Source organism: Pseudomonas sp. RIT-562, from assembly GCF_026241895.1.
Classification (GTDB): domain Bacteria; phylum Pseudomonadota; class Gammaproteobacteria; order Pseudomonadales; family Pseudomonadaceae; genus Aquipseudomonas; species Aquipseudomonas mandelii_F.
On record NZ_JAPJIV010000014.1, the window covers coordinates 1 to 57,244 of the forward strand.

A 57,244-nucleotide genomic window follows, 5' to 3' on the forward strand; every position below is an offset into this window, starting at 1 on the left:
CGCGACCCAACGCAGGCTGCGCCAGCTGCTACGGGGGATTGTGGTGTGTGGGTCAAGCGTTCGACTTACAGCCAGCAGGCATCCCACAGTGGATAATCATGAACGCGTTTCACCAGGTTTGCTCGAATTGGATTCGCTACCACGTATCTCGCCAGCGCCTTGATATCCTCCTCTCGCCGAACCGCACGATCATGGTAGCCCTTCTGCCACAAACGCCCCTGCCTTCCCAGCGCTTCATTGACCGCCTGGCTGCTGCGCGATTTGATTCGGCACATCAGCTCGGCAAGTGTCTTGTTGCGAAGTTGCACCAGGCAATGCAGATGGTCCGGCATCACCACCCAACACAGAAAATCAGCGCACTTGTCCTCATGCGCCTCACGCAACTGCGTAACTACCAGACGCCCCACTCGCCAATCAGCAAAAAACGACTGCCGCTTATCAACGACAGTCGTCAGCAGGTAAACGCGCCCCTCTTCTGAAACACGGCCAATGCGCAGAAGCCCTGCATTCATGCAATAAGGCATTCCATTGCCCTCGTCGAAGTGAAAGAGGAGCGAAATCTATCCCACCTCCACCTTGATATTCAGGAGCATACAACCACAAGATATGACTGCTCAACTGCCGGTGCGAATCTTGTTCCATACCCGCGTACGAATTCGGTCAATGTTCAACGGCATGGCTTCCAGTGCAAACAACTTGCCCATCATCTCCGGGCTCGGATAAACCTTGGTGTCGTTCTTGATGGCCGGATCGATCAGGCTGTCCGCCTGCTCGTTGCCATTGGCATAGTGCACATGGTTGGTGACGCTGGCCATGACGTCCGGGCGCAGCAGATAGTTCATGAAGGCATAACCGGCTTTTTCATCGGGGGCGTCGACGGGCATGGCGACCATGTCGAACCAGATCGCCGCGCCTTCCTTGGGAATCGCATAACCGATCTGGATGCCATTATTGGCTTCCTTGGCGCGATTTTCTGCCTGCAGGATGTCGCCGGAGAAACCGACCGCCACGCAAATGTCGCCGTTGGCCAGGTCGCTGGTGTATTTAGATGAATGAAAGTAGCTGACGTAAGGCCGGACCTTGATCAGCAGTGCTTCGGCCTTCTTGTAATCTTCGGGGTTTTTACTGTGGTGTGGCAGGCCCAGATAGTTGAGGGCGGCCGGCAACAATTCAGGGCCGTTGTCGAGGATCGCCACGCCGCATTTCTGCAGTTTTTCCATGTTCTCGGGCTTGAAGATCAGGTCCCACGAATCCACCGGCGCGTTATCGCCCAGCACTTCCTTGACCTTGGCAACGTTGTAGCCAATACCGGTGCTGCCCCACAAGTAAGGGAACCCATGCTCATTGCCTGGATCGTTGGTCTGCAAAGCCTTGAGCAGCACCGGGTTGAGGTTCTTCCAGTTGGGTAGCTGGCTCTTGTCGAGTTTCTTCAGCGCCCCGCCCTGGATCTGCCGGGCCATGAAGTGGTTGGAGGGGAACACCACGTCGTAGCCGGATTTGCCGGTCATCAACTTGCCATCGAGGGTTTCGTTGCTGTCATACACGTCATAGGTGAAGCCGATGCCGGTTTCTTTCTGGAAGTTCTTCGTGGTGTCGGGAGCAATGTAGTCCGACCAGTTATAGATCTTCACGGTCTCGGCCGCCTGGGTGAGGCTCGCGAGCAGTGCAAGGGGGGCCAGGGTCAGGGTCTTTCGCAGCATGAGTCGATTCCTGTTTGGGTTGTTGTTTTTGGCAGGCAATCAAGGGATCAGAAAATAAGGACGTAAGTCTTGCGCACGGTTTCCTGGATATCCCAGATGCCGAGGCTGTTGGCTGGCAACATCAGTGCATCACCAGCTTCTATGTGCAGGGTTTCGCCGTCGTCTGGGGTGAATGTGCAGCGACCCTGGATGAAGTGACAGAATTCCTGGGCCACGATCTGCCGGCGCCAGCGCCCCGGCGTGCATTCCCAGACGCCGGTTTCTACCCCGTCGTCGCGCTCGACGCTGGTGGTTGAAGCTACCGCCACTGGCGTTCCGAGCGGCACGGCCACCGGGTTCGACTCTTCCAGTACCAGGGTTGCGGTGTTCTTGAATTGGGTAATGCTCATGGGAGTACCTATTGTTTAAACGCTGTTTAGTGCATGAAACTTTCCATCAGGCCCGCCACGCCACTTGCCAGTTTGCGCCGCCAGGGCGCAGTGGTCGGGTTGGCCAGGGTCTGGTCCTCGTGGACGAAGCTGCGGATGATTGCGTTATAGCCCAGCCAGCGGCAGGGTTCCGGTTCCCAGGCGCGTAGCGCGGCCAGACCGGCCTGGGGCATGACCCACGGCTGGCGCACCAGCTCGGTGTCGCGCTCCAGGATCAGGTCGGCCAAGGTGCGACCAGCCAGGTTGCTGGCACCCACGCCCTCCCCGCCGTAACCACCGGCCAATGCGATACCGCTGGTGTGATCGCACAGCATGTGCGGCTGGAAGCGTCGGGACATGCCCAGGTTGCCGCCCCAGCCGTGGGTAATCTGTACGTGCTTGAGCTGGGGAAAGAGCTCGCCAAACAGATAGCGGCGCAACTCGATTTCACTGGAGGTCAGGTTGAAGTCGTGGCGCAGCTTGCCGGCGAACTGGTAGCCGCCCCGTGCGCCAAACACCAGGCGATTGTCGGCCGTGCGCTGGCCATAAGTGACCTGACGGCTGCTTTCGCTGAATGCCTGGCCGCGACTCAGGCCGATTTCATCCCAGGTTGCGGCGGACAACGGTTCGGTGGCCACTATCAGGCTTTGCACGGGCAGTTGGTAACGCCCCAGTGGCGGCAAAGTGACGGAGTAGCCTTCTACGGCCGGTACGATCCAGCGGCTGCGCACCTGGGCCTTGTCCGTGCGCAACGAGCCGGACTGCCAATGGGTGACTGGGCTGTTTTCGTAGATCCTGACGCCCATGCGCTCGACAGTCCGAGCCAGGCCGCGCACCAGTTTGGCCGGATGAAGGGTGGCGACATGCGGGGCGTAGATGCCGCCATAGGGCCTGGCCAGTCGAATCTGTTGCGCCAGCTGTTCGGGGCTGAGCCAGCGGTAGTCCTTTTCAGTCAGGCCTTGCTGGTAAAGGTTATCCAGGTAGCGCCGCAGGCTGGTCTCCTGCTCGGGATAACGCGCCGCGCAATACAGGGCGCCACCTTTGCGGTAATCGCAGTCGATACCCTCGCGCTCAAGGATGATTTCCACTTCGTCTGGAATGGCATGCAGCAGATCGAAAGAGGCGCGGCGTTCTGCGGGCGACAGATTGGCCAGCAGACGGTCTTCACCCAGCAGATTACCCATCAACCAGCCACCATTGCGGCCCGATGCGCCAAACCCTGCGGTCTGTGCCTCGACGATGGCGATGTTCAAGCCGGGCGCCAGACGCTTGAGGTAGTACGCGGTCCAGAGCCCGGTATAACCGGCGCCAATAATGGCCACGTCGACATCCAGGTCGTGCTCCAGCGCCGCTCGCGCGGTCAAAGGCTCATCGAGCTGATCCATCCATAAACTGATCTTGCGCCATGCTGGCATGCTGGACTCCGCCACTGAAACTTCAATGACGTGATCCTAGTGCGTGCTCTCAGGGGTTGTCTTGCGCGCGTGCACGCAAAGAAATTTGTTTGGCGTAGGCCTTCGGCGATTGCCCGGTGTGCCGGCGGAAACAGCTGTAGAACGCCGATAGCGAATTGAACCCGGCGGCAAAGGCCAGCTCATCGACGCGCAACGGTGGCGTGGCGGCATCCAGCGCCGCCAGCAAGTGTTGCAGGCGTGCCTGATTGACGTATCGGTAAAAGCTCTGGCCAAGCACCTGATTCAACAGGTACGAAATCTGGTTGCGGCTGTACCCGCATTCGTCAGCCACCCGCTGCAGGTCGAGCTCGGGGTCCAGGTAGGGTTGCTGGCGCTGGAAATACTGCTGCAGGTCGTCGGCCATGAAGCTCAACTGCCGTGGGGACAGGCCAAGACGACTGACGGCTGGACGGTTGCTGCCCCGGGATTTGCTGCCGGCCTGCTCGTGCACCAGCGAGGCGTACTCGTTGACCCGCCAGATCAAGCCGTCGCGCACGGTGATCGCCTCGCTGGCGCGGAACGACACCAGGCCATCCCCGCCGCGCAGGGTGATGCGGTACTGAATGAACGCGGTGTTGCCGTCGAGGCGGATTCGGTCGGTGTGTTCCAGGGCCTCGTCGGGGTCGCGGGGCATGCTGCTGCGTACGTACTCGCGCAATTCGCCGAGCCCCATCACCCGGTTCTGAAAAAAGTCGCTGTACTGCACCTGCGGGTGATACAGCGCCATCACTCCGTCAAGGTCGCGGTGTTTCCAGCGCAGGTGGTAGCGCATGACCGTCTCGCTGGTCGCGAGGGTCTGCTGCGGTCCGTCATCGTCGGTGGGCATAAACGACTCAATGAAAAAAATCGAGCTTGCCCAACTTCCGCCTGCGCTTCAATGGCCAGGGACGACCGCAGCGCCGCAGACTAATTAGCCCAAGCGTGATCTGCATCAAAAAAACAGCAGGCAATCGCCAAACGGTTTGAGAAAACCACGAGATTTTCACATCCGGATGCTACTTTTAATGGCAGTCACCGGTTGAGCCAATGAAGGCTCTTCCCTCCTAACATGAGCTAACGGAAGCGCTCGATGAAGAAGGCGGGCAATACATGAACAAAGGGTTTAGCAAGGTCACATTCCCCAACGCCTGCCAGCTGATGCGCTGGCATTTTCATCCCATGGGCTTCGAGGCGAGCATGGACGCGCCGGGCAGCATGATTGCCCGTCTGTTCGATCGAGTCAGTGGCGAGACCATGATCGCCATTGCCGGTATTCCGTGCGCAACGGTGATGAATGCTGCGGACGTCGAGCGCATCATTGAAGCGGTTGAAGACGAGCTGGAAGCCTTTGTTCCGCCGGTTTCGTTTAGAAGTTATGCCTAAATCCCAATTACGTTGAAAAAGCCCACTGTGTGGGCTTTTTTTGGCGGCTGTTTCAAGCAGATGTTTTGCCCACCCGGTGATCAACGAAGAACGCCTTGCCCTTGTCGACCCGATCAGAAGCCTTGGGCAGGTTCGCCGCCTGGGTGTCCTGGGCATCCACATACCAATAACAGTGGCTCACGGCGCGGGTAATGCCGACGTAAGCCAGGCGCAGGATCTCGTCTTTTTGCGCGTTGTCGTAAGCTTCGTTGTCGCCCGCTTTGCCTAACCCCGCCATGCGATACACCTGATTCTTGTAGGGCGAACTGGTCAGGTGCTGGCAGTCGCCGAGCAGGAATACCGCATCCGCCTGCAATCCCTTGGCACTGTGGTAGGTCAGTTGCTTCAACCGACGCGCCTCGTATGGTAAGCTAGAATCTACATTAACTACTGACTGAATATGCTGTTCTATCAATAGCTTATCGCTACTTTTTCGATACAACATTAAGATTGAATGGCCTTGGCGGTAGTGTTCGATCAACCGGCTGGCCATGCCTTGATCATCGCGATCCAGCACATTCACCGGCAGCAAGGCCTTCGGTTCTCCATTGGCCTTGGCTTTCTTGCCGGCAATGGCCGGCGCGGCACGCACGATGTGTTCGGCAGCATCGATGATGTGTTGATGGCTGCGGTAGTTGTCACTGAGCATGACCTTGGTCGTGCTCGGCGACACAAACTCCTTGTTGAATTCCATGAAATAGCTGGGCGAACTGCCCCGCCAGCCGTAAATCGACTGCCAGTCATCGCCTACACACAACAGCGATGAGCGTTGCGCGCCTCGACCGATATGCATCGCCGGCCCTCGACTGCGGATTTCCGCCAGGCTGGCGCGAATCCACGAGACGATCTGCGGGGACACGTCCTGAAACTCGTCAATCATCAAATGCGCCAGCGGGCGCAGCAGCTCGTTGCTCAGCAGCTTGAGGTTTTCCGGCGAATGTTCGCTGAACAACGCGAACATGCGGTTGTAAGTCATGATGGGCGGTTTCTGGTCCAGCAGATGGTCTTCCAGGGCTCTCCAATACAGGCTCAAGGCCTCGAAGAAAAACCGGTCGGGATCGTCCTTGGCAAAGCTCATCTGCCCCACGGCGCTTGGAACATCAAGGCCGAGGTTCTCGATAAAGCCGGCAGCCGCTACAAAACAGTCCAGTAGCGGTGCAGACGCCAGCTCTCCCTTGACCTTGTAATCGAAGCCCGGCCCGGCGCTGGCATCTCCGGCAAGCGAGGCCAGCACTCGCTTTGAAGCTTGATAACTATCAAGCCAAATCAATGGTTTACGGCAGAAAGCTTGAAACAGTGTGCGCTTGACCGCCCACTCCGCACGCACCGACAACTTGGACCCCGGGCGGCTCACCTGAGGGTTTTCCTGCGGATCAAAACCCAGCACTACCCAGGCGTCCAGCGACGGGATGTAGCCGTGGCAATGGAAGGTCGAGCCATTGATGTCGAATGTCTGGCGCTTGGGTTCGATGCCCTTGATCGGCCATGCACCCGCGCGAAACCACAGGTCTTCAATGGTATCGCACAGCTCTTCATCGCGATTGGCTGCCAACTGGGTCACCGCCACGCGCTTTTGCACGTCCGGGTGATCGCGCTCCAGCTCCTTGAGCTGCAAGGCGTGCCGGGACAACGGCGTTATCAGATCGCGAAAGCGCGCATCGCGCGTGTGCAGGCTGTGATAGCAGGCGTTGAGCTGCTGGCGCTGGGCGTCATTGATCCGCAAATCGAATGGATTGCTGTCGACATCATCGTCTTGGCCGGGGGCACGCAGGCTCAGGTTCTCGAAGGCCTGCAGGCGTTCGAAACCTGGCAGGCTGCGCACCAGGGGCAGGATCCGCGAATGGAAGGTGCGCACCAGGTCTCGCGCCTCCTTGAAGCTCAGCGCCCGCCCCCAAAGCGCGAACATTTCGATCAGCTTGTTGATGAAGTCCTTGCGCGACTCCCGGGTGAATGTCACCACGGTCATCGAGTCAAGTTCAAAGCCGAGATAATGAGTCAGCAGCAGTATGCGCAGGACCAGGGTCGTCGATTTGCCCGCTCCAGCGCCGGCGATCACCGAAGTCGAAGGCGTGTCGCTGAAGATCATCTTCCACTGCGCAGCGCTGGGCTGGGCGTGGGCTGGCAGTAACCGGGCGACATCGGCTTTCATGCGTTTTTTCAGTTCGGCCGTCAACGGCAGGCGCCAGTCGTCAAACAGATAGTCGTCAACGTTAGGTGGGCGATGCTCAGTGCTGCGTGAGTCGCGGATCAACAAAACCTGGCGCCCCTCCTCAAGGCCTTCAAGCTTGCCTTCCTTATATCCGTAATCCACCCCGGCGCTATGCCCGCTGCGAAATCCGTCCGCCTGCCCGTGTAACCACGACGCCCGGTGCTGGGCCCGCAGGCGCGTCAGGCCGTGGCCAAAGAACCGTGCAGCCAGGCGTTTAAGCAATGGCATCTCGGCCAACGGACGAAGTTCAGGCGGAAGGTCGGGAGAATGTTGCGGCACGCGGATGGACTCCAAGCTGTAAAACTGTTGGGCGCTATGGTGTCTTTATTTGGCCGTGAGTTCTAGCGAAATGCTTGTCGGTCATTGACTTAGGCGATGAACTGAAGCTTGAATGACAAGAATTTCAGACTTTTAAGCATCTATTAATTCGATTGTATTGAGGCATTTTTTACGCTTTTTATCGATGTTTGGCTGATAGATGATGCTTGCCATAAATCACTTATTGGCAGGAGACGAACATGCTCGAACTCAGACCCTTCAACTCCCTGGGCGGTGCCCATCACGGCTGGCTGGATGCGCATCACCATTTTTCGTTTGCCGAGTACCACGATCCCAAGCGCATGAACTGGGGCAATCTGCGGGTATGGAACGATGACGTGATCGCCGCCGGCACCGGTTTTCCGAAACATCCGCACCGCGACATGGAGATCATCACCTATGTCCGCGAAGGCGCGATTACTCACGAAGACAACCTCGGCAACAAGGGTCGCACCGAGGCCGGTGATGTTCAGGTCATGAGCGCCGGCACCGGCATTGCCCACAGCGAGTACAACCTGGAGGCAACCGAGACGCGGATTTTCCAGATCTGGATCATCCCCAACGAATCCGGATCGGCGCCTTCCTGGGGGGCCAAGCCATTTCCAAAAGGTCAACGTGAAGGGTTTGTGACCTTGGCCAGCGGCAAGGCCGGAGATGACCAGAGCCTGCGCATTCGTGCCGATGCGCGTCTGGTCGCGGCGAACCTCAAGGCCGGGGAAACCGCAGAATACCCACTGGACAGCGGCCGTCGGGCCTACCTGGTTCCAGCCACAGGTCGTATTGAAGTCAATGGCTTGCAGGCACAAGCTCGAGACGGAGTGGCTATCGCGGATGAGCGGGTGCTGCGCGTTACCGCACTTGAAGACAGCGAGGTGGTGTTGGTGGACCTGGCTTGACCCACAAACCCGTAGCGCAAAAAAAAGGGCGACCGCATAACGGTCGCCCTTTTTTGCTGCGTGGCTGCTGTTGATTATTTCGAGGAGATGGCGCCGTCCACCAGCGTCTGCGCCTCTGCAACCAGAAGCTTCAAGTGCTCGTCGCTGACGAAGCTCTCGGCGTAGATCTTGTAGATGTCTTCAGTGCCGGACGGACGTGCCGCAAACCAGCCGTTTTCGGTCATCACTTTTAATCCGCCGATAGCCTGGTCGTTACCCGGAGCATGGCTGAGGATGCTCTGGATCGCTTCCCCAGCCAGCTGGGTCGATGTCACCTGATCAGGCGACAACTTGCTCAGCAGGGCTTTCTGTTCAGGGTTGGCCTTGGCATCGACCCGCACCGAGAACGGTTCGCCCAGCTCGTCGGTCAGGGCACGATAGGCCTGGCTTGGATCGCGCCCGGTACGAGCGGTCATTTCTGCTGCCAGCAGTGCTGGAATCAGGCCGTCCTTGTCGGTGCTCCAGACTCCGCCGTCCTTACGCAGGAACGAGGCGCCGGCACTCTCTTCGCCGCCAAAGCCCAGGGAGCCGTCGAACAGGCCATCGGCAAACCATTTGAAGCCGACGGGCACTTCGTACAGGCGACGACCCAGGCGCTTGGCGACTCGATCGATCAGACCACTGCTGACTACGGTCTTGCCCACGGCAGCATCGGCGCGCCACAGTGGGCGGTTCTGGAACAGATAATCGATCGACACGGCGAGGTAGCTGTTGGGTGCCAGCAAGCCGCCCGACGGCGTCACGATGCCATGGCGATCATGGTCCGGGTCGCAGGCGAAGGCGACGTCAAAGCGTTCCTTGAGTCCGATCAGGCCTTGCATGGCATGGCTGGACGATGGGTCCATGCGAATCTGGCCATCCCAGTCGACTGTCATGAAGCGGAACGTCGGATCGACCTGTTTGCTCACCACTTCGAGATCGAGCTGGTAGTGCTCGGCAATCGCCGACCAGTAGCGCACCCCTGCTCCGCCCAGCGGATCCACGCCAAGGCGCAGTTTGGCCGCGCGGATGGCATCGAAATCGATCACGTTGATCAAGTCGGCGACATAGGTATTGAGGTAGTCGTGACGATGGGTGGTCTCAGCCTTCAGCGCCTGCTCGTAACTGATACGTTTGACGCCGGCAAGCTTGTTGCCCAGCAGTTCGTTGGCCTTGGCTTCAATCCACTTGGTGATGTGGGTGTCGGCCGGCCCGCCATTGGTGGGGTTGTACTTGTAGCCCCCGCTTTGTGGCGGATTGTGCGACGGCGTGATGACGATGCCGTCCGCCAGGCCCGAGGTCCGGCCACGGTTGTAGCAAAGGATGGCATGGGAAATGGCTGGGGTCGGGGTGTATTCGTCGCCCTCGGCGATCATCACAGTGACGCCATTGGCTGCGAGCACTTCAAGGGCGCTGGCGCCAGCAGGCGTCGACAATGCGTGGGTATCGATGCCGACAAACAGCGGGCCGTCGATGCCCTGGGCCTGGCGATACAGGCAGATGGCCTGGCTGATGGCCAGGACATGCCATTCGTTGAAACTCAAATCAAACGAGCTGCCGCGGTGCCCGGAGGTGCCGAACGCGACGCGCTGGGTGGCGATGGCGGCGTCAGGCTGGCCGGTGTAATAGGCCGTCACCAGTCGCGGGATATCGACCAACAGTTCTGCCGGTGCAGGTTTGCCCGCAAAAGGATTGAGTGTCATGCAAAACCTCTGGAATCTATTGGTTCGGGAATTGGATCGCAGTTTACTGGCAGTTTGACCACAACGCGATCAGATCGATCCGCCCGCCTTCACGACACTGTCAATCCAACGCCTCGAGGCGTAAGGCATCGCCAAGAAAACCAATGGCGGCCACCAGGTCATGATCGCCGCCGAACGTGTGGCTCAGGCGCATCTGCTGGGCATGCAGCCCATGCAAACTGAACAATTCGCCTGGCGCGATCAGTACCTGGCGTTGCAGCAGGCGCTGGAATACCCGCCGCACATCCACCGGGCGTATTGCGCGCAGCCAGATGGTCGCGCCGCCCTGGGGCTCGACAAAGCTCAGGGCGTCGCCCAGGCGTTCGTGCAGCAGCTGACTCATGTGCACCGAACGATCCTTGAGCAGCCGGCGCAACACCTGCAGGTGCTGGTCGATGCGCCCGTTGATGTACAAGCGTGCAATGGCTTTCTGGCGAATCGGCGACAGGCGGAACGAACGCAACAGAAATTGTCGTTGCAGTTCGCTGCGCAGGTGCCGGGACAGCACATAGCCAAAGGGTGCTTCAGGGCCGATGATTTTTTCAAAGGTCGAATACACCAGCAGCCGATCGGGGTCCAGCAGGTCCCGAAAGCGCAGGCCGTCCGGCTCGAAGCCGAGCTCTCCGTGACAGTCGTTTTCCAGGACCCAGCAGGCGTACTGTTGCAGAAGCCGCGCGATGGCCCGGCGGTTGTCTTCGGAGGCCATGCTGGCTCGCGGCATGTTCAGCCGCGAGGACAGCAGCACCAGTTGCACGGGGCTCGACTGCAGGATTCGTTCAAGCGAGTCGTAATCCAGCTCGCCATCCGCCTGTACCGCCAGCTCAACCACCTTTACCTGGGCCGACTCCAACAATCGCAGCACGGGCCAGTCGCAAGGCGATTCCACCACTACGGTAGAGTGTCGCAGGCTCAGGACCTCGATCAGGATCTCCAGCACTCCGCGCAGATCCGCGCCGATATACACGTCATCGGCGTGCCAGCAGCGCAGTGGTGAGGTGGTATAGCGCGCCGCCAACGCAGCCCGCAGTTCCAGTTCGCCACACGGTTGCGCGGCGGATTGCGGCTGGCGCGGATACTGGCGCAGCAACTCTCGTTCCAGCAGCAACAACGGGCTGTCGAGAGGCTGCAACAGCGTCGGCTCGTCGGCGCTGAGGACCAGCATCGATGGGCTGCGGGCGTTGACGTAGACTGTCTCAAGCAAGTCGTGACCAGGGCCAGGGGTGTCCATGGACAACACCGGTACTGCGTAGTAGCCCGACTTCGCCACCGAGTACACCCGCCCCTCCTTTTCCAGCAGCGAGTAGGCGTACTGAATGGTCGAGATCGATACGCTCAAACGGTCGGCCAATTGCCGCAAGGAAGGCAGACGCACACGAGCATCCCGGGCCGACTCGTTGATCAGCTGGGTCAGGTAGCGGTAGACCGCCTGATATGCGAAGCCGGTTTCTCGCACGCCATTCAACGCCCCGTTGACCGTTCACCCTCTTGGGTGGTGTCCGTATCGCAGGTGAGCGCGGCGGGGTCTTGTGCACCTTCCACCACCTGCTCCATGCGATAGAGTTTGCCGATCAAGGCGACCGGCAAGCCACTGACGTCGACCATCCATTGCAGGATCTGATCGGGCACGGCGTGGCCTTGCATCGCCCGGTGCAAGTCCGGCATGCCGATCAGCATGCCGGGGTGACACTGACGCAGGAAACGCTCCAGCCCTGCACCCTTGTTGACGAAAGGAGCGAACAGCAGGCACACCAGTTGGGCTTCGCTCAGGCCGAGGTTTTTCTGGGTGATAGCGGTTAACAAGGCACGCTGCTCGGGATCAGACGAGATTTTGCCAAACACTTCCGCAGCCTGCAGGCACACGCGATCGGCAAGGTTCTTGCGCCGCATCATCACCAATGTTCGCTGGAAGAACTCGGCGACCCCGCAGGCGTAGCTGTCGCCGTGCATGAAGCAGGCTTGCAATCCACGAACATGCGCGTTGAATTCAAGGCCAATCGGTTCGTTATCGCTGACATAAGACATGAGGCCGTCGGGCTGGAACCGCAGGAACTCGGTCAGCAGCGGCCAACGCTCTTCGAGGTTGCTGACCAGCATGTCGTGGATATCGATGCAGGAAGCGCGGCGGCAGGTTTCAAACAGTTCTGCGGGGCGCCAGTGTGGCTGCATCAGTTCAGGCTCGAAGCCCCGATAGTATTCCGCGCCCAGCTCATCGAGCAGCGTGAACAAGTCTTCAAAGCCTGTTTCGTTGTACCGTGACGGCAGGAAGCCGGCCTTGGCCGTCGCTCGTTTGAGGCCGTACAGGAAGTGCTTCTGCTGGCGTGGCGTTTCACTGCAGACCAAGGCGTCGACCCCGCCATCCCAGCGCGCAATCTGTGCGTAGAATTCAGCCATGGCCAGGTAGCCGTTGTCCCAGAGATCGAGGGCATCATCGCTGTCGCGGCGATGGCCAACCATCAGCATATTCACGCGGTTAATCTCGCGACCAGCTTCGGAAATCGGCGTTGGCTGGGTGAATGGCAGCACCTCGCGATTATCGACCATCAGCACTTCGACCCGTGGGTCGTCGTAGAGAAACAAGGCGCTGCAACTGTTGTGGATGTTGTCCATTACGGTGGCGCTGACGCCATTCTGCTGCAGCGAGGCGACACGCAGCTGAAAGGTGGTCGGGGCCCGACCGGCGATACTCAATTGCGCGGCACGCAACAGCGCAAGGGTGTAACAACTGTCTCTGGAGCCCGTCTGAATCACCAGCACTTTGTAATCGGCAAGGCGCTCCATGCCACCTGCGGCAACTACCAGGCGTTGAATTAACAGCTGTAATGCGGTGCGTTCTGCGCGAGAGTAATAACCCAGCAAACGTTGCAGTATTTGTTGGTAGACATGGTTCATGGCTTGATCATGGATGCTGGTCATATTTATATACCTGGTGCTGGAAAATCGATATCACGGACAGCGCAAATAGTTTTTGCACAGCGTTTTGCCTACCCCGCCGCTATGACGGAGATTGATTATCAAATGCTATCACTTTAAGGTTCGAGACTTTATTTGAAATAAATAAAGCGCGCCTACGGCTTACTCATGGATAGTTGGACTAGATCAGCTGAAAGGCCCGTACGCAGTGGGTTGCTCAGACGTCCTAGGAAATGTCCGACAACGTCTGACAGATACTTACTACGAGAAGTTAGGAAGAGAATTACCGATATTGTGTTGGCAGCGGATATGCGCCGAAATGATTGTTCGGCGGATATCAACGGGCAGTACTGAAAAGTATCAACTAGACACTCAGTCATGACTCATTCCTTGAGATGAAAGCAATCATTCAATTATCAAGGCTTACTGGCTGATTAGAAGATACAGATGGTGAAGAAAAACCAGCTCAGTTGCTGAGCAGGGTCATTATCAGGCCGAAAGGATAGAGTTTGATGTTCAAAAACGAAAAAAGTCCGTGGGATCACGGACTTTCAGGGAGGTAGGGTCAGGCGGGTTCGACTTGCAGCGCGACTCGTTCGCGGCATGGACATTCGTCCATGTAGCGGTGTGCTTCGACGAACTCGGCAAACGGGAACACCCGAGTCTTGAGTGGCAACAGCACGCGGTCTGCCGTCAGCTGGTTGATATCGCGCAAGGCGCGCTGCAACGATACCTGGTCCTGGACGATCCCCAATTCCGGCTTGCCGGTGAAGTTACCGATGCAGTGGACGAAGAACTGGATGTTCTTCTGAAACGCGGCACAGGCCGGGAACGGCGTCTGGTTGCCCCCTTGCAGTCCGTACAGCACCAGGCTGCCGCGGGGTGCCAGCACATCGCCGAGCATCGACATCTGCGGCCCGCCCAGGCCATCGAACACCACGTCAACGCCACGGTTATCGGTGATCTTGTTGATCTGCATCAGCAAGTCCTGTTCCTCGGTGACGATGACCTTCTCGGCCCCAAGGGACAGCAGGTTTTCCCGCTCTTCGGCACTCTTCGTCGCCGCAATGACCCGGATGCCCAGGGCTTTGCCGAGTTGGACAAAAGACGGACCGGCACAGTGGCTGGCGTCAGTGACCAAGGCAAACTGACCAGGCTTGACCCGCGCCAGGTCGACATAAGCAAAATAGGCGATCAGCAACGGCGTGTAGTGCACGCTGGCTTCGATCGGGCTGAGCACGTCCGGATAGCGGGTCAAAGCGGTGCGTGGCAGCACGATCTGCTCGCCATACACCGGGTAATCATTCGGGCTCTCGGCCGGAAAGCTGGCAACCTTGTCGCCGACTTCCAGATCGTCGACACCCTCTCCGAGCGCGGTAACGACGCCGGACATTTCATGCCCCAGCCCCGAAGGCAGGCGGGCATGGGAGGAAGCCAGGTTCTGGCGCCAGAGAATATCGTACCAGCTGATGCCAATCGCCTCGACGCGCACCTGCACTTCGCCCGGCGCGGGCAAAGCAGCCGCATGCTCTTCGCATTTGAGCACCTCGGCCGGACCAAACTTGTGAAAACGGATCGTGCGTGACATCGCAAACCTCGTCAAAGAAACCTCTAATGCCCCGAACTCTATATGGGCTTTGTAGCCAAGACTATCAGTGGCTATTAATAGTCGACATGCCTGCGATTGATTTCGCACCATCGACAGGATCAACGGTTGGGCAAAACCCGGGTCGGCTGCACCGGTAAAAATGAATTATTCGGTGCAGAGTACCAGCCTTTCCCCGTAAGATTCATGCCGGTCATTGTTCTCATATGACCGCCCCCGTCAAGCCTTGACTCTGCCAGGACTCCAGATGAATCGTAATGACCTGCGTCGTGTCGACCTGAACCTGTTGATCGTATTCGAAACACTCATGCACGAGCGCAGTGTGACCCGCGCCGCAGAGAAATTGTTCCTTGGCCAGCCGGCGATCAGCGCCGCGCTCTCGCGCCTGCGCGGGTTGTTCGATGATCCGTTGTTTGTCCGCACCGGCCGCAGCATGGAGCCTTCCGCCCGGGCCGTGGAGATCTTCGCCCTGCTCTCCCCGGCGCTGGATTCCATTTCCACGGCCGTCAGCCGCGCCGCAGAATTCGACCCGGCCACCAGTACTGCGGTGTTCCGCATCGGACTGTCGGACGACGTCGAGTTCGCCCTGCTGCCCATGCTACTCAAGCGCCTGCGTGCGGAATCACCAGGGATTGTGCTGGTGGTGCGTCGCGCCAACTACATCCTGATGCCATCCTTGCTGGCCTCCGGCGAGATTTCCATCGGTGTCAGCTACACCGCCGACCTGCCGGCCAACGCCAAGCGCAAAGTGCTACGCCGCAGCCTGCCCAAGCTGTTGCGTGCCGACACCGTGCCGGGGCCCTTGAGCCTGGACGACTTCTGCGCCCGCCCCCATGCGCTGGTGTCGTTCGCGGGTGACCTGAGTGGCTTTATCGACGAAGAGCTGGAAAAGCTCGGGCGCAAGCGCCATGTCGTGCTCGCGGTACCGCAGTTCAACGGCCTGAGCACCCTGCTGTCCGGCACCGACATTGTGGCCACCGTACCCGACTACACGGCCGAAGCCTTGACGGCTGCCGGCGGCGTACGCGCCGAAGATCCACCGTTACCGGTGCGCAGCTTCGAGCTGCACATGGCGTGGCGTGGGTCGCAGGATAATGATCCTGGGGAGCGCTGGTTGCGTTCGCGGATTCAGATGTTTTTTGGCGATCCGGATAGCCTTGAGCAGCCGGGGCATTGAGGTCTAAGCCCTCTTTGAGGGCTAAGCCTTGAGGTAACGCTGGGCTGTTTTCCGCGGCTTTCCGGAGCTAAACCTTCAGCCAAGCAACTGAATATTTTGATCGATGCGATCCTGAATGTTGCGCAAGGTCTCTTGTGTAATCAATCCTGGAAAACTCTGTTCAGCGACTGTGGCAAACTGGCTGGCCACCTGGCAAATACCGTCAATCATATCGCCTGCCCTGCCCTCAGGGACCTCTGCTTCAAGGGCTAGTTGGAGCATGTCCTTGCGACTGACTGCCAGGGCCTCTCCCATCACATCCATCTGGTGATACCCGCCGGGGCCCTCGCAAAACGTCACATCGTAGGCCGGCGCCAATTTCCAGGCCCCGGAGCGCGACATCACATAGGCGAAATTTTTGGGGTGATCGTCCCGATTATTAAATGCGACGTTGAAAACCACCCGCTCAAACGCTAGCGTTTTCTCTCGGACGTCGTTGGTGCACATTTGTGTCGCACGCAGGAAGTTGACGTAATCCAGAACACCTGGCGTCTGGAAGTCCGCCCCGGTAAAGGCCGCAAGGCTCTGCATCGGTACACGCAGGCCGTCCTGGCGATCGAAGCGCTTGGTGGCGAAGGCCGCCAGCCCGTTGGGCAAGCTGAAATAATGGGTGTCCGGGGTCTGGATGCCACACAGGCGCAAGCACTCGGCATAAACCATTTCAATCGCGCACACCTCGGGGTGTTCGTCCTTCGCCGGGAATTTCACCAGCCAAGCTTCAAAGCCTCGCACTTGCGCAGTGGTAAAGACTCCGGTCCGATTATCCCGATAGAGCAGTGCCTTTGGCCGAGCTCCCTGAGGAGAACCGCCCACCTGCAGCAGTTTCTGCAGGAATTCCCCGCCTTCGCCATTGAGAACTTCCTGCACCTCAGCCGCTAAGAGGTCCAGGGATACAGGTTCTTCGTTTGGCATCACTTCGGGTTCGACGGGCTCGAACGACATGGCGCCCATCGCACTGTCGCCAACAAACGTCAGGCGCTCAAGAGGCCCGATTCGCGCCGGGTTGAGTCGACGACGCCTGAACAGACGGTCCATCAACAGCATGCCCCAGCCGTCAGGCAGAGAATCGTAGACCGGCCCCGGCAAGCCCAACTGATGGCTGGGGAACCCTCTGCGCAGCTTGTCTCCCAGCAATGGAAGCAAATAGGACGACAGCTCCAGGCCCCGCTCCTTCGCTTCATTGCTGTACTCGAACACAATCTGCGGCCGACCGGTCAAGGCAGTCGTGGACACTAGCGAACCCCACAGCCAACGTTCGCCCCAGCCGGTGTAGTAAACGTCAACCTGCTCAAGCATTGTCAGGCTTCCTCTTGATTCGTGAACGCGTGGCACTGGCTTCGTAGCGGCGAATGTCATCAAGGCTTTCCAGCTTGGGCAGGAACAGTCCTTCGAGGTCTTTGGTTCGCCCAAGAACCATCGCCACGCGGACCAGGCTTTCGAACCCCACATTGCGTCCAGCTTCCAGGTTGGACACAGTATTGGTGCCGATTCCGGCGCGCCCGGCCACATCAGCCTGAGTCATCTGCTGCGCTAACCGTTCGGTACGCAGGCGTGCGCACAGTCGCCTGACGATCTCCTCCGGTTTGCTGAAGCTTAAATCCAACATAATGTGTCTTCCGGCGCAGGAGCGCCTAAATCTGCAGTGATGAGGTTTAATTAAAAAGCTGACTTAATTCCTTTATTCTGGTCTTTATATCGGAAGAACACAAATTAGACACAGAATAATGGAGTTAATCCATCTCGCGCCCGCCTCCACCCTTACACGCCCCGCAACAAACAATCTCCATCAAGCGTATTGATAGCCACCTAACGAAAGGTGCATGCTAGAGGGCTTCGTCCGGTCTTATATCATTCCGAATGATAGTTACCTTCGCTTCATTCGATTCGTGCGATACAACCCTGCCGATCATCATCCGTCCATTCTCAATACATTGGCGGATGCATCCATGGAACAGTCACTCAAACATTTGCGCTTCCCGTTGGCCGTGCTGGCCGTACTGGTGATGAGCGCCTGCGGCAAGGCGCCGGAGACAGCGGCCGCCATGCCTGCTGCAAAGGTCAGCGTTGCCAAGGTGCTGGAGCAGCCAGTCAACGAATGGGACGAATTCACCGGGCGCCTCGAAGCACCGGAGACCGTTGAAATTCGTCCGCGGGTTTCCGGGCAGATTGATGAAGTTGCCTTCACCGAAGGCGCGTTGGTGAAGAAAGGTGACCTGCTGTTCCAGATCGACCCGCGTCCGTTCCAGGCAGAGGTCCGCCGCCTCGAAGCCCTGGTTGCTCAATCTCGCGCCAACGCCACCCGCAGTGAAAACGAAGCCCAGCGCGGTGAGCGCCTGCGCAGCAGCAATGCGATTTCCGCCGAGCTGGCCGATTCGCGCACCAGTGCTTCGCAAGAAGCCCGCGCAGCGGTCGGTGCCCTGCAAGCGCAGCTCGACCTGGCCAAACTGAACCTCAGTTTCACCCGAGTGACCGCGCCCATCAGCGGTCGCGTCAGCCGTGCGGAAATCACCGCCGGCAACCTGGTGACCGCCGATACCACGGCGCTGACCAGCGTGGTGTCCACCGACAAGGTCTACGCCTATTTCGATGCCGATGAGCGTGTGTTCCTCAAATACACCCAGCTCGCTCGCCAGGGCAAACGCGGCGCAACCACTCCGGTGTACCTCGGCCTGTCCAATGAAGAAGGCAACCCGCATCAGGGCGTGATGAACTTCGTCGACAACCAGGTCAACCCGAAAACCGGCACCATCCGTGGTCGCGCGGTCTTCGACAACACTGACGGCGCCTATACCCCGGGCCTTTATGCGCGGCTGAAACTGGTCGGCAGCGGCACCTACTCTGCGGTGTTGATCAACGACGAAGCGGTCGGTACTGATCTGGGCAAGAAGTTCGTGCTGGTGATGGATGGCGACAACAACACCGCTTACCGTTCCGTTGAGCTGGGGCCGAAGATCGAAGGGTTGCGCATCGTGCGCAGCGGCCTGAGCAAAGATGACACGGTGATCGTCAAGGGCCTGCAACGGGTCCGTCCCGGCTCCCCGGTGACGCCTGAAGTGATCCCGATGGCCAGCGAGCAAACCCTCGCGGCACTCGCCCAACAACGACAAGCGCTGGAAGCCAGCAACCTGCCCCAAGTCGCACCTGCCAAGGTCGCGCCGGGTTCGGTTGTGAAAGTGGCTGCCGCGACTCCACGCGGTTAAGGGACGACAACTCCGATGAATTTTTCCCAATTCTTCATATCCCGGCCGATCTTTGCAGCGGTACTGTCGCTGCTGATCCTGATTGCCGGTGCGATCTCGCTGTTCCAGCTGCCGATCAGCGAATACCCGGAAGTGGTGCCGCCGACTGTCGTGGTCCGTGCCAACTTCCCCGGCGCCAACCCCAAAGTCATCGGCGAAACCGTGGCGGCTCCCCTGGAGCAAGCCATCACCGGCGTCGAGAACATGCTGTACATGTCCTCGCAGTCCACCGCCGACGGCAAGATCACCCTGACCATCACCTTTGCCCTGGGTACCGACCTGGATAACGCGCAGGTGCAGGTGCAGAACCGCGTGACCCGGACCGAGCCCAAGCTTCCCGAGGAAGTGACGCGCATCGGTATCACCGTGGACAAGGCCTCGCCCGACCTGACGATGGTTGTGCACTTGACCTCCCCAGACCAACGCTACGACATGCTGTATCTGTCCAACTATGCCCTGCTCAACATCAAGGATGAGCTGGCGCGCCTGGGCGGTGTCGGTGATGTGCAGCTGTTCGGCATGGGCGATTACTCGCTGCGGGTATGGCTGGATCCGAACAAGACCGCTTCGCGTAACCTCACCGCTACCGATGTGGTCACCGCGATTCGTGAACAGAACCGCCAGGTTGCTGCCGGTGCCCTGGGCGCCCCGCCCGCTCCGAATGCCACCGCGTTCCAGTTGTCGGTCAATACCCAGGGCCGCCTGGTGTCCGAGGAAGAGTTCGAGAACATCATCATTCGCTCCGGCGAAAACGGTGAGATCACTCGCCTCAAGGACATCGCCCGGGTAGAACTGGGTTCCAGCCAGTACGCCTTGCGTTCTCTGCTGAACAATCAGCCGGCGGTGGCGATCCCGATCTTCCAGCGTCCGGGTTCGAACGCGATCGACATCTCCAACCAGGTCCGCGACAAGATGGCGGAGCTGAAGAAAAACTTCCCGGAAGGCATGGACTTCAGCATCGTCTATGACCCGACGATTTTCGTGCGCGGCTCCATCGAGGCGGTGGTTCACACCCTGTTCGAAGCACTGATCCTGGTTGTCCTGGTAGTGATTCTGTTCCTGCAAACCTGGCGCGCCTCGATCATTCCGTTGGTGGCGGTCCCGGTATCGCTGATCGGTACGTTCGCGGTGATGCACCTGTTCGGCTTCTCGCTGAACGCCCTTTCACTGTTCGGCCTGGTATTGGCCATCGGGATCGTGGTGGACGACGCCATCGTGGTGGTGGAGAACGTCGAACGAAATATCGGACTGGGGCTGACGCCGGTCGAGGCCACCAAGCGCGCCATGCGTGAAGTGACCGGGCCAATCATCGCCACCGCGCTGGTGTTGTGTGCGGTGTTCATTCCGGCTGCGTTCATCTCCGGTCTCACCGGGCAGTTCTATAAACAGTTCGCCCTGACCATTGCGATCTCGACCGTGATCTCGGCCTTCAACTCGCTGACCCTGTCACCGGCGTTGGCGGCGGTGTTGCTCAAGAGCCATGACGCACCCAAAGACCGCTTCTCCCGGGTACTCGACAAACTGTTCGGCGGCTGGTTGTTCCGTCCGTTCAACCGCTTCTTCGACAAGGCCAGCCACGGTTATGTCGGCACGGTCGCCCGGGTTATCCGCAGCAGCGGCATCGCCCTGATCCTGTACGCCGGCCTGATGGTGCTGACCTTCTTTGGTTTCGCCAACACGCCTACCGGTTTTGTGCCCGGCCAAGACAAGCAATACCTGGTGGCATTCGCCCAACTGCCGGATGCGGCGAGCCTGGATCGCACCGAAGACGTGATCAAGCGCATGTCCGACCTGGCCCTGAAACAGCCTGGCGTGGAAAGTGCGGTGGCCTTCCCTGGCCTGTCGATCAACGGGTTCACCAACAGCCCGAACGCCGGCATCGTGTTCGTCACGCTCAAGCCGTTCGATGAGCGCAAGGACCCAAGCATGCCGGCCGGTGCGATTGCCGGTGCGTTGAACGGCCAGTTTGCCGGAATCCAGGAAGCCTACATGGCGATCTTCCCGCCGCCGCCGGTACAAGGCCTGGGCACCATTGGCGGTTTCCGCCTGCAGATCGAAGACCGGGGTAACCTGGGCTACGACGAGCTGTACAAAGAAACCATGAACATCATCAACAAGAGCCACAACGTGCCGGAACTCGCCGGCCTGTTTACCAGCTACACGGTGAACGTGCCCCAGGTCGATGCTGCCATCGACCGGGAAAAAGCCAAGACCCACGGCGTGGCGGTCAGCGACATCTTCGACACCCTGCAGATCTACCTGGGTTCGCTGTATGCCAACGACTTCAACCGCTTCGGCCGCACCTATCAGGTCAACGTCCAGGCCGAGCAGCAGTTCCGCCTCGAACCGGACCAGATCGGTCAGCTCAAGGTGCGTAACAACAAAGGCGAGATGATCCCGCTGGCGACGTTCATCAAGGTCAGCGACACCTCGGGGCCGGACCGCGTGATGCACTACAACGGCTTCATCACCGCTGAAATCAACGGCGCGGCAGCCCCTGGCTACAGCTCCGGCCAGGCGGAAAAAGCCATCGAGAAACTGCTCAAGGAAGAACTTCCGAACGGCATGACCTATGAATGGACCGACCTGACTTACCAGCAGATTCTGTCCGGCAACACTGCGCTGTTCGTCTTCCCGCTGTGCGTACTGCTGGCCTTCTTGGTGCTCGCGGCTCAATACGAAAGCTGGAGCCTGCCACTGGCGGTGATCCTGATCGTACCGATGACCTTGCTGTCGGCGATTGTCGGGGTGATTGCTTCGGGGGGCGACAACAACATCTTCACCCAGATCGGCTTGATCGTTCTGGTGGGACTGGCCTGTAAGAACGCGATTCTGATCGTCGAGTTCGCCAAGGATAAACAGGAAGAAGGCATGAACCCGCTGGCCGCAGTACTCGAAGCCTGCCGCCTGCGTCTACGGCCGATCCTGATGACCTCCTTCGCGTTCATCATGGGTGTCGTACCCCTGGTGTTCTCCAGCGGCGCCGGTGCCGAAATGCGCCATGCCATGGGTGTGGCGGTGTTCTCCGGGATGCTCGGGGTGACCTTCTTCGGCCTGTTGCTGACGCCGGTGTTCTACGTGCTGATTCGTAACTTTGTGGAGCGCGGCGAACAACGCAAAGCGGCCAAGGCGCTCAAATTGGAGGCGCAACAATGAGCCTGAAAGCCTTCCTGCCGAGCCTGCTGGTGCTGGCCCTGAGTGCCTGCGCCGTGGGCCCCGACTATCAGACCCCGGCGACTGAACCGGCACGCATCAGCAATGCCACCGATGGTGCTGCCGGCCAGAAAAACTTCGACCGCTCGCGCTTCGAAGGCATCTGGTGGCAGCAGTTCGAGGATCCGACCCTAAACCAGCTGGTGGTCCAATCGCTGCAAGGCAACCGCGACCTGCGAGTGGCATTCGCGCGCTGGAAAGCCGCCCGTGCGATCCGTGACGATGTCAGCAACGACGCCATGCCAACCATCACCAGTCGCGCCAGCAGCGACCTGGGCAAGGGGCAGATTCCGGGCCAGACGACCCAGCGGGTCAACAGCGAACGTTACGACCTGGGCCTGGACATGGCCTGGGAGATTGATCTGTTCGGCCGCATCCAGCGCAACCTGGAATCGGCCGACGCCGAACAGCAAGGGATCGAGGCCGATCTGTACCAGCTGCAGGTCACCATGATTGCCGAGCTGGTCGACTCCTACGGTCAACTGCGCGGCGCGCAACTGCGGGAAAAGATCGCCCTGGCGAACCTTAACAACCAGCAGGAGTCGCGCAAAATCACCATCAGCCTGCGTGATGCCGGCGTCGGCGATCAGCTTGATGTCGAGCGGGCCGATGCGCGCCTGGCCTCAGTAGAAGCCAGTGTGCCGCAGCTGCAGGCCGAGCAGGTGCGGCAGAAAAACCGTATCGCTACTCTGTTGGGCGAGCGCCCGGACACCCTCAGCGTCGACCTGAGCCCCAAAGATTTACCTGCCATCGCCAAGGCGCTACCGATCGGTGATCCGGGTGAATTGCTGCAACGCCGCCCAGACATCCTGAGTGCCGAACGCCGGCTGGCGTCGGCCACCGCGCGGATCGGTGTGGCCAAGGCTGATCTGTTTCCCCGGGTCAGCCTCAGCGGGTTCCTCGGCTTTACTGCCGGGCGCGGTTCGCAGATCGGCTCCTCGGCAGCCAATGCCTGGGCGCTGGGCCCGAGCATCACCTGGGCGGCGTTCGACCTGGGCAGCGTGCGCGCTCGTTTGCGCGGTGCTGACGCCGATGCCGAAGGCGCACTCGCGACCTACGAACAGCAAGTGCTGCTGGCCCTGGAGGAATCGGAAAACGCGTTCAGCGACTACGGCAAACGGCAACAACGGCTGATCTCGCTGATTCGTCAGAGTGAATCGAGCCGTGCGGCCGCCGACCTGGCGCAAATCCGCTACCGCGAAGGTACGGCGGACTTCCTCGTGCTGCTCGACGCTCAGCGTGAGCGTCTGGCCGCAGAGGACACCCAGGCCCAGGCCGAAGTAGATCTGTACCGCGGCATCGTCGCGATCTACAAGGCCCTCGGCGGCGGCTGGGCACCGGAGACGGTCGCCAGCCAGTAACAGTTTCAAGAGCCCCTTTGGTTGGCCGCAACCAACCAATTTTTTAGCCCCGCGCCTCATTCGGTCGCGGGGTTTTTTTTGTGCGCTGTTTTGGGAGTCGAATCGTATTCCTCTAGGAGTGAGCCTGCTCGCGATAGCGGTGGATCACACGATGGGGTACTGACTGTAAGTCCGCCATCGCGAGCAGGCTCACTCCTACAGGTGTTATGGGTGATGTTCAGGATCGGTGTTTTCCTGCACTGTCACGGTAGCCGTCGTCCCCGCCCTCAACCGGTTTTTCGCGGCGTAATCCGCGTCGATCTGAATACGAACAGGCACCCGCTGCGCCAGCTTGACCCAGGTGTAACTCGGGTTGATATTGGCCAGCAACCGTCCACCTGGCAGGTTCTCCCGGTCGGCGATGGCGAAGGCGATGCTTTGCACGGTGCCGCCAAAGGTCTCGCCGCTCATCAATTCAATCCTCACCCGATCACCCTCGCGGATCCGCGGCAACTTGGTTTCCTCGAAGTAGCCCGCCACGTAAAACGAATCACTGTCCACCAGCGCCAGCAATGCGCCGCCCGCCGCCGCATAGTCACCCTCGCGGGTCAGCAGGTTGGTGACATAACCACTGACCGGGGCGAGCACCTGGGTGCGCTGCAGGTCCAGTTCGGCCTGGGTCAGCGCCGCGATCGCCAATTGCACATTGGCCTGGGCCAACCCCAGGTTCGCCTGGTTGCGCAGCAGCTCGGCCTTCGCCACGGCCACCTCGGTACTGGATTTCTCCCACTCCTCCCCTGAAATGGCGAACCCTTCCTTGAGCTTGCGCCGGCGCTTCTCTTCGCTCTCACGCTGCTTGAGTAATGCCTCGCTGGACACGATAGTCGCTTCGGATTGGCCCAGGGTGGCCTTCGATACCTCCACCGCACGGCGGGCATGTTCAACAGCGAGGGTGTATCGGGCCGGGTCGATTTGCAGCAGCAACTGGCCCTTGGCAACGTGTTGATTGTCCTGCACGCCAAGACTGACGATGCGCCCCGCTACATCGGCGGATAAGGTGACCACGTCGGCACGCACCCGCGCATCCCGGGTCCAGGGCGCGCGGGTGTAGTGATCCCAGGCAAACCAGCCGAGTACGAAGGCCAGCAGGACCATTGCGAGGGTGGTTAAACGCGGCAGTATTTTCTTCAAGGGGTCAGGCTCCCATCACCAGAATCAGCGCGGCACACACGCACACATACAGCGCGCCTTCAAACAGCGCCTCGTGCCAGACGAAACGCAGTACGCCGATGCGCCGCAGGGCCCAGTCCAGGGCAATGAAAACCGCCAGGGCCAGTAACAAGGCCTGGGCGATAGGTGGCAGGTACACTCCGCCAATTTCCAGATCAATGGGCAAAATCGGCTACTCCATCCACGTCTACCGTTTGAAAATGCGCCTGGTGGCGCTCCAGGAACGACACCACGATCAGCAGCGCGACCCGCATGCGGAACACGCTCCACAAATGCTGATGCGCGCCTGAATGCAGGGTGTCCAGATAATCACCCAGGTGGTGCAGGCGACCCAGCACTGCGGCCACTTCGATGCCCTGGCGGCCGGCAACCAGCCGCCCGGTCTCACGCACGGTGGCCAGCAAGCGGCGCTGAACCTCGTCGCTCAGCAATGGATTGCCCTGCCCTTGTTGTCGTAGCTGGTTTAGCGCCACACCAAGTGCCATGCAGCCTAGGCTGAATTCGAACAATGCCCTGGAGGATTTGTCACTCGCCGCCGGCAGCAAACCGAGCATCGTGGTGACCCTGTCGACCATACGGCTCTCGAAGGCGAATTGTTGTTCATCGCTTGGCGGGGTTTTCAGCAAGGCGTACACCTGGGCCCGGTTCTCGAAGTACAGGCGGCGAATGCGCAAGGCCGGTCGGAACGGAAAGATCAGCGCATACACACTCAACGCCAGGGCCGTTGCGCAGATGTACGCGCCGGCGAATTCGAACCACTGGATGGCGGTGTTCTGGCCGACCCCGACATTCTGCGGGCCCAGCAGCAGGAAGGTCGATAATCCCAGGCCAATCCCGGTGCCTGTGGTGGGCGGGCTGGCCAGTCCCACCGCGACGGCATACAGCAAGGGCACCAGCAACAGAGCCAGCATTTCAAAATCGCTGATCATCGGCACCAGCATGAATTGATACAGCGCCGAGACCACCAGGGCCAATCCCAGCCCTCGGGCATAACTCTGCGCCGCCAACAGCGGTCGCGGGAATGTCGCCATCAACGAGCACAGGATACCGACCAGCACCATCGCGCCCCGGGCGCCATCCCAACCGCTTTCGATCCAGATCAGCCCCGCCACCGCCAATGCCGTAAACGCGCGCACCGCGTTCATGCTGGCCAGGGTGAAATCCAGATGCAGCGGATTATCCTGCCCACGGAACACGGAGCTGGCCTGGCGCTCCTCCTGGATGGCATCGCTCAGCTCCAGAATCTGCCCCAATTGTTCGAGCAGCCGCGCCTGCTCCCAGCGCAGCGACCAGGCCAGGGAGCGCAAATTTGCGGGCATCGTCTCGGTCAGTTGCTCGGCGCGATAGGCGAGCTCATCAAAACGCTGTTGCAGCAGGCTGAAATGCTGGCGGGATTGATCCGAAAGCGAGCGTCCCTTGAGGGCCAGTTCGTCGAGAAACTGCAGCTCTTGCGCGCGTATCTGCAAGATCTCTTCCGGCAGATCGCCCTCCCAGCGCTCGGTCAACAGTTGTCTCTGATGACGCAGCGCAGTCAGTCGTGAGGTCAGCAGCACCAGCTGGTTACCCAGCAGCTGCACGAGTCCGTTAGCGCTACGCAGGCGTGGTGCATCGAAATACAGGTGACGTCGCACCCCTTCCAGCGCGCTGATTTCGCCTAACAGCTGCATTTGCCGACGCTGGAAATCCGCCTCGCTTTCCTCGGTGCGGATCACTGCACCCGCGTGGGTGGCGAGCAGTTTGATCACCCGGTCGATCCGGCTGAAGTAGTCTCGGGCGACTGTCTCCGGGCGCGCCGTGAGCAGGCTGACCACGCAGACGCAGGCCACCGCCAGCAACGTCTCGGTCACCCGGGTGACGGCTAGCAGGAAGATTCCATCCTGGTCCGGCACCGCCAGCAAGGCCACCACCACCGCCGTGTAGCCGCTCAACACAAATGCCTGGGAACTGGTGTAGCGCAACAACGTGCCCCCGGCAGTGCACAGGGCCAGCCACAAGGCCAGGGTCAGGATGAATGGCAGCGGCGCCTGGGGAAAGATCGCCATGATCAGCACGGCGACCACGGCACCCAGCGTCGTGCCGATGACTTGGCCGAAACTGCGCGCCAGGGTCATGCCTCCAAGGGGTTGGCTGACGATGACCACCGCCATGATCGACCACTTCGGCTGATCCAGATCAAACAGGAATGCCAGGTACAGGGTTAACAGGCCGGCGACGATGGTTCTCAAGGCGAACAACAGCACCCCTCGTCCGGGGTTGAGCATTGCCTTGAAATATTCAAGCAGCGGCTGCATGGATAAGCTCGACTACGCATGTTCCAGCAAGCGTAGTCACTGCCGGCAGTCTGTCGACGCCTATGATTGAGACATGTCAGGGTTTGACTCCGGGCGCTGCCTGACCGAAGCTGACGCCTTTGCACAAGCTTGTCAGCAATGGATTCCTGCATGCCCCAGTCCCGCCGCTACCTGATCATCAGCCTCTGCGTGCTGTTCGCCGTCGTGCTTGCCTGGTTTTTCCTGCGCAGCACCACCCCCCAAGTCCCTCCTGCGATCAAGCGCGGTTACAGCGAAGCGCTGGAGCAGGCCCGCGCCGGCAAACCTGGCGCGGCGCGCGTGCTCTATCAACAACTGGCGCGCCCGGACATCTCTGACAAGCGGCGAATCTGGCTGCATGCCGAGCTGCCTAACTACCCAAGCTCGGTCGCCCTGAAACTGGCGGATGCGGACTTGCAGCATGAATCGCCTGCAGTGCGCGTGGCCGCCATCAAGAGTATTAGCGCCCTGGTGCCCAACGGCCAGCGCAGCCTGTTGATCGGGCCGTTGCTCGATGACGGCGATCAGGCCGTGCGCAATACCGCAGTCAATGCCCTGCTCGGCCTTTCGCCGGATGACCTTGGTTTGTATTTCGGGCCACTGGAACAGGCGATCGACGCCTGGGAGTTGGACTTGCAGGCTCAGCCGCCAAGTGCCGACAACTATTACCAGCTGGCTCGCCTGCACCTGCATAACGGTGACCTGAAGGAAGCACAGCAGGCTCTGGACAACACGTTGCGCCTGGCCCCCGCGAACCTGCCGGCATTGGTGATGCAGATCGATGTGCTGGACCGCCAAGGCCAGAGTGACGCCGCCCGCCTGCTGCTGGCCAAACAGCTCAAAGCCCAGCCGGACTCGGCGTACCTGCAGCATGCCCTGGGTATGTGGCTGTTGCATCACGGGCAAAGTGAGTACGCGGTGTTGGGGTTATCCAAGGCGGTCGAACTGGAGCCCGATAACAAGGACTACCGCTATGACCTGGCCACCACCCTGCATGATGAGCAGGAGCTGGAAGCGGCGCAGAAACAGCTGCAGGAGATCGTCCAACGCCACCCCGCCGACCGTCGGGCCCGGGTGTTGTTGATCAATTACTGGAAGGAAAGCGGCCAGTTGCAGAATGTGCAGATTTTGCTGGCGCAGCTTGAGCAGATGAATCCGGATGATCCGGCATTGCAGCAGGGGCTTTGATGCCGCGTACACCCCGCTTCCCGTAGGAGCCTGGCTTGCCAGCGATGGCGCCCCCAAGATCGCCATCGCCGGCAAGCCGGGCTCCTACGGATTTGAGTCGAGCCCAAATCCCGCATACATCCCGAACTCTGTAGGAGCAAAGCTTGCTCGCGATGGCGGCTATACATTCATCATTGATGCTGAATGACAAACTGCGATCGCGAGCAAGCTTTGCTCCCAAAATAGCCAAAGCCCAAAATTCAGCCAAAGCCCAAAATTTGCCAAAACCTGCAATCAGTGTGGAACCGTAGTGATGGCACAAGGTCAAGTGATCAGGCAGTCCGAGCAGGCACTTCAGGCCTGCGGCCTCGCTTCCCCTAGTCATGAGAGGGCTTTTTTTGTCTACATCTAACGAGTTGTTCAGTGCAAAGGCCGCCACCGGCATCGAGGGTCTGGATGACATCCTGGCCGGTGGATTGTCCCGCGGACATGTGTTTTTGCTGGAGGGTGAACCCGGAACCGGCAAGACCACGGTGGCTTTGCATTTTTTGATGGCCGGCGCTCGAGCCGGCGAGCGCTCGTTGTACATAACGCTCTCGGAAACCGAGCGAGAGTTGCGCCAAGGGGCGCGGTCCCACGGTTGGGAGCTGGATGAAAATATCCATATCTTCGAGCTGACCCCACCGGAAAGCCTGCTGAACGCCGAACACCAGCAGAGCCTGCTGTATTCCTCCGACCTGGAACTTGGCGAAGCTACCCGGCAGATTTTCGAAGTGGTCGAGCGCGTCAAGCCGACCCGCGTGGTGCTCGACAGTCTTTCCGAAATCCGCCTGTTGGCCCAGAGCTCCCTGCGCTACCGCCGGCAGATCCTCGCCATCAAGCACTACTTCGTGCGTTACGACGCTACCGTCGTGCTGCTGGACGACCTGACCACAGAATCCTTGGACAAGACCGTGCACAGCGTGGCTCACGGGGTGATTCGCCTCGAAGAGCTGACGCCCAACTATGGCGCCGAGCGCCGGCGGATTCGGGTGGTGAAATACCGCGGCCAGAAGTACCGCGGCGGTTACCACGACTTCACCATCATGGGCGACGGTGTGCATGTATTCCCCCGCCTGGTGGCGGCTGAACACCGTGGTAAGTACATTCGGACGCAATTGACCAGCAGCATCAAAGAACTTGATGCGCTGCTCGGCGGCGGTATCGAAACTGGTTCCAGTACCCTTATCTTGGGCCCGGCGGGTACCGGCAAGTCGCTGATCTCGATGATCTTTGCCTCAGCGGCAGTGCTGCGCGGGGAAAAGGCCGCGCTGTTTATTTTCGACGAAGAGCTGGGGCTGCTGTTCGAGCGCATGAAGAACATGGGCATCGACCTCAAGGCCCTGCAGGACACCGGCAACCTGCTGATCGAGCAGGTAGACGCGGCCGAGCTGTCCCCTGGCGAGTTTTCCCACCGGGTGCGCCGCTGCGTCGATGAGCGCGGAATCAAGACTGTGGTCATCGACAGCATCAACGGCTATCAGGCCGCCATGCCCGAAGAGAATGCGCTGGTGCTGCATATGCACGAATTGTTGCTGTACCTCAACCGCCAGGGGGCGGCGACATTCATGACGGTGGCCCAGCACGGCCTGGTTGGCGACATGCAGGCACCGGTGGATATCACCTACCTGGCCGACACGGTCATCCTGCTGCGCTATTTCGAAGCGCTGGGCAAGGTTCGACGGGCGATTTCGATCATCAAGAAACGCACCGGCAGCCACGAATCAACCATCCGTGAATACCGCATCAGTGGCAAAGGCATGACCATCGGTGAACCGCTGGATGCGTTCCAGGGGGTCCTGCGCGGCGTGCCCACGTACATGGGGGCCAGCAAACCGCTGCTCGGGGATGACGCTCCGTGACGGCTCCGGTGGTAATGTCCGAGCGCGCGATCATTCTCGCGCCGCTGGGACGTGACAGCCAGATCGCCCTGATGATGCTCAACGAAGCTGGCTTTTGCGCAGTCATTACCCGCGACCTGCCGTCCCTATGCGATGAGCTGGTCCAGGGTGCGGGATTGTTGCTGATCTCTTCAGAGGCGTTGTTGGGCGGCGATCTCGGACCGCTGATGGCGCTGATTGAACAACAGCCTGCCTGGTCGGACCTGCCCATCGTGTTGCTGACCTATCACGGCGGTCCGGAGCAAAACCCGGCCTCGCGTTTTGGCCCGCAACTGGGCAACGTGACCTTCCTCGAGCGCCCTTTCCATCCGGTGACCTTGATCAGCCTGGTGACCACCGCATTACGCGGCCGCCGACGACAGTATGAAGCCAGGGATCGGTTGATCGACCTGAGCCAAAGCGAGCTGCGCCTGCAGACCACCCTCGAAACCCTGGAACAACAGGTCGAGGAACGCACCGCGCAGCTGCGCCACAACGAAGAAGTGCTGCGCCAGTCGCAGAAAATGGAAGCGGTGGGCCAGCTCACGGGCGGGATCGCCCACGACTTCAACAATATGTTGACCGGGATCATCGGCAGCCTGGAGCTGCTGCGCCGCCGACTGGCCCGTGGCCGCACCGAAGATCTCGACAGCCTGATCGACCTGGGCGTCACTTCGGCCAATCGTGCCGCCGGCCTGACCCACCGGCTGTTGGCGTTCTCGCGCCGGCAGTCGCTGGATTCCAAGCCGGTGGAGATGAATGCCCTGGTGGTGTCGATGGGTGAACTGCTGCAGCGCAGCATCGACGAAACCATTCAGCTGGACATGCAACTCGATCAGCGCCTGTGGGTGGCCGAGGCTGATCCGAATCAACTGGAGAGCGCCCTGCTGAACCTGGTGATCAACGCCCGGGACGCCATGCCCAATGGTGGCAAGCTGGTGGTCAAGACCAGCAACGAGCATCTGGATGCGGCTTTTACCGACGCACACCCCAACCTGGAGCCGGGCGACTACGTGATGCTCAGTGTCACGGATAACGGCTGCGGCATGCCACAAAGCACCATCAGCCGGGCGTTCGATCCCTTCTTCACCACCAAACCCATCGGCCAGGGGACCGGCCTGGGCCTGTCGATGATCTATGGGTTCAGCAAACAGTCACGCGGGCATGTCGCCATTAGCAGTGAAGTGGGCGTCGGCACCACCGTGAGCTTGTACCTGCCGCGTTTTGGCGGTGATGTCCCGCAGTACTGCCCGGTGGATGCACCCCATGCACCCTTTGCGCAAAATGGCGAAACAGTGCTGATCGTTGAGGATGACCCGGCGGTGCGAGTGTTGGTGAGCACGGTGTTGAGCGATCTGGGCTATGCCTATGTGGAAGCCGGCGACGCGGACAGTGCCCTACCGATTCTGGACTCGACGCAGCGCATCGACCTGATGATCAGTGATGTTGGGCTACCCGGAATGAATGGGCGGCAGCTGGCGGAAATCGGTCGGCAGTTCCGCCCTGGGCTCAAGGTGCTGTTTATCACCGGCTACGCCGAACACGCGGCAGTGCGCGGGGGGTTTCTGGACCCTGGCATGCAGATGATCACCAAGCCGTTCACCTTCGACCTGCTGACGGCGAAGGTGCGGGAGATGATTCATATCTGACACCGGACGATCTTTTGATTTTGTCTTATGTAGGAGCTGCCGAAGGCTGCGATCTTTTGATTTTTTTAACGTCAAAAGATCGCAGCCTCGTTGCACTCGACAGCTCCTACACAGCTCCTGCGCCGCTCCTATGAAAGCATGTCCTGCATCAACTCCTGCAACACATCCAGATCAAACGGCTTGCCCAAAATCGGGGCTTTACGGGTAATCGGGCTGTCCGTCTCGCGGATCTCTTGCGGGTAGCCGCTGATGAAGATCACCTTGAGTTCCGGTCGCAGCTTCACTGCGGGCTCGGCAATCTGCACGCCGGAAATGCCGCCTGGCAGGCGAAAGTCGGTGATCATCATGTCCAGGTGCGGTTTGCTGGCGAGGATGGCAAACGCTTGCTCACCGTTTTCCGCTTGCAGCACGCGGTAGCCCTCCCCCGATAAATAAGCGGACAACACCATCAATATCGAGGGGTCATCCTCGACGACAAGTACTACATCTTGCGCATCTTCACTCATGGGAAGCCTTTGTTCGGTCAATAGCTGCTGATACGACCCTGGGGTCGACCAGAGGTTGCGTTTATCTGGCTGATTTCCTACAGCGGCAGACAAACGCGAAACAGGGCGCCTTCGCCAATCCGGCTTTCGACGGTAATAGTCCCGCCATGGGCAGTCACAATCTGCTCTGAAATAAACAGGCCCAGGCCGAGTCCGGCGACGGCGTGCTTGGCCGTGACGCGCTCGAACTGCTGGAAGATCCGCTTCTGGTTCTCTTCACCGATGCCGATCCCTTGATCCCGCACTTCGACCCGCGCCTGACCGTTGTCACTGTACACCTTCACGGTGATGGGGCTCTTGGCGCCGTACCGTAAAGCGTTGGTCAACAAGTTTGAGATCACTTGTTCGATGCGAAATTCATCCCAATTGCCCACCACTGGTTCATCGGCGTCCAGGGAAACCGAAGATTCGGCAGCGTCGATTTGCGGGGCGAAGTTTTGCAGCAGTCCACGCACCAGGGCCGAGAGATCAAAACGGCTGGGACGGATCGACAGTTTGCCGGTGCGAATGCGCGAGACATCCAGCATGTCTTCAATCAGGCGAATCAGGCTCTTGATCTGCCGTTCATCGCGATCAACCATGGCGTGCATCTTGTCCAGGGTAAAGGCGGCTGCGTTATCCCTGGCCAGGTGCATCTTGCGCAACTGGGTTTCGAGGATCAGGCCATTGAGCGGAGTGCGCACTTCGTGGGCGACGATGGACATGAAGTCATCGCGCATGCGCACGGCCTGCTCCAGCTCCAGTTGGGTGTTCTGCAATTGCTCAAGCAGCGCTTCCTGCTCGCGACGGCTTTGCTCAAGCGCCTCGACCTGCTGCTTCATCGCCTTGCTCTGGCGATAGAGGTCGACGAACACATTGACCTTGCTCTTCACCGCATGGATATCCAACGGCTTGTGCAGGAAGTCCACGGCCCCGCTTTCGTAGCCCTTGAACGCGTAGTTCAGCTCGCGACCGGCGGCGCTGACGAACACGATCGGGATGTTCCGGGTCTTTTCCGTACCGCGCATCAACTCGGCGAGCTCAAAACCGTTCATGCCGGGCATCTGCACGTCGAGAATGGCCATGGCGAATTCGTGCTGCAGTAGCAGGGACAAGGCCTCGTCAGCGGACAAGGCTTTGTAGACAGTACGGTCTTCGCGCTTGATCAGCGCTTCAAGCGCCAGCAGATTCTCCGGCAGATCGTCGACGATCAGCAGTTTGGCTTGAATATTACTTAGCATGCGATTCGTTCCAGCTCGACAAGCAGACGGCCGATGCCGTGGATGGGGAGAATGTGGTCCGGCTGGTGGGTGGCCAATGCCGCCAACGGCATGGTGGCGACCTGTGCCTCCTCGGGGTCCTGGACGATGGTCAGGCCGCCGCGCTGCTTGACCTGGGCCAAACCGCTGGCGCCGTCGCGGTTGGCACCGGTCAACAACACGGCGGCGAGATTCACGCCATAGGCGTCCGCTGCGGACTCAAACAGGTAGTCGATGGCCGGGCGCGAATGGTGCACGCGAGCTTCCAGGCTCAGGGAAAAAGTCCGGTCCTGTTCCACCGAAAGGTGATAACCGGGCGCGGCGAAGTAAAGGGTGCCCGCAACGATCGGGGTCTTGTCACTGGCCTCCAGCACCGGCATCGATACCCTGCGCGCAAACACTTCTACCAAGTGACTGCGACGCTCATCCGGCAAGTGCAGCACCACGATGATCGGCAGCGTAAACCCTACGCGCAGCGGACCGAGGATGTTCAGCAAGGCTTCGACACCGCCCGCCGAAGCGCCGATCACGATGGCTTCTATCGAAGAATTGCTCATGATTTGCGGTAGATCCGTTCTTGTTTGACCAAGGGTTCAAACTGCTTGCCGAAGGCCGAGAAGTCCGGCGTTTCCTTGCTGCCCAGCACCAGGAAGCCACGGTGACACAGGGAGTCGTGAAACAAGCCAAACGCCCGGTCTTGCAATTTTTTATTGAAATAAATCAATACGTTACGGCACGAAATTAATTGAGTTTCTGAGAATACACTGTCGGTCGCCAGGCTGTGATCGGCAAAGGTCACGTTCTCACACAGCGACTTGTCGAAAATCGCATAGCCATAGGCCGCCGTGTAGTACTCGGAGAACGAGCGTTGGCCACCGGCCTTCTGGTAGTTGGCGGTGTAGGCCCGCACATTTTCCATGGAGAAGATGCCTTGCTTGGCCTTGTCCAGGGAGCGCGGGTTGATGTCGGTGGCGTAAATGATGGTGCGATCCAGCAAGCCTTCTTCGCGCAGCAGGATGGCCATCGAATAGACCTCTTCACCGGTGCTGCAGCCGGCGATCCAGATCTTGATCGAGGGATAGGTCTTGAGCAGCGGCACCACTTCCTGGCGAATGGCCAGGAAGTGCGACGGGTCACGAAACATCTCGCTGACCGGAATAGTCAGCAGCTGCAGCAATTGCATGAACGCAGTCGAGTCGTGCAGGACTTTTTCCTGTAGCGCCGAGATGGTCGCGCACTCGAACTGGCCCAGAGCGTGCTGGACCCGGCGCTTGATCGAAGCGCCGGAATAGTCGCGAAAGTCGTAGCTGTACTTGAGGTAGATCGCCTCGATCAACAGCCGCAGTTCAATTTCGGTATTGGCTTGCACTAAATGCGTTCCATCTTGGGTAACCACACTCGAATCAGCGAGAACAGGCGGTCCAGGTCAATCGGCTTGGCCAGGTAATCGTTGGAACCGGCCTGCAGGCAGCGCTCCTGATCGTCCTTCATGGCCTTGGCCGTGACGGCAATGATCGGCAGCTTGCGCCAGCGCGGGTCCTTGCGAATTTCGATGGTGGCTTCATAGCCATCCATCTCCGGCATCATCACGTCCATCAACACCAGGTCGATGTCCTCGACTTCATTCAACTTTTCAATCGCCTCACGACCATTTCGGCCAATGATCACCACAGCCCCTTTTTGCTCCAGCGCGCTGGTGAGGGCGAAGATGTTGCGCACATCGTCGTCCACCAGCAGCACTTTGCGACCTTCGAAGACCTTGTCGCGGCTGCGGGCGGTCTTGAGCATCTTCTGCCGTTCATGGGACAGCTGCGATTCGACTTTGTGCAGAAAGAGTGTCACTTCATCGAGCAGACGCTCGGGTGAGCGCGCACCTTTGATGATGATCGAGCGCGAGTACTTGCGCAGCTCCGCCTCTTCATCCCGGGTGAGGTTACGGCCGGTGTAAACGATGACTGGCGGGAACGAGCAGATGTCTTCGGTGGACATGCGCTTGAGCAGCTCATTGCCGAGCATGTCCGGCAGCTTGAGGTCGATGATCATGCAGTCGTAAATGGTGGTGCGCAGCAGGTCCAGCGCTTCGTGGGCAAAGCCGACGGCAGTGATCTCGATGTCTTCGTCGCCGATCAGGCGGGCGATGCTGTCGCGCTGCAGGTCGTCATCTTCCACCAGCAGGACGCGCTTGACCTTCTGGGTCAGCTTGGCTTCCAGGCGGGCGAACACGTCCTTGAGCTCTTCGCGGGTGGTCGGTTTAACCGCGTAGCCGATGGCGCCCATGTGCATCGCGGCTTCCACCCGATCCTCGACTGAAATCACATGCACCGGGATGTGCCGGGTGTCGGCGTGTTCCTTGAGCCGCTGCAGTACGGTCAGGCCCGAATGGTCCGGCAGGCGCATGTCCAGCAGGATCGCGTCGGGGATGTACTCCCGGGCCAGGTTGTAACCTTCATCGGCGCCATGGGCGACCAGGCACTGGTAACCCAGCTCGTGGGCCAGGTCGTAGAGGATGTGCGCGAAATTCGGCTCGTCCTCCACCACCAGGATGCAACGAGTGGCGAACGGTGCCTTGCTGCGGTCGTCGTTGAAGCGCGGGATATCGACCGGGGCAATCAGCGGCGTCAGGGCCGCCGGCGCGGTGACCGGGTGCGCAGCCACGACCGGCGCTGGCGTCAGCTGTTCAACCGGGCTTTCACCCGGCTCGATGTATTGCTGCGGCAGCACCAGGGTGAACACACTGCCCTGCCCCGGTTCGCTGGTGACACTGATGGAACCGCCGAGCAGTGCCGCCAGATCCCGGGAGATCGACAGGCCCAGGCCGGTACCGCCATAACGCCGGTTGGTCGTGCCATCGGCCTGGCGGAACGCTTCGAAAATGCTTTCCTGCTGATCGGCAGCGATGCCGATCCCGGAATCGCGTACCACGAACGCAATGCCATCGCCCGGCATGCTGGTAACCGTCAGGCTGACCGTGCCTTTCTCGGTGAACTTCACGGCGTTGGACAGCAGGTTCTTGATCACCTGCTCCAGGCGCTGGCGATCGGTGTAGATCATCATCGGCGAACCGGCTTGCAGCTCCACCTGGAAATCCAGCTGCTTTTGCGTGGCCAGGGGCTGGAACATCCCGCGCAAGCCGTCCACCAGGCGGGCGACGCTGGTGTGCTCGGGGAGCATCTCCAGCTTGCCGGCCTCGACCTTGGAGATGTCGAGGATGTCGTTGATCAGGTGCAGCAGATCGTTGCCCGCCGAGTAGATCGACTCGGCAAACTTGACCTGCTCGGCGCTGAGGTTGTCCTGGGGGTTCTCTGCCAGCAGCTTGGCGAGGATCAGCGAGCTGTTCAGCGGAGTGCGCAGCTCATGGGACATGTTGGCGAGGAATTCGGATTTGTATTTGCTCGAACGCTGCAACTCCTCGGCACGCTCTTCCAGCTGGGTCTGGGCCTGATTGAGTTCAGTGTTCTTCTGGTCCATGGCATCGCGTTGGTCGGCGAGGATCTGCGCCTGCTCGGCCAGCTGTTCGTTGGTCTGCTCCAGCTCAACCTGCTGGGTTTCCAGATGCGCCTGGGACTCTTTGAGAATGCGTGACTGTTCTTCGAGTTCTTCGTTGGCAGTCTTGAGTTCTTCCTGCTGGACCTGCAGCTCTTCGTTGAGTTGCTGGGTTTGCGCCAGCACTTCCTGCAGGCGCTGGCGATAGCGTGCAGCCTCGATCGAGGTGCCGATGTTGCCGGCAATCAACTCCAGCAACTCGACGTCGCGGTCACTCAGTGGGCGCAGGAAACCCAGTTCGACCACACCATTGACCCGCTCGTCGTCGCTGGTCGGCACCACCAGCACGCTGTGCGGCAGGCCCTCACCCAAGGCCGAGCTGACCTTGAAGTAGTCGCCGGGCACTTTGTCCAGGCGAATCAGCTGAGCCCGCTGGGCCACCTGGCCGACAATTCCTTCATCGCTATGAATGTAGTGCTCGCGCTCTTCCTGCTCCCGGGAAAAACCGTAGGATGCGACGCGTTTGAGGCCGCCATGCTCTTCTCGCACGTAGATGGCGGCCACGGCCGAACCCAGGTACTGCGCGCAAAACTGCAGAATGTTGCGCCCCAGCACATTGAGCGACAGCTGCCCCAACACCTGCTCGGCCAGTTCGGTCTGACCGTTGCGCAGCCAGGCTTGCTGCTCCAGGCGATTGGCGCTGGATTGCTGCGCCGCGAGGTTGGCGGCGTAGTTCTGCGACAGGTTAAGCAGGTCGCGCCGGCCGATATAGGCCAGCAGTGCGCTGATCCCGGCGACGAATAGCAGGTACAGGGCAATGCTCCAGATGGTGGTGCGGCGCACTTCTTCATTACGCGAGGCACGCAGTTGCTGCTCCATCTCGATCACGTCTTCGAACTGCTTGCGAATCTCATCGGTAAGGCGCTTGCCCCGCCCGGCCTTGACCGCGCCACGGTAGTCGCCGCTGGAGCGTTGCAAATCGATCATTGACTGCGCGTAGGCGGCCCACTCGGCTTGCAGTGCTTCGAGGCGACGCAGACGGTCAGTCTGAACCGGGTTGTCACCGGTCAGTTCGAGCAATGTGTTGAGCGCGACCTTGATCCGCGGGCGGGCAGTTTCATAGGGTTCAAGAAATTTGTCGTCGCCACTGAGCAAAAAGCCGCGCATACCGGTTTCCAGATCGACGGTCAGCTTCACCGCTTCATTGGCGTTATTGATCACCCGGTCGGTGTGCTCCACCCACTGGATGGTCGACAGCAGGTAAGTAATCAGGGACACGAAGAACACTGCACTGACAACGCCTACGCCCAATGGGAGGCTGACGTTGCGACTCAGGAGTTTACGAAAGCGTTGCTCATCTACCGAAGACGCAGTGGACATGTGGGAGCCTTGTCGAACGGTTAAAAAACACGGAGTTTGCCCCATAAGGGCTACCGTGATCCAATTTTCTGACGGGATTTTCAGCAAAATCCTACATTCAGATGCTCCAGGACAAAGGAGCAGTTATCCTTGCGGCGCTTGTGCAGCTATTCTTTTTTCAACCGGGCGGGAACTTGTCGGGTCCCGCTGTTTACTCAAGCAAGACCCCGGCGAATTTGCTCGACCGGCCCTGCAATTTCAATTTTGGGAACCCCATTATGCCTTCCGCCGAGTCCATCATCCTGGTAGTCGAAGACGACGACATCGTGCGCATGTTGATCGTTGACGTCCTTGAGGAACTGGAGTTCAAAGTGCTGGAAGCCGATGGCAGTGAACAGGCGCTGGTTTTTTTACAAAATCCGGGTGAGCACATCGATTTGATGATGACGGATGTGGGCTTGCCGGGCATGGACGGTCGTGAACTCGCCAGTGAGGCTCGCAAGCTTCGGCCCAGCTTGCCGATCCTGTTTGCCAGCGGTTATGCCGAAAGCATCGATGTGCCGGGGGACATGCATGTGATCGGCAAGCCGTTCTCTATTGATGCACTGCGCGACAAGGTCAAGGGCATCCTGCACTCGGCAAAGTGACCCGCATGGCGCCAGGAGCGCCGGCCGTTGTGGTTTAATTGCGCGCAATTTTTTGCCCAATGGCCCCTGCCCGCTTCAAGGAACTACCCTCAATGAGTCAGCCCCGCGCAACCAAAGTCCTGGTCATTGGTTACGTTTGGCCCGAGCCCCGTTCTTCGGCGGCCAGCGGTCATGTGATGCAAATCCTCGAAACTTTCCTGCAGCAAGGCTGGGATATCACATTCAGCAGCCCGGCCGGTGCCGGCGAGCATCCGGCGGACCTTGCCGCATTGGGCATTCGCCAGGTGCCGATCGAGCTGAACAACAGCAGTTTCGACGCTTTCGTCAGCGAGCTGGCCCCGGATATCGTGTTGTTTGACCAATTCATGATGGAAGAGCAGTTCGGCTGGCGGGTGGAAAAGCACTGCCCCAATGCTTTGCGGGTGCTTGAGACTTCCGATCTGCAGAGCCTGCGTCACGCCAGGCAGCAACGGCTCAAGGAGCGGTTGAAGGCCAGTGATGACCTCGACGATTTCAACGAGTTGTTTGCACCGGCACTACGCCAGGAATTTGAACTGATGGCCGAGTCCGACCTGGCCAAGCGCGAGATTGCCGCTATTTATCGCTGCGACCTGACGCTGATGATCTCCGAGGTGGAAATCGAGTTGCTGGTGCAGCAATTCAACGTACCGCGTAATTTGCTGCATTGGTGCCCGTTGATGATCGAAGTGCCGCCCCGGCCCTTTGTCGCCTTTGAAGACCGAGCGCATTTCCTCAGCATCGGCAACTTCCGGCATGCGCCGAACTGGGACGCCGTGCTGTGGCTCAAGACCACGATCTGGCCGTTGATTCGCCAGCAGTTGCCCGCTGCTCAGCTCCACATCTATGGAGCGTACACGCCACCCAAGGCCACGGCGCTGCACAACGCGGCCCAGGGATTTCACGTGATGAACTGGGCTGAAGATGCGTTGCAAGTAATGTCGGCGGCACGGGTGTGCCTGGCACCGTTGCGTTTTGGCGCGGGTATCAAGGGCAAGCTGGTGGACGCGATGCTGTGTGGTACGCCCAATGTCACCACGCCGATCGGGGCGGAAGGCATGCAAGGCGAGGAGCCCTGGCCGGGCGCGATTTCCTGCACCGCCCAGGCTTTCGCCGACCAGGCAGTGCAACTGCACAACGACCGCCTGGTGTGGCTGGATGCACAAGCCAAGGGCCTGGCGTTGCTCGCTTGCCGATATCGCTTGGCGGAACATGGCCCGGCGCTGATCACGCGACTGAATCACTGCCGTGAACACTTGCCGGCGATCCGCAGGGACAATTTCACTGGGGGCATGCTGCGCCATCACCAGCACAAGAGCACCCAGTACATGTCGCAATGGATTGAAGCGAAAAACCGTTCGAGTTGCGCAGCGGGCGGTCAATGAACTTTATCGACAGCCCGTCGTAACCCCCCTAATAAGAGTTAACGATCATGTATCTGGTGTGCGGCGAAGCGCTATTTGATTTTTTCAGTGAAGAAGACGTTAGCGGCCTGGCGTCGAAAGTCACTTTCAAGGCCATTGCCGGTGGTTCGCCGTTCAATGTGGCGGTGGGATTGCGCCGATTAGGGGTAAAGGCCGCGTTGTTTGCCGGGCTGTCCAGCGATCACCTGGGCAAGCGCTTGCAACAGGTGTTGGCGGACGAAGGCGTGTTCCCGGACTTCCTGGTGGAGTTCGCTGCGCCGACCACTCTGGCTATGGTCGCCGTGGGCGCCAATGGCTCACCGCATTACAGTTTTCGCGGCGAAGGTTGCGCCGACCGGCAACTGCGCCTGGAGCATCTGCCGCTGCTCGGGCCCGAGGTGCGAGGCCTGCATATCGGTTCTTATTCGCTGGTGGTGCAGCCAATCGCCGATACCCTGCTGGCACTGGTGCGCAGGGAGAGCGGCCGGCGCCTGATCACCCTCGATCCCAATGTGCGGCTCAATCCCGAGCCAGATATCGAGCTGTGGCGCTCGCGAGTGGCGACCCTGGTGCAATACGCCGACCTGATCAAGGTCAGCGACGAGGACCTGGGCCTGTTGTATCCCGAACAAGAGCCGCAGCGCATTATCGAGGGCTGGCTGGAACATCGCAGTCAGTTGGTGTTCCTGACCCGCGGTGGCGAGGGTGCCACGGTGTTCAGCCGTCGCCACGGGTCGTGGTCGGTGCCGGCCACTGCCGTGAAAATCGCCGATACCGTGGGCGCGGGCGACACCTTTCAGGCGGCGTTGATTACCTGGTTAACGGAACAGCAGCTGGATTCGGTGCAGGGGTTGCAGCAGCTGGAGCGCGGGCAGGTCGACGCAATGCTGCGGTTCGCGGTGCAGGCGGCGGCGCTGACCTGTGGCAAGACCGGACCCGATTTGCCGTATCGACATCAGTTGCAATAATTCACCCAGCCGACAGGTGGCATTCAGCCGGGTTAACCATCTGTTAACGGCGCGGTCCAAGACTTGACTGGACCGCACGCCTGCAGGCTTGCCTGACAGCCCAGTGCGGCACGCTTGACCCTGAGGGTCGAGCTGACTTTGTCTGCGCTGGAGTACATTTATGAAAACTCAAACAATTGTGTTCGCTACTGCCCTCGCCAGTATCTGCTGGGCGAGCATTGTCAATGCCGACGACACCCGCACCTCTGAAGCGGTGCCCTACCATTATGGAATGGTGCTGCATGTCGCCAAGGTGGTTGCCCTGACCGAGCCTTCGACAATGGAATGCAAAGTCATCACGGCTGAGATGAAGTACATCGACACCTCTGGGCGACCTGCGCAAATCAGCTATCGCAAATTGTCGGACGCCTGCAGCCTGCAAAGCTGAAGAGACAGTGTCTGGCCCGTGGTCGGGCCAGACACTTTCAGGAATGGATTAGACGCCTAGAACGCTTTGCGGTCCGGGTGCAGTGTTTGCTTGGATGTTTTTTGGTCGATCTGCGAACGTAAGTCGACAATCAGCTCGCTGATCTCCCTATGGCCGTTGAGATGCCTGGCATCGATACCGGACATATCGAGGTCGACCTGATCCGTAACACGATCGGAATAGACCTTTACCCTCATGGACAGGTCTTGGGACAACGAACATAAACAACGCTTGGGCAAAAAACTGCTTTCAATGATATTGCGAAGTTCCAAGGCAGAAAGAAACATGGCGACCCTCTCCTTATTGTCAGATAGCCGAAAATAGCGGCGCTGACTCAATGAACTGCGCGGTCAGCTTAAGGACAGCTACAGCATAATTCATGCCTCTGATTGCGCCGTGCAGCTCATCGGCAAATCAACGGGTTAGCAAGTCTGCCCGGCAAATCGCCCATGCAAATTGCAAGAAGCACCTCTCAGGGTCCTGCAAATTGCAATCTGGTTGCATAAGCCGGTCGCGCCGCTAAGATTGCGCCCATCACTTGCAGTCTCCCCCTTCCCCCAACACAAGCAAGGAGCATCATGGGATCTCTGACCATTAACTCGACCGTCGGGCTGATAGCGTTCGGCCTGTCAACGCTGGCTCACGCCGCGACACTTGAAGAATTCGCGCCGTACCCGAAAGCGGACGCCGGCTATACCCGCCAGGTCATTCGCGTCCCTGCGCAACCCCAGGAAGAAAATTTTCAGGTGGAAATCCTCGCGGGCCAAACCCTGACGGTCGACTGCAATCGCCCGCGCCTGGGCGGCATTCTTGAAGAGAAAAATCTTGAAGGCTGGGGCTACCCTTTCTATCGATTGGATAAAGTCATCGGCCCGATGAGTACGATGATGGCTTGCCCCGGCAGCCAGCCCAAAAAAGACTTCGTCCCGGTGGTGGGAGACGGCTTCATGCTGCGCTACAACAGCAAGCTGCCGATCGTGCTCTACGTGCCCAAGGACATCGAAGTGCATTACCGCATCTGGTCGGCATCGAGCAAGATCGAGCAGGCCAGCCGCGAATAGCTGGCCTCATGCTGGCGCGCCGCACAACGCGGCGCGCTCGGCCACATGGCGCAGACTGTCGAAGTTGATATTGGCGCCCGAGTCGATAGCCACCAGGGTCTGACCACGGACCTGGGTGCGCGCCACATATTTTCTGATGCCGGCCACGGCTAGCGCCCCGGAAGGTTCGGTGATCGAGCGGGTATCGTCGTAGATGTTCTTGATTGCGCTGCACAGCTCGTCATTGCTGACGGTCAGCATCTCATCAACAGCAAAGCGACCCACCTCAAAACCGTATTCACCTATCTGCGCGACCGCCACGCCATCAGCGAATGTCCCGACGCTCGGCAGTATCACGCGCTCATCGGCGTCCAGCGCTGCGCACAGGCACGCCGAATGTTCAGACTCTACGCCGATGATGCGTACTTCAGGGCGCAGATATTTGACGTAGGCGGCGATGCCGGCGATCAGCCCGCCACCGCCGACCGGCACGAAGATCGCGTCAATCGGGCCCGGGTGTTGGCGCAATATTTCCATCCCAACGGTGCCCTGCCCTGCGATCACCTCCGGATCATCGAAAGGCGACACAAAGGTGCGGCCGGTGTGTTTTGCCAGGTCCAGGGCGTAAGCCAGGGCAAACGGAAAACTCTCCCCGTGGAGCACCGCCTCGGCGCCACGGCTGCGCACCCCCAGCACCTTGAGTTCCGGCGTGGTGGCAGGCATGACGATGGTGGCGGCGATCCCCAGCACACGGGCAGCCAGTGCGACACCTTGGGCATGATTACCGGCCGATGCGGTGATCACGCCACAGGCTTTTTGCTGATCGCCCAGTTGCACCAGCTTGTTGTAGGCACCGCGGATCTTGAAGGAAAAAGTCGGCTGCAGGTCCTCGCGCTTCAGCAGTATCTGGTTGCCCAACGCTTCGGACAGCGCCGGTGCGGGTTGCAGCGGCGTGCGTACGGCCAGTTCGTAGACCGGCGCGGCGAGGATTTTCTTGGCGTAATGTGCGAGCAAGGCTTGCTGGCTGGGTGTGTAGTTCATATTCGTCCCTGGTGGCGTTGCCGTGAAGGCGTTTAACCCAGGAGACAGATAGTAAAAACCCGCCTCCAGGGCGGGTTGGGTGCTGCAGTCGTAAGCTAGCCCGCCAAATAAGGAATGGCGGTAATAATGCTTGGCTGGCAGCGCGATACGTTGAAATTCATGGGCTGAAATTAGCTGGCCATTGATGGCAAGTCAATGGCCAATTCGTCCTATACCGCCACTGACAGGGCGCGAACGTTACTTCAGCCCAACTTTGTACAACGCACCGTCGCTTTCATCGGTCAGCACGTACAAATAGCCGTCCGGCCCCTGCCGCACATCGCGAATGCGCTTGTTCAGCTCGCCCATCAAGCGTTCCTCATGCACCACCTGGTCTCCATCGAACTGCAGGCGGATCAGCTCCTGGGTGACCAGCGCCCCAAGGAACACATTGTGTTGCCACTTCTTGAATCGATCAGCATCGTAGAACGCCATGCCACTGAGCCCCGGGGACTTTTCCCAGACATGATGCGGCCCAACCGTTCCTTCGGCGGTTTTGCCACTGGCTTCGGGAATAGGCTGGCCGGAATAGTTGATACCGTGGGTGGCTGTCGGCCAACCGTAGTTCTTGCCGCGCTCGATGATATTGATTTCATCGCCACCGCGCGGGCCGTGCTCGGTTTCCCAGAGGACGCCCGTCCAAGGGTTGAGCGCCGCACCCTGGGGATTGCGCTGGCCATAGGACCAGATTTCCGGACGCACGCCGTTCTGCCCGACAAAGGGATTGTCGTCCGGTACGCGGCCGTCCGGGTAGATCCTGACCACCTTGCCCTGCAGCTTATCGAGATCCTGGGCGGTTGGCCGGTCGTTGTTTTCACCCAGGGTGATGAACAGATAACCGTCGCGGTCGAACACCAAACGTGAGCCGAAGTGATTACCCACCGAGAGCTTGGGTTCCTGGCGGAAGATCACCTTGAAGTTTCTAAGGGTCGCCAGGTCTTCCGACAATTGCCCGCGGCCCACCGCAGTTCCCGCCTTGTCGCCTTTGCCTCCGCCCTCGGCATACGACAGATAAACGGTGCGGTCCTGCTGGAAGTCCGGTGACAGCACTACATCCAGCAAACCGCCCTGGCCCTCGGCCCACACCTCAGGCACGCCATCGACAGGCGCCGACAGCTTGCCGTCGGCACCGACTACCCGCAGCTTGCCCGGGCGCTCGGTGACCAGCATGCCCTGACGGTCGGGAAGAAATGCCAGGGCCCACGGATGGTCGAGCCCTTGGGTAAGGGTCGTGACTTCAAGTGTGCCCTGCTCGCTCTTCAATTCCTGGACAGCTGCCGCCAAGACGGTGGGTGCAGTGGTGAACATGACGCTGACGCAGAAGCTCGCCAGGAGGGTTTTTCTCAACATGCACAGTTCCTTATGTCGTCAAAAATGTCAGCGATTGCTGCTATCGCCATCTCGCTGGGGTGGATTGGGTATGAATTTGGGCGGGCCGTCCGGCACCGGGCGGCTTTGCGGGTAGCGGTTACCGATTCCACCATTGTCGAGCGTCGGCGGCCGGGGGACTGGCACGGTATTGGGACCGCGTATCACCGGTGCGCTGGGCTGCGTGCCTTGCATGCTATTGGGGTTCGCCCGACGAATCGGGCTGTTGTACGGATTACTGGCACTGCCAGTGGGGCTTTGCGCCAGTAGCAGCGACTCAAGTGGCGCTGCGGCCTGGGCCTGATGGCTCAGTACGCCACTCGAGGCCAGCACGGTGAAGACCAGCACCAACCTGTTCATCGGGACACCTCTGGGCTATGCCAGTGAGCTACGCGTGGTTACGTTTCGATACCACGCTACGCCGGGGGTTCTGTTTTGTTAATCAAAACCTCGCACAGAAGATGTAACACCAATTGACCGGTATGCCGCGCGTCCAGGCGGGCCGGCTGCAACTGGCTGAAACTTTTTTCCACGGGCGCGGGTCACCTGATCATCACTCGCGAGTAGGCAACCATGGCTAGGGCAATCTGGAAAGGCGCAATCAGTTTCGGGCTGGTGCATATCCCTGTAGCGCTGGTCTCGGCGACGTCTTCCCAGGGCGTGGACTTTGACTGGCTGGACAGTCGCAGCATGGAACCCGTGGGATACAAACGGGTGAACAAGGTCACCGGCAAGGAAGTCACCAAGGAACACATCGTCAAAGGCGTGCAGTACGAAAAGGGCCGCTACGTGGTGCTCAGTGAAGAGGAGATTAAATCGGCGCACCCGCTCTCGACCCAGACCATCGACATTTTTTCATTTGTCGACAGCGAGCAGATCCCGCTGCAGAACATCGATACCCCCTACTACCTGGCGCCCGATAAACGTGGCGGTAAAGTGTATGCGTTGCTGCGTGAAACCCTGAGCAAGACCAATAAAGTTGCCCTGTGCCACGTGGTCCTGCATACCCGCCAGCATCTGGCGGCGCTGATGCCATTGGAGTCCGCGATGGTCCTGGTGATGCTGCGCTGGCCGGAAGAGGTTCGCAGTCTCGATACTCTGGAACTGGGCAGTGAAGTCACCGAGCCGAAGCTGGCCAAGGGCGAGCTCGACATGGCCAAGCGCCTGGTCCAGGACATGAGTGGTGACTGGTCGCCGGAGGACTATCGCGACAGTTTCGAGGACAAGATCATGGCGCTGGTCGAGAAGAAAGCCCATGAAGGCAAAATCGAGGATGTGGAGACGGCGACTGGCGAGGAAGAGCGCAAAACGGCCGATGTCATCGATTTGACCGAGCTGCTTAAACGCAGCCTGGGTGGGAAAGCCGCTGCCAAACCTGCGACCAAAGCCAAGCCTGCTGCGAAGAAAACCACCAAACGCTCAACCGGTTGATACGCCGCTCCTGTAGGAGCCTGGCTTGCCAGCGATGATGCCCACCAGATCGCCATCGCCGGCAAGCCGGGCTCCTACGGGTTTGTGTCGAGCCCAAATTCCGCGTACAGCCCTGCCCCCATCAAAACCATCAGATCAATACGAAAACCGCCAGCAACCCGCTAAATATCGCCCACTTCTCCAAATAATAGAGTTTGCGATTGCGCTTCTTCAGCGCCTTGCCCCTCAAGCGGATCTTGTAGATCCGGCCAAACAGCCGATTAATCCCGCCCGTCTTGTCTCCCGTATCATTCGGCGCACCGGCAGCGGACATCACATGGCGGCTGAACCAGCGGTTGAACGCCGCCGCCCAGCGATACTTCATCGGCCGCTCGACATCGCAAAACAGAATGATCCGGTTCTGCTCCGTGGTGTTCTCCGCGTAGTGAATAAACGTCTCATCGAACATCACCGGTTCGCCATCGCGCCAGTGGTAATTTTCGCCGTCGACGTTGATATAGCAGCCCGCATCGTTGGGCGTTTGCAGGCCGAGGTGATAACGGTATGAACCGGCGTAGGGGTCACGGTGGCGCACCAGCTTCGACCCAGGTGGCAGCTCGGCGAACATGGCCGCCTTAATCGAGCCAATGCCCTGCACCAGCTCGGTGGTACGCGGGCACAATTTCATCGCCGAAGGATGACTGTCGCCGTACCACTTCAGGTAGAAACGTTTCCAGCCGGTCTTGAAGAACGAGTTGAAGCCAACATCGTCAAATTGGCTCGAACGTTTGATTTCACCTGCGCGAAGCAGATTTTGCCCTTCGGCACGTATCTCCTCCCAGTGCTCCTGTAGCGGGCGCAGCTCCGGGAAATCTGCCGGATCGAGGTAAGGTTTGTTGGGCATTTTCGAGAAGAGGTAGAGCAAACAGTTGAGTGGAGCGAGAAAGCTCGAGTGGTCGCTCAGCTGCCGGCCCAATTTGTGGCGCACACGCCCACGCAGGTGGACGTAAGCGATCGACACTATATAGATGGCGGCAATGATCAGTTTCACGGAAATCGTCACAAGTCAGGAGTGAACATACTGCATCCATGCCGGTCGGCATCAGGTGGATGCTGGCATTTTAGCCATAGTTGCTAAGCGTTGGTTAACTCATCCAGGCGAAAAACCGCCCGCTGATGCTGCCAAAGCAGCCATGTGGCCTCAATGCCCTATCGTTTAAGGTGCCAGACCAGTACAATCGCCGCCAAACATTACGCGCCCCCCTTGGTTGATGACGGGAATGAACCCCGTTTCAGCGCACTTCGACTCGGGCCAAGCGCTCCATATGCTGCTGTCCACTTATTGCCAGATGGACCTTCCGCTTCTGACCGGGATGCATTTCCCGTGGTTCGAATACCGGAAACGGGTACTGAATCGGTACTGCCGCAACCCTAGCTACTCTGAATGCTTCGCAGGAAAAACCTTTGATCTCTACAGCTAACATCACGATGCAGTTCGGCGCCAAGCCGCTATTCGAAAACGTTTCGGTCAAATTCGGCGCGGGCAACCGCTACGGCCTGATCGGCGCCAACGGCTGCGGCAAGTCGACTTTCATGAAAATCCTCGGTGGCGATCTCGAGCCGTCCGGCGGCCAGGTCATGCTCGAGCCGAACGTGCGCCTGGGTAAACTGCGCCAGGATCAGTTCGCCTACGAAGAATTCACCGTGATCGACACCGTGATCATGGGTCATGAAGAGCTGTGGAAGGTTAAAGCCGAGCGCGACCGCATCTACTCGCTGCCGGAAATGACCGAAGAAGACGGCATGGCCGTGGCCGAGCTGGAGACCGAATTCGCCGAGATGGATGGCTACACCGCCGAATCCCGTGCAGGCGAACTGCTGCTGGGCCTGGGTATCGGCATCGAGCAGCACTTTGGCCCGATGAGCGAAGTGTCTCCAGGCTGGAAACTGCGGGTTTTGCTGGCACAGGCGCTGTTCTCCGATCCTGAAGTACTGTTGCTCGACGAACCGACCAACCACCTGGACATCAACACCATCCGCTGGCTGGAAAACGTGCTGACCCAGCGCTCCAGTCTGATGATCATCATCTCTCACGACCGTCACTTCCTGAACAGCGTGTGCACCCACATGGCTGACCTGGACTACGGCGAGTTGCGCCTGTTCCCGGGCAACTACGACGAGTACATGACCGTGGCGACCCAGTCCCGCGAGCAACTGCTGTCGGACAACGCCAAGAAGAAAGCACAGATTTCCGAGCTGCAGTCGTTCGTCAGCCGCTTCTCGGCCAACGCCTCGAAAGCCAAGCAGGCCACTTCCCGCGCCAAGGCGATCGACAAGATCCAGCTGGCCGAGGTCAAGCCTTCGAGCCGCGTCAGCCCGTTCATTCGCTTCGAGCAAACCAAGAAGCTGCACCGTCAGGCGGTCATCGTCGAGCGCATGGCCAAAGGCTTCGACGGCAAGCCGCTGTTCAAGGATTTCAGCTTCCAGGTTGAAGCTGGCGAGCGCGTGGCGATCATCGGCCCGAACGGCATCGGTAAAACCACCCTGCTGCGCACCCTGGTCAACGAACTGACCCCGGATGCCGGCACCGTGAAGTGGACCGACGCCGCGGAACTGGGCTACTACGCCCAGGACCACGCACACGACTTCGAAGACGACTGCAACCTGTTCGACTGGATGGGCCAGTGGACCCAGGGCGGCGAGCAAATCGTCCGTGGCACCCTCGGTCGCATGCTGTTCTCCAACGACGAGATTCTCAAGTCGGTCAAGGTCATCTCCGGTGGTGAGCAAGGTCGCATGCTGTTCGGCAAGCTGATCCTGCAAAAGCCGAACGTGCTGATCATGGATGAACCGACCAACCACTTGGACATGGAATCCATCGAGGCGCTGAACCTGGCGCTGGAGAACTACCCAGGCACGCTGATCTTCGTCAGCCACGACCGCGAGTTCGTATCGTCTTTGGCCACCCGCATCATCGAACTCAGCCCAAGCGGCGTGATCGACTTCAGCGGTACCTATGATGATTACCTGCGTAGCCAGGGTGTGGTGTTCTAAGAGCAGCTGTTAGTTTCAAGCGGCTAGCTGCAAGGAAAAGCCCTGTCGTGATGACGGGGCTTTTTGCATTTCAGGAGTCGGAGATTTTCTGGTGCAAAAAGCTTCGCGAGCAAGCCCGCTCCCACAGTTTGGAATGCGGTCACCCTGTGGGAGCGGGCTTGCTCGCGAAGAGGCCCTCGACAACAGCGAAAATCCAGAACGTTAGCCTGCTTTCATTTATTGCCTACCCGCGCCATGATGCAGATCTCCCTCCGCCGCCCGCGAACGAGCCCTCATGTCTGCGCAGCAACTGCCACCGCAAAGCTCCATGGCGATCACCCTGCAGATCGTCTCTATCGTGTTCTACACCTTCGTCGCTTTCCTGTGCATCGGCCTGCCGATCGCGGTGTTGCCGGGTTACGTCCATGACCAGTTGGGGTTCAGCGCCATAGTCGCGGGCCTGACCATTGGCTGCCAGTACCTGGCTACCCTGCTCAGCCGCCCCATGGCCGGGCGCATGTCGGACACGGTGGGCACCAAGCGGGCGATCATCTACGGGTTGACGGGGATTGTCCTCAGCGGCGCGCTGACCTTGCTGTCTACGCTCCTGCAAAGCATGCCGCTGCTGAGCCTGATGATCCTGATTGCCGGGCGTTTGCTGTTGGGGATCGCCCAAGGCCTGATCGGAGTGGGCACCATCAGTTGGTGCATGGGCCAGGTTGGCGTTGAACACACCGCGCGGTCCATTTCCTGGAACGGTATTGCGTCCTATGGCGCGATAGCCATTGGCGCGCCCTTAGGCGTTGTGATGGTCAGCCAATTGGGTTTTGCCAGCCTGGGGATCGCCCTGTCCCTGCTGGCGGGCGTCGCGCTGTTGCTGATTCGCAACAAGCCTTCGGTGCCGGTGATCCGCGGCGAGCGCCTGCCATTCTGGGCAGTGTTCGGGCGCATCGCGCCATTCGGGGCGAGCCTTAGCCTGGCGTCGATCGGCTATGGCACTTTGACGACCTTCATCACCCTGTATTACGTAAACCGTGGCTGGACGGGTGCGGCGTATTGCCTGACGGTGTTCGGGGTGTGCTTTATCCTGGCCCGGGTGCTGTTTATTTCGAGCATCAGCCGTTTTGGTGGGTTCACTTCAGCCATCGCCTGCATGTGCATCGAGGTCGTGGGGTTGGTATTGCTCTGGCTCGCGCCCTCGACCGGATATGCGTTGCTCGGCGCCGGGCTGACCGGCTTCGGCCTGTCCCTGGTGTACCCGGCGCTGGGTGTGGAGGCGATCAAGCAGGTGCCGAATTCCAGTCGCGGCGCGGGATTGAGTGCCTATGCGGTGTTCTTCGACCTGGCGCTGGCAATCGCCGGGCCGCTGATGGGAGCGATTGCGTTAAATCTTGGGTATTCGTGGATCTTCTTCTGTGCAGCGCTGCTATCAGTCACAGGACTTGGCCTAACCCTGTTGCTCAAGCGCCGAGCAATGGCCTGAGGGATCCGCTGTCGACTGGATCGGGAACAGAGTCTCTACAGGGGTATTGCGTGGGTGTTACTGATCGGCGGTCTGCATGCCTGCGCGGTTTGGCATGGCCAACGTCCGAGAAAAGAACCGCCCCGCCTCGCTGATCATGTTGCGATGAATATCCTCGCGATCAACCCCATCGGCATCGGTACACAGTGCTGGCATCGCGGCTATCTGCTCTGCATTACAGGGTGCCATAAACACGAAATGCCCGGCGCCGGCCAGCAACTTGAAATCCGGGGCGATCGGCAGTTTGCGCGCCAGGGCGGCGGCGTTTTTGTCGAAAGCCACCAGCTTGTCACCGTCACCGCTGTAGAGCAGCACCGGCACGTGCACGTCCGCCAACGTATGTCGGCCGAACTTGAGACTCAATGGCGCCATCAGCAGCAAGGCATGCACTCGTGGATCGGCCACAGGCTGCAGGTCATCGCGGTCGACGATCAGTTCGCCCTGGGTGTTGCAGGCGTCGCGATCGTCCGGACGCTCCTGGCAATATCGGCGCAGGCGATCAAGATCGGGGGTTGCGCCGGAGAGAATCAACGCGGTTTCGCCGCCTGCCGAGTAACCGATCACCCCGACTTGCCCGGCATTGACGAATGGCGCAAGCATCGCATCGCCCAGGGTGGCAGTGATGGCTTCGGAAATCTGGATCGGCCGGCCATAGAGGTTGCTCAAGGTGCCGAGACGACTGTGGTCCTTGGAGTTGTCACCCGGATGGATTACCGCCACCACCACAAAGCCCTTGCGCGCCAGCGAGGTCATCAGGTCATGCAAGGCCAGGGGCGTGCCGGTATTTCCGTGGGATAACATCAGCATCGGGTAACGACCGATGGCCACCGGGATGTCCTCGCCCGCTTCGACCGAGTAGCCTTCAAGCTGGCTTGCGTGCTCCTTGGCGCTCGACGGATAGAACGCAATGGCGCGCATCGGCTGCAAGTCCAGGGGGTCGAGAAACGTCATCTCGTGATACCCGACGCTCCAGTGGGGATGCAGCGCAGGCGCCGCGTGCACCAAATTCAGGCTGGCGCACAGGCTCATCAGCAATGCTGCACAAAGACGCACCATGGAACGCCCTACCCTGTTACCCGACCTGTGACCACAACCTGTGCTGCACGACTCGGGCCATCTATGAAATAGCCAGAAACAAAAAACTCCGTACCTGGCGCTTGCGCTTCCAGAATACAGAGTTTTTTGTGTATTGCCTGAGCTGTTTCAGCTCTTTACCCAAGCCTTACGCGGCGGCGAACAACTGCTCATTGATGCGCGTGTGTGCGTCATTCATGGCTTTAGTGCGCACTTCGTCACCATAGGCGAGGCCTTCGGCACGCACGAACTCGATGTCGGTGATACCGAGGAAGCCAAACAGCAGCTTCAAATAGTCTTCATGGGCTACGCCACTCGCCTGACCGGCGTGCAGGCCGCCTGCAGTCGACACAATCACCACCTTCTTACCGCCACACAGGCCTTCAGGGCCGGCTTCGGTATAGCGGAAAGTCTGGCCGGCCACCGCGATGCGGTCGATCCAGGCCTTGAGCTGGGTCGGAATAGTGAAGTTGTACATCGGTGCGGCAATGACTACGGCATCGGCGGCGAGGAATTCAGCCAGGGTCGTGGCGCTCAGATCGGCCTCGTGTTGTTGCGCAGCGTTACGCAACTCGGCAGTGGTGCCGGCCGCGACCAGGGTGGTGGAAGAGAAATGGCTGATGGCATCGGCGGCCAGGTCACGGTAAGTCACCACGGTACCTGCTTCAGCGGCCTTCCATGCGTTGACTACTTCGCTGCTCAGCTGACGGGACGCCGAGTTGTCACCCAGAATGCTCGAATCGATATGCAACAGTTTCATAAGGGAACTCCAAGGTGATGATCGCCAGCCGGCGATCTGATGGAGTGAATCCTACAGATGAAACCAATAGCCGATTAGTCAGCAACAATGCGATTATTCGTCCCACTGATAGAACAATCGGACTGGCCATGCAAGATCTCAACGATCTCTATTATTTTGCCAAGGTGGTCGAAGCCGGTGGTTTCGCCGCTGCGGGGCGCGTGTTGGGCATTCCCAAGTCGCGCCTGTCACGGCGCATTGCCGAACTGGAAGAGCGCCTGGGTGCACGCCTGCTACAGCGCACTACGCGCCAGCTCAAATTAACCGCCGTAGGCGAGCGCTATTTGCGCCACTGCCAGGCCATGTTGCTGGAAGCCGAAATGGCTGACGAAGCCGTGGCCAGCATGTCCAGCGAACCGCGAGGGCGGCTGCGGGTGTCCTGTCCGGTCGGTTTGGTCCATGAAATTCTGCCCGGTGTCATCAGCAACTTCCTCGAAAAGTTTCCCCAGGTGCAGCTGGAAGTGATGCTGCTCAACCGCCGCGTCGACCTGGTTACCGAAGGCATCGATGTGGCCCTGCGCGTGCGGGAGCTGGGCGATGAAGACCCGCAGCTGGTTACTCGTCGGCTGCGCCAGGCACAGATGGCCCTGGTGGCCAGCCCGGGTTTTCTTCTGCAGCGCGAGATCACTCATCCCGAAGAATTGAAAAACCTCCCGGCCCTGGGAGCCCTGGAAGCGGATCGGCTGATGCATATCCGCCTGCTCGACCAGCACGGCAAGAGCTTCGACCTTGCCCTGGAAGCGCGCCTGGGCATTGACGATTTCATCGTGCGCAAGGCGTGCACGCTGGCCGGACAGGGCTTCACCATGCTGCCGATGATGTACTGCGAGCAGGAATTGCACGACGGTTCACTGGTGCAACTGCTGCCTGAATGGTCATTGCCCGGCGGCTGGCTGCAGGCTGTCTACCCGCATCGACGGGGCGTGATGCCGGCGGTTCGCGCCTGGATCGATCACCTGGTCGAGTCATTCAACGCCTGTGGAGAGCGACTGTTATGAAGACTGCACGGATGAGCGAAGCGGATGTAGCGCAGTTTTGCCTGGCCTTGCCGGGTGCCCGGGAAGACTACAAATGGGGTGGCGTGCGGGTATTTTCCATCGCCGCAAACAAGATGTTCGCGCTACAGGGTTTGCGCGGCGACTCGCTGGCCTTCAAGGTCGACAAGGATCTGTTTCTGGGACACTGCGACCGCCCCGGCATCCATCCCGCGCCTTACCTGGCCCGGGCCCAATGGATCATCATGGACGCGCCCTACCCGCTGGGCGCTGAAGAACTGCAGGCATTATTGCAACGCTCCCACCAGTTGGTGGTCAGCAAATTGCCCAAGCGTACCCAGGTGGGACTGTTGCTCTAGAACAGCGCGAACAAATGGGCGCCGAGGAACAGCTGGTCGATCCAGAACACCTGGTGCAGCAGGACGATGGCCCAGAACAGGACCTGATAGGAAATCTTGCGGGTCTTGTGCCGAAATACTTGCTGCGCCACCAGGGCACCTGGCCAGCCACCGGCCAGTTCCACGGCGTGCAGGACATTCTCCGGGGTGCGCCAACGATCGGTGCGAGCCTTGTGCTTGTCGCTCCAGTAGAGCAAGAACGCCAGCACACTGACGATGCCGTAGGCGGCCAGGGGAATCAGCGAGATCCCCTGCAGCCACATCAATACCGAGCCGGTCAGCGGCAGCGCGCACACCAGCGCAAATACCAGCGATTTGAGTCGTGGATTGCGGATTTTGCCAGGGCGCGCGCTGCTGTCGATCATGGCTTGGCCGCGGTCCAGTCAACCCAGCCGAACTGCCAGGTGGCGAGGATCAGCAAACCGAACGCGATGCGGTACCAGGCGAACACGGCGTAACTGTGGTTGGCGATGAACTTGAGCAGCCCACGTACCGCGATCATCGCGAAGATGAACGCGGTGACGAAGCCCACGGCAAACACCGGGAAGTCCGCCGGAACGAACAGGTCGCGGTACTTGTAGCCCGAGTACACGGCGGCACCGACCATGGTCGGCATGGCCAGGAAGAACGAGAACTCGGTGGCCGTTTTGCGCGACAGGCCGAACAGCAAGCCGCCGATGATGGTCGAGCCCGACCGCGAAGTGCCAGGAATCATCGCCAGGCACTGGGCAAAACCGACTTTCAGGGCATCTTTCCAGGTGATCTCATCCACCGTCTCGGCGTGCACTTCATGCTCGCGGCGCTCGGCCCACAACATGACGATACCGCCGACGACCAGCGCCGTCGCCACGGTGACGGCGTTAAACAGGTAATGATGGATCAGGTCGGCAAAAATCACCCCCAGCACCACCGCCGGCGTGAACGCGATCAACAGGTTGACGGTAAAGCGGCGAGCGCTGGGCTGGGTCGGCAAGCCGATGACGACGTCAAGAATCTTGCGGCGAAACTCCCACACCACCGCCAGGATCGCTCCGAGCTGGATGATGATGTTAAACGCCATGGCCCGCTCACCACCGAAGTTGAGCAGGTCCGCGACGATAATCTGGTGTCCGGTACTGGAAATGGGCAGAAACTCCGTCAGCCCTTCTACAACGCCTAGTATCAATGCCTGAAAGGCGGTCCAAAGATCCATCAATCCCCCAAGAAGCGATGCTCGTCGGCATGCCCCGTTAATATTTTCAATGCATTTACTGCGATCAGTCTGGTTGTCGCACCGCGAGCCGCAACCTCTGGATAAACCACGACTTGGCGTAGAAAGTTCATGCCGGATTCAGGTTTTGGCGCGCGGGGCCGAAATCCTATCAGACAAGTCCGTTTTACGCTGCCGAGTATTGGTCTTGTGTGCAAACCCGAGCCTGCCATCCGGGGTGAAATGCTGGCGATCCTTTATGACAAGAACAAGAAACCGGAGTAACCGCCTTATGAACAGCTTGCGCACTATGTCGATCAGTCGCCGCCTGTGGCTCATCCTGATTGTGGCCGTGATGATGCTGATGACGCTGGGCGGATTGATGCTCAGGCAGATTCACTCCGACTTGTACCAAGCCAAGGCGCAGAAAACCCAGCACGTGGTGCAGACCGCCAGCGGCATCCTCAACTATTACCACGACCTCGAAACCACCGGCGCGCTGACCCGCGAGGCGGCGCAGAAGCAGGCGCTGACGGCGGTGCGTGGCCTGCGGTACGACCAGAACGATTACTTCTGGATCAACGACCTGGTCCCGGTCATGGTCATGCACCCGGCCAACCCCAAACTCGATGGCCAGAATTTATCAGCGATCCGCGACCCGGACGGCTTTGCCCTGTTCAACGAGATGGTCGCGGTGGCCAAGGCCAAGGGTGCCGGCACGGTCAACTATCGCTGGCCCAAGCCCGGTGCCAGTGAGCCGGTAGAGAAAACCTCCTACGTCAAGTTGTTCGAGCCCTGGGGCTGGGTGATCGGTTCTGGTGTCTACATTGATGACATGCAAGGCGAGTTCTACGCCCAGGTGTGGAAAGCGACACTGGTCGGCCTGGTGATCGCGGCAATCATGGCGCTGCTGGTGATCCTGATTGCCCGCAGCATCGTGCGTCCCCTGCAGGAAACCGTGAATGCCATGGCCAATATCGCCAGCGGTGAGAGTGATCTGACCCGCAGCCTCGACACCCATGGTCGCGATGAGGTCACGCAACTGGCCCAGCACTTCAATGCGTTTACGGCCAAATTGCGTCTGGTCATTGGTCAGCTGCAAATCTCCGCCAGCGATCTCGGTGAATCGTCCAGCGCCTTGGGCAATGACGCCGCCGAGGCGCAACAACGCAGCCAGCAGCAGTCCCAGCAAATGGAACTGGTGGCAACGGCGATCAACGAGGTCACGTACGGAGTTCAGGACGTGGCGAAGAATGCCGAGCATGC

The 57,244-nt window shown here is 59.6% G+C and carries 49 protein-coding genes (1 of these 49 cut by a window edge); 20 read left to right on the top strand and 29 right to left on the bottom strand.

The genetic code is table 11. The features are described from left to right. Positions 1-65 precede the first annotated feature (65 nt). The 5 genes from ORL50_RS17345 to ORL50_RS17365 form a co-directional block, all read right to left on the bottom strand. Entirely contained in the window at positions 66-524 is a 459-nt protein-coding gene (locus ORL50_RS17345; RefSeq protein ID WP_266016726.1) for an REP-associated tyrosine transposase, read from the bottom strand. Between the two features lie 90 nt (positions 525-614). Next, positions 615-1,700, bottom strand: a complete 1,086-nt coding sequence (locus tag ORL50_RS17350) for a polyamine ABC transporter substrate-binding protein (protein WP_266016728.1) — start codon at positions 1,698-1,700, stop codon at positions 615-617. 47 nt (positions 1,701-1,747) lie between these two features. Beyond that, a complete protein-coding gene (locus tag ORL50_RS17355) occupies positions 1,748-2,089 on the bottom strand; it encodes a cupin domain-containing protein (protein WP_266016730.1) in 342 nt (113 codons plus the stop codon). Between the two features lie 26 nt (positions 2,090-2,115). Further along, positions 2,116-3,522, bottom strand: coding sequence for an NAD(P)/FAD-dependent oxidoreductase (locus tag ORL50_RS17360; protein WP_266016732.1), 1,407 nt, complete (start codon positions 3,520-3,522; stop codon positions 2,116-2,118). 49 nt (positions 3,523-3,571) lie between these two features. Continuing rightward, entirely contained in the window at positions 3,572-4,387 is an 816-nt protein-coding gene (locus tag ORL50_RS17365) for a helix-turn-helix transcriptional regulator (RefSeq protein WP_266016734.1), read from the bottom strand. Positions 4,388-4,650: 263 nt separating this feature from the next. Between ORL50_RS17365 and ORL50_RS17370 the strand changes: the two genes are divergently transcribed. Then, on the top strand, positions 4,651-4,923 hold the full coding sequence (locus ORL50_RS17370; protein WP_045058376.1) for a DUF1652 domain-containing protein: 273 nt from the start codon (positions 4,651-4,653) through the stop codon (positions 4,921-4,923). 52 nt (positions 4,924-4,975) lie between these two features. On the opposite strand, the gene ORL50_RS17375 is transcribed toward ORL50_RS17370, so the two are convergent. Continuing rightward, positions 4,976-7,450 (bottom strand): UvrD-helicase domain-containing protein, encoded by a 2,475-nt coding sequence (locus ORL50_RS17375; RefSeq protein WP_266016739.1) that lies wholly within the window; start codon positions 7,448-7,450, stop codon positions 4,976-4,978. 239 nt (positions 7,451-7,689) lie between these two features. Here ORL50_RS17375 and ORL50_RS17380 point away from each other — a divergent pair, with 239 nt between their 5' ends. Beyond that, entirely contained in the window at positions 7,690-8,385 is a 696-nt protein-coding gene (locus tag ORL50_RS17380) for a pirin family protein (protein ID WP_266016741.1), read from the top strand. 74 nt (positions 8,386-8,459) lie between these two features. On the opposite strand, the gene pgm is transcribed toward ORL50_RS17380, so the two are convergent. The 4 genes from pgm to ORL50_RS17400 form a co-directional block, all read right to left on the bottom strand. Beyond that, positions 8,460-10,106, bottom strand: a complete 1,647-nt coding sequence (gene pgm, locus ORL50_RS17385; RefSeq protein ID WP_266016743.1) for a phosphoglucomutase (alpha-D-glucose-1,6-bisphosphate-dependent) — start codon at positions 10,104-10,106, stop codon at positions 8,460-8,462. 100 nt (positions 10,107-10,206) lie between these two features. Then, positions 10,207-11,607, bottom strand: coding sequence for an aminotransferase-like domain-containing protein (locus ORL50_RS17390; RefSeq protein WP_266016744.1), 1,401 nt, complete (start codon positions 11,605-11,607; stop codon positions 10,207-10,209). Beyond that, positions 11,604-13,058: a hypothetical protein gene (locus ORL50_RS17395; protein WP_266016745.1), complete on the bottom strand. Its 1,455-nt coding sequence runs from the start codon at positions 13,056-13,058 to the stop codon at positions 11,604-11,606. Before ORL50_RS17395 ends, ORL50_RS17390 begins: the two co-directional genes overlap by 4 nt. Before the next feature lie 562 nt (positions 13,059-13,620). Beyond that, positions 13,621-14,643, bottom strand: coding sequence for a zinc-dependent alcohol dehydrogenase family protein (locus ORL50_RS17400; protein WP_266016746.1), 1,023 nt, complete (start codon positions 14,641-14,643; stop codon positions 13,621-13,623). Positions 14,644-14,908: 265 nt separating this feature from the next. Between ORL50_RS17400 and ORL50_RS17405 the strand changes: the two genes are divergently transcribed. Beyond that, positions 14,909-15,838, top strand: a complete 930-nt coding sequence (locus tag ORL50_RS17405) for a LysR family transcriptional regulator (RefSeq protein WP_266016748.1) — start codon at positions 14,909-14,911, stop codon at positions 15,836-15,838. Between the two features lie 75 nt (positions 15,839-15,913). Here ORL50_RS17405 and ORL50_RS17410 read toward each other — a convergent pair whose 3' ends face one another. Together ORL50_RS17410 and ORL50_RS17415 are read right to left on the bottom strand one after the other, a co-directional pair. Next, complete coding sequence (locus tag ORL50_RS17410; RefSeq protein WP_266016749.1) at positions 15,914-17,173, bottom strand: type II toxin-antitoxin system HipA family toxin; 1,260 nt, start codon at positions 17,171-17,173, stop codon at positions 15,914-15,916. Continuing rightward, entirely contained in the window at positions 17,166-17,483 is a 318-nt protein-coding gene (locus ORL50_RS17415; RefSeq protein WP_266016751.1) for a helix-turn-helix domain-containing protein, read from the bottom strand. The genes ORL50_RS17410 and ORL50_RS17415 overlap by 8 nt, the downstream gene beginning before the upstream one ends. Positions 17,484-17,823: 340 nt before the next feature. Here ORL50_RS17415 and mexE point away from each other — a divergent pair, with 340 nt between their 5' ends. The 3 genes from mexE to ORL50_RS17430 are packed head-to-tail and all read left to right on the top strand — an operon-like array spanning position 17,824 to position 23,690. Beyond that, a complete protein-coding gene (gene mexE / locus ORL50_RS17420) occupies positions 17,824-19,077 on the top strand; it encodes a multidrug efflux RND transporter periplasmic adaptor subunit MexE (RefSeq protein ID WP_266016753.1) in 1,254 nt (417 codons plus the stop codon). Between the two features lie 15 nt (positions 19,078-19,092). Next, complete coding sequence (locus tag ORL50_RS17425) at positions 19,093-22,272, top strand: efflux RND transporter permease subunit (protein WP_266016755.1); 3,180 nt, start codon at positions 19,093-19,095, stop codon at positions 22,270-22,272. Continuing rightward, on the top strand, positions 22,269-23,690 hold the full coding sequence (locus ORL50_RS17430; protein WP_266016757.1) for an efflux transporter outer membrane subunit: 1,422 nt from the start codon (positions 22,269-22,271) through the stop codon (positions 23,688-23,690). Before ORL50_RS17425 ends, ORL50_RS17430 begins: the two co-directional genes overlap by 4 nt. 204 nt (positions 23,691-23,894) lie before the next feature. On the opposite strand, the gene ORL50_RS17435 is transcribed toward ORL50_RS17430, so the two are convergent. Genes ORL50_RS17435 through ORL50_RS17445 form a run of 3 tightly spaced genes read right to left on the bottom strand, consistent with a single transcriptional unit; the run spans position 23,895 to position 27,190 of the window. Continuing rightward, positions 23,895-24,860 carry an HlyD family secretion protein gene (locus tag ORL50_RS17435; protein ID WP_266016759.1) on the bottom strand — a complete coding sequence of 322 codons (966 nt, stop codon included), beginning with the start codon at positions 24,858-24,860 and terminating at the stop codon, positions 23,895-23,897. Between the two features lie 4 nt (positions 24,861-24,864). Further along, entirely contained in the window at positions 24,865-25,065 is a 201-nt protein-coding gene (locus ORL50_RS17440; protein WP_266016760.1) for a DUF1656 domain-containing protein, read from the bottom strand. Then, positions 25,055-27,190 carry an FUSC family protein gene (locus ORL50_RS17445; RefSeq protein WP_266016762.1) on the bottom strand — a complete coding sequence of 712 codons (2,136 nt, stop codon included), beginning with the start codon at positions 27,188-27,190 and terminating at the stop codon, positions 25,055-25,057. The genes ORL50_RS17440 and ORL50_RS17445 overlap by 11 nt, the downstream gene beginning before the upstream one ends. Before the next feature lie 150 nt (positions 27,191-27,340). Here ORL50_RS17445 and ORL50_RS17450 point away from each other — a divergent pair, with 150 nt between their 5' ends. From ORL50_RS17450 to ORL50_RS17460, 3 genes are all read left to right on the top strand, one after another. Beyond that, the gene (locus ORL50_RS17450; protein WP_266016764.1) at positions 27,341-28,396 is read left to right on the top strand and encodes a tetratricopeptide repeat protein; all 1,056 of its coding nucleotides are present in this window, start codon (positions 27,341-27,343) and stop codon (positions 28,394-28,396) included. 377 nt (positions 28,397-28,773) lie between these two features. Further along, positions 28,774-30,276: an ATPase domain-containing protein gene (locus ORL50_RS17455; protein ID WP_266016766.1), complete on the top strand. Its 1,503-nt coding sequence runs from the start codon at positions 28,774-28,776 to the stop codon at positions 30,274-30,276. Positions 30,277-30,290: 14 nt separating this feature from the next. Then, positions 30,291-31,943, top strand: a complete 1,653-nt coding sequence (locus ORL50_RS17460; protein ID WP_266016969.1) for an ATP-binding protein — start codon at positions 30,291-30,293, stop codon at positions 31,941-31,943. 128 nt (positions 31,944-32,071) lie between these two features. Here ORL50_RS17460 and ORL50_RS17465 read toward each other — a convergent pair whose 3' ends face one another. From ORL50_RS17465 to ORL50_RS17485, 5 genes are all read right to left on the bottom strand, one after another. Next, complete coding sequence (locus ORL50_RS17465) at positions 32,072-32,449, bottom strand: response regulator (protein WP_247290224.1); 378 nt, start codon at positions 32,447-32,449, stop codon at positions 32,072-32,074. Positions 32,450-32,526: 77 nt separating this feature from the next. Next, positions 32,527-33,708 carry a hybrid sensor histidine kinase/response regulator gene (locus ORL50_RS17470; protein ID WP_266016770.1) on the bottom strand — a complete coding sequence of 394 codons (1,182 nt, stop codon included), beginning with the start codon at positions 33,706-33,708 and terminating at the stop codon, positions 32,527-32,529. After that, entirely contained in the window at positions 33,702-34,283 is a 582-nt protein-coding gene (locus ORL50_RS17475) for a chemotaxis protein CheB (RefSeq protein WP_266016772.1), read from the bottom strand. Before ORL50_RS17475 ends, ORL50_RS17470 begins: the two co-directional genes overlap by 7 nt. Further along, entirely contained in the window at positions 34,280-35,095 is an 816-nt protein-coding gene (locus ORL50_RS17480) for a CheR family methyltransferase (protein WP_266016774.1), read from the bottom strand. Before ORL50_RS17480 ends, ORL50_RS17475 begins: the two co-directional genes overlap by 4 nt. Beyond that, positions 35,095-38,589 carry a response regulator gene (locus ORL50_RS17485; RefSeq protein ID WP_266016775.1) on the bottom strand — a complete coding sequence of 1,165 codons (3,495 nt, stop codon included), beginning with the start codon at positions 38,587-38,589 and terminating at the stop codon, positions 35,095-35,097. Before ORL50_RS17485 ends, ORL50_RS17480 begins: the two co-directional genes overlap by 1 nt. A 257-nt stretch (positions 38,590-38,846) precedes the next feature. Between ORL50_RS17485 and ORL50_RS17490 the strand changes: the two genes are divergently transcribed. From ORL50_RS17490 to ORL50_RS17505, 4 genes are all read left to right on the top strand, one after another. Beyond that, complete coding sequence (locus ORL50_RS17490) at positions 38,847-39,215, top strand: response regulator (protein WP_266016777.1); 369 nt, start codon at positions 38,847-38,849, stop codon at positions 39,213-39,215. Positions 39,216-39,307: 92 nt separating this feature from the next. Continuing rightward, positions 39,308-40,618, top strand: coding sequence for a glycosyltransferase (locus ORL50_RS17495; RefSeq protein ID WP_266016778.1), 1,311 nt, complete (start codon positions 39,308-39,310; stop codon positions 40,616-40,618). A 47-nt stretch (positions 40,619-40,665) separates the two neighbouring features. Next, on the top strand, positions 40,666-41,604 hold the full coding sequence (locus tag ORL50_RS17500; RefSeq protein ID WP_266016780.1) for a carbohydrate kinase family protein: 939 nt from the start codon (positions 40,666-40,668) through the stop codon (positions 41,602-41,604). Between the two features lie 160 nt (positions 41,605-41,764). After that, complete coding sequence (locus tag ORL50_RS17505; protein WP_266016781.1) at positions 41,765-42,031, top strand: DUF2790 domain-containing protein; 267 nt, start codon at positions 41,765-41,767, stop codon at positions 42,029-42,031. A 56-nt stretch (positions 42,032-42,087) separates the two neighbouring features. Here ORL50_RS17505 and ORL50_RS17510 read toward each other — a convergent pair whose 3' ends face one another. Further along, positions 42,088-42,357 (bottom strand): DUF1652 domain-containing protein, encoded by a 270-nt coding sequence (locus ORL50_RS17510; protein WP_266016782.1) that lies wholly within the window; start codon positions 42,355-42,357, stop codon positions 42,088-42,090. Between the two features lie 291 nt (positions 42,358-42,648). On the opposite strand from ORL50_RS17510, the gene eco reads away from it, so the two are divergent. Further along, positions 42,649-43,131 (top strand): serine protease inhibitor ecotin, encoded by a 483-nt coding sequence (eco, locus tag ORL50_RS17515; protein WP_266016784.1) that lies wholly within the window; start codon positions 42,649-42,651, stop codon positions 43,129-43,131. A 6-nt stretch (positions 43,132-43,137) separates the two neighbouring features. On the opposite strand, the gene ilvA is transcribed toward eco, so the two are convergent. From ilvA to ORL50_RS17530, 3 genes are all read right to left on the bottom strand, one after another. Continuing rightward, complete coding sequence (gene ilvA / locus ORL50_RS17520; RefSeq protein WP_266016786.1) at positions 43,138-44,151, bottom strand: threonine ammonia-lyase, biosynthetic; 1,014 nt, start codon at positions 44,149-44,151, stop codon at positions 43,138-43,140. 237 nt (positions 44,152-44,388) lie between these two features. Next, positions 44,389-45,540 carry a PQQ-dependent sugar dehydrogenase gene (locus ORL50_RS17525; RefSeq protein ID WP_266016788.1) on the bottom strand — a complete coding sequence of 384 codons (1,152 nt, stop codon included), beginning with the start codon at positions 45,538-45,540 and terminating at the stop codon, positions 44,389-44,391. A gap of 27 nt (positions 45,541-45,567) precedes the next feature. After that, positions 45,568-45,918: a hypothetical protein gene (locus tag ORL50_RS17530; protein WP_266016790.1), complete on the bottom strand. Its 351-nt coding sequence runs from the start codon at positions 45,916-45,918 to the stop codon at positions 45,568-45,570. A gap of 213 nt (positions 45,919-46,131) precedes the next feature. Here ORL50_RS17530 and ku point away from each other — a divergent pair, with 213 nt between their 5' ends. Continuing rightward, positions 46,132-46,989, top strand: a complete 858-nt coding sequence (ku, locus tag ORL50_RS17535) for a non-homologous end joining protein Ku (protein WP_266016792.1) — start codon at positions 46,132-46,134, stop codon at positions 46,987-46,989. Between the two features lie 130 nt (positions 46,990-47,119). Here the strand turns inward: ku and lpxO are convergent, their stop codons facing one another. Beyond that, positions 47,120-48,019: a lipid A hydroxylase LpxO gene (gene lpxO, locus ORL50_RS17540; RefSeq protein ID WP_266016794.1), complete on the bottom strand. Its 900-nt coding sequence runs from the start codon at positions 48,017-48,019 to the stop codon at positions 47,120-47,122. A 413-nt stretch (positions 48,020-48,432) separates the two neighbouring features. On the opposite strand from lpxO, the gene ORL50_RS17545 reads away from it, so the two are divergent. Together ORL50_RS17545 and ORL50_RS17550 are read left to right on the top strand one after the other, a co-directional pair. After that, entirely contained in the window at positions 48,433-50,022 is a 1,590-nt protein-coding gene (locus ORL50_RS17545; protein WP_122840511.1) for an ABC-F family ATPase, read from the top strand. A 274-nt stretch (positions 50,023-50,296) separates the two neighbouring features. Then, entirely contained in the window at positions 50,297-51,484 is a 1,188-nt protein-coding gene (locus ORL50_RS17550; protein WP_266016797.1) for an MFS transporter, read from the top strand. A 57-nt stretch (positions 51,485-51,541) separates the two neighbouring features. Here ORL50_RS17550 and ORL50_RS17555 read toward each other — a convergent pair whose 3' ends face one another. Both ORL50_RS17555 and ORL50_RS17560 read right to left on the bottom strand, forming a co-directional pair. After that, complete coding sequence (locus ORL50_RS17555; RefSeq protein ID WP_266016799.1) at positions 51,542-52,579, bottom strand: alpha/beta hydrolase family protein; 1,038 nt, start codon at positions 52,577-52,579, stop codon at positions 51,542-51,544. A 166-nt stretch (positions 52,580-52,745) separates the two neighbouring features. Further along, positions 52,746-53,357, bottom strand: coding sequence for an FMN-dependent NADH-azoreductase (locus ORL50_RS17560; protein WP_266016802.1), 612 nt, complete (start codon positions 53,355-53,357; stop codon positions 52,746-52,748). 128 nt (positions 53,358-53,485) lie between these two features. Between ORL50_RS17560 and ORL50_RS17565 the strand changes: the two genes are divergently transcribed. Continuing rightward, complete coding sequence (locus tag ORL50_RS17565) at positions 53,486-54,394, top strand: LysR substrate-binding domain-containing protein (RefSeq protein ID WP_266016804.1); 909 nt, start codon at positions 53,486-53,488, stop codon at positions 54,392-54,394. Further along, positions 54,391-54,750, top strand: a complete 360-nt coding sequence (locus ORL50_RS17570) for an MmcQ/YjbR family DNA-binding protein (protein ID WP_266016806.1) — start codon at positions 54,391-54,393, stop codon at positions 54,748-54,750. Before ORL50_RS17565 ends, ORL50_RS17570 begins: the two co-directional genes overlap by 4 nt. On the opposite strand, the gene ORL50_RS17575 is transcribed toward ORL50_RS17570, so the two are convergent. Then, the gene (locus tag ORL50_RS17575) at positions 54,747-55,154 is read right to left on the bottom strand and encodes a DUF1294 domain-containing protein (protein ID WP_266016808.1); all 408 of its coding nucleotides are present in this window, start codon (positions 55,152-55,154) and stop codon (positions 54,747-54,749) included. The genes ORL50_RS17570 and ORL50_RS17575 overlap by 4 nt on opposite strands. Beyond that, positions 55,151-55,981 carry an undecaprenyl-diphosphate phosphatase gene (locus tag ORL50_RS17580; protein WP_266016809.1) on the bottom strand — a complete coding sequence of 277 codons (831 nt, stop codon included), beginning with the start codon at positions 55,979-55,981 and terminating at the stop codon, positions 55,151-55,153. The genes ORL50_RS17575 and ORL50_RS17580 overlap by 4 nt, the downstream gene beginning before the upstream one ends. Before the next feature lie 289 nt (positions 55,982-56,270). On the opposite strand from ORL50_RS17580, the gene ORL50_RS17585 reads away from it, so the two are divergent. After that, positions 56,271-57,244, top strand: the 5' portion of a protein-coding gene (locus tag ORL50_RS17585) for a methyl-accepting chemotaxis protein (protein ID WP_266016811.1). 661 nt of this gene lie beyond the right edge of the window; the window shows 974 of its 1,635 coding nt (coding positions 1-974); the start codon lies at positions 56,271-56,273; the stop codon falls past the right edge of the window.

What these genes read in the sequence shown, in the direction of transcription:
- ORL50_RS17345 (WP_266016726.1), bottom strand. Translation starts at nt 524, where the DNA reads ATGCCTTATTGCATGAATGCAGGGCTTCTGCGCATTGGCCGTGTTTCA.
- ORL50_RS17350 (WP_266016728.1), bottom strand. Translation starts at nt 1,700, where the DNA reads ATGCTGCGAAAGACCCTGACCCTGGCCCCCCTTGCACTGCTCGCGAGC.
- ORL50_RS17355 (WP_266016730.1), bottom strand. Translation starts at nt 2,089, where the DNA reads ATGAGCATTACCCAATTCAAGAACACCGCAACCCTGGTACTGGAAGAG.
- ORL50_RS17360 (WP_266016732.1), bottom strand. Translation starts at nt 3,522, where the DNA reads ATGCCAGCATGGCGCAAGATCAGTTTATGGATGGATCAGCTCGATGAG.
- ORL50_RS17365 (WP_266016734.1), bottom strand. Translation starts at nt 4,387, where the DNA reads ATGCCCACCGACGATGACGGACCGCAGCAGACCCTCGCGACCAGCGAG.
- ORL50_RS17370 (WP_045058376.1), top strand. Translation starts at nt 4,651, where the DNA reads ATGAACAAAGGGTTTAGCAAGGTCACATTCCCCAACGCCTGCCAGCTG.
- ORL50_RS17380 (WP_266016741.1), top strand. Translation starts at nt 7,690, where the DNA reads ATGCTCGAACTCAGACCCTTCAACTCCCTGGGCGGTGCCCATCACGGC.
- pgm (WP_266016743.1), bottom strand. Translation starts at nt 10,106, where the DNA reads ATGACACTCAATCCTTTTGCGGGCAAACCTGCACCGGCAGAACTGTTG.
- ORL50_RS17395 (WP_266016745.1), bottom strand. Translation starts at nt 13,058, where the DNA reads ATGACCAGCATCCATGATCAAGCCATGAACCATGTCTACCAACAAATA.
- ORL50_RS17400 (WP_266016746.1), bottom strand. Translation starts at nt 14,643, where the DNA reads ATGTCACGCACGATCCGTTTTCACAAGTTTGGTCCGGCCGAGGTGCTC.
- ORL50_RS17405 (WP_266016748.1), top strand. Translation starts at nt 14,909, where the DNA reads ATGAATCGTAATGACCTGCGTCGTGTCGACCTGAACCTGTTGATCGTA.
- ORL50_RS17410 (WP_266016749.1), bottom strand. Translation starts at nt 17,173, where the DNA reads ATGCTTGAGCAGGTTGACGTTTACTACACCGGCTGGGGCGAACGTTGG.
- ORL50_RS17415 (WP_266016751.1), bottom strand. Translation starts at nt 17,483, where the DNA reads ATGTTGGATTTAAGCTTCAGCAAACCGGAGGAGATCGTCAGGCGACTG.
- mexE (WP_266016753.1), top strand. Translation starts at nt 17,824, where the DNA reads ATGGAACAGTCACTCAAACATTTGCGCTTCCCGTTGGCCGTGCTGGCC.
- ORL50_RS17425 (WP_266016755.1), top strand. Translation starts at nt 19,093, where the DNA reads ATGAATTTTTCCCAATTCTTCATATCCCGGCCGATCTTTGCAGCGGTA.
- ORL50_RS17430 (WP_266016757.1), top strand. Translation starts at nt 22,269, where the DNA reads ATGAGCCTGAAAGCCTTCCTGCCGAGCCTGCTGGTGCTGGCCCTGAGT.
- ORL50_RS17445 (WP_266016762.1), bottom strand. Translation starts at nt 27,190, where the DNA reads ATGCAGCCGCTGCTTGAATATTTCAAGGCAATGCTCAACCCCGGACGA.
- ORL50_RS17450 (WP_266016764.1), top strand. Translation starts at nt 27,341, where the DNA reads ATGCCCCAGTCCCGCCGCTACCTGATCATCAGCCTCTGCGTGCTGTTC.
- ORL50_RS17460 (WP_266016969.1), top strand. Translation starts at nt 30,291, where the DNA reads ATGTCCGAGCGCGCGATCATTCTCGCGCCGCTGGGACGTGACAGCCAG.
- ORL50_RS17465 (WP_247290224.1), bottom strand. Translation starts at nt 32,449, where the DNA reads ATGAGTGAAGATGCGCAAGATGTAGTACTTGTCGTCGAGGATGACCCC.
- ORL50_RS17470 (WP_266016770.1), bottom strand. Translation starts at nt 33,708, where the DNA reads ATGCTAAGTAATATTCAAGCCAAACTGCTGATCGTCGACGATCTGCCG.
- ORL50_RS17475 (WP_266016772.1), bottom strand. Translation starts at nt 34,283, where the DNA reads ATGAGCAATTCTTCGATAGAAGCCATCGTGATCGGCGCTTCGGCGGGC.
- ORL50_RS17485 (WP_266016775.1), bottom strand. Translation starts at nt 38,589, where the DNA reads ATGTCCACTGCGTCTTCGGTAGATGAGCAACGCTTTCGTAAACTCCTG.
- ORL50_RS17490 (WP_266016777.1), top strand. Translation starts at nt 38,847, where the DNA reads ATGCCTTCCGCCGAGTCCATCATCCTGGTAGTCGAAGACGACGACATC.
- ORL50_RS17495 (WP_266016778.1), top strand. Translation starts at nt 39,308, where the DNA reads ATGAGTCAGCCCCGCGCAACCAAAGTCCTGGTCATTGGTTACGTTTGG.
- ORL50_RS17500 (WP_266016780.1), top strand. Translation starts at nt 40,666, where the DNA reads ATGTATCTGGTGTGCGGCGAAGCGCTATTTGATTTTTTCAGTGAAGAA.
- ORL50_RS17505 (WP_266016781.1), top strand. Translation starts at nt 41,765, where the DNA reads ATGAAAACTCAAACAATTGTGTTCGCTACTGCCCTCGCCAGTATCTGC.
- ORL50_RS17510 (WP_266016782.1), bottom strand. Translation starts at nt 42,357, where the DNA reads ATGTTTCTTTCTGCCTTGGAACTTCGCAATATCATTGAAAGCAGTTTT.
- eco (WP_266016784.1), top strand. Translation starts at nt 42,649, where the DNA reads ATGGGATCTCTGACCATTAACTCGACCGTCGGGCTGATAGCGTTCGGC.
- ilvA (WP_266016786.1), bottom strand. Translation starts at nt 44,151, where the DNA reads ATGAACTACACACCCAGCCAGCAAGCCTTGCTCGCACATTACGCCAAG.
- ORL50_RS17525 (WP_266016788.1), bottom strand. Translation starts at nt 45,540, where the DNA reads ATGTTGAGAAAAACCCTCCTGGCGAGCTTCTGCGTCAGCGTCATGTTC.
- ORL50_RS17530 (WP_266016790.1), bottom strand. Translation starts at nt 45,918, where the DNA reads ATGAACAGGTTGGTGCTGGTCTTCACCGTGCTGGCCTCGAGTGGCGTA.
- ku (WP_266016792.1), top strand. Translation starts at nt 46,132, where the DNA reads ATGGCTAGGGCAATCTGGAAAGGCGCAATCAGTTTCGGGCTGGTGCAT.
- ORL50_RS17550 (WP_266016797.1), top strand. Translation starts at nt 50,297, where the DNA reads ATGTCTGCGCAGCAACTGCCACCGCAAAGCTCCATGGCGATCACCCTG.
- ORL50_RS17555 (WP_266016799.1), bottom strand. Translation starts at nt 52,579, where the DNA reads ATGGTGCGTCTTTGTGCAGCATTGCTGATGAGCCTGTGCGCCAGCCTG.
- ORL50_RS17560 (WP_266016802.1), bottom strand. Translation starts at nt 53,357, where the DNA reads ATGAAACTGTTGCATATCGATTCGAGCATTCTGGGTGACAACTCGGCG.
- ORL50_RS17565 (WP_266016804.1), top strand. Translation starts at nt 53,486, where the DNA reads ATGCAAGATCTCAACGATCTCTATTATTTTGCCAAGGTGGTCGAAGCC.
- ORL50_RS17570 (WP_266016806.1), top strand. Translation starts at nt 54,391, where the DNA reads ATGAAGACTGCACGGATGAGCGAAGCGGATGTAGCGCAGTTTTGCCTG.
- ORL50_RS17575 (WP_266016808.1), bottom strand. Translation starts at nt 55,154, where the DNA reads ATGATCGACAGCAGCGCGCGCCCTGGCAAAATCCGCAATCCACGACTC.
- ORL50_RS17580 (WP_266016809.1), bottom strand. Translation starts at nt 55,981, where the DNA reads ATGGATCTTTGGACCGCCTTTCAGGCATTGATACTAGGCGTTGTAGAA.